Annotated in this window: 40 protein-coding genes and 1 tRNA gene; 28 read left to right on the top strand and 13 right to left on the bottom strand. The window is 60.3% G+C overall.

Annotated elements, in window-relative coordinates:
* The 10 genes from ACR0E6_RS20370 to ACR0E6_RS20325 all read left to right on the top strand — a co-directional run.
* Positions 1 to 1130 (top strand): COG4223 family protein (locus tag ACR0E6_RS20370; RefSeq protein WP_480586716.1); only part of this gene is annotated, 1130 nt, incomplete at its 5' end.
* Positions 1131 to 1140: 10 nt separating this feature from the next.
* A complete protein-coding gene (locus tag ACR0E6_RS20365) occupies positions 1141 to 2628 on the top strand; it encodes a heme biosynthesis HemY N-terminal domain-containing protein (RefSeq protein WP_170631648.1) in 1488 nt (495 codons plus the stop codon).
* Positions 2629 to 2710: 82 nt separating this feature from the next.
* Complete coding sequence (locus tag ACR0E6_RS20360; RefSeq protein WP_480586713.1) at positions 2711 to 3808, top strand: MHYT domain-containing protein; 1098 nt, start codon at positions 2711 to 2713, stop codon at positions 3806 to 3808.
* A gap of 140 nt (positions 3809 to 3948) precedes the next feature.
* Positions 3949 to 4782, top strand: coding sequence for an FAD binding domain-containing protein (locus tag ACR0E6_RS20355; protein ID WP_480586711.1), 834 nt, complete (start codon positions 3949 to 3951; stop codon positions 4780 to 4782).
* A gap of 12 nt (positions 4783 to 4794) precedes the next feature.
* The gene (locus tag ACR0E6_RS20350; RefSeq protein ID WP_480586708.1) at positions 4795 to 5325 is read left to right on the top strand and encodes a (2Fe-2S)-binding protein; all 531 of its coding nucleotides are present in this window, start codon (positions 4795 to 4797) and stop codon (positions 5323 to 5325) included.
* A complete protein-coding gene (locus ACR0E6_RS20345; protein ID WP_480586705.1) occupies positions 5322 to 7739 on the top strand; it encodes an aerobic carbon-monoxide dehydrogenase large subunit in 2418 nt (805 codons plus the stop codon). The genes ACR0E6_RS20350 and ACR0E6_RS20345 overlap by 4 nt, the downstream gene beginning before the upstream one ends.
* 100 nt (positions 7740 to 7839) lie before the next feature.
* On the top strand, positions 7840 to 8706 hold the full coding sequence (locus ACR0E6_RS20340) for an AAA family ATPase (RefSeq protein WP_480586702.1): 867 nt from the start codon (positions 7840 to 7842) through the stop codon (positions 8704 to 8706).
* On the top strand, positions 8706 to 9890 hold the full coding sequence (locus ACR0E6_RS20335; protein ID WP_480586699.1) for a vWA domain-containing protein: 1185 nt from the start codon (positions 8706 to 8708) through the stop codon (positions 9888 to 9890). The genes ACR0E6_RS20340 and ACR0E6_RS20335 overlap by 1 nt, the downstream gene beginning before the upstream one ends.
* Before the next feature lie 12 nt (positions 9891 to 9902).
* A complete protein-coding gene (locus tag ACR0E6_RS20330) occupies positions 9903 to 10715 on the top strand; it encodes an XdhC family protein (RefSeq protein ID WP_480586697.1) in 813 nt (270 codons plus the stop codon).
* Positions 10716 to 10823: 108 nt separating this feature from the next.
* A complete protein-coding gene (locus ACR0E6_RS20325) occupies positions 10824 to 11276 on the top strand; it encodes an SRPBCC family protein (protein WP_170453301.1) in 453 nt (150 codons plus the stop codon).
* Positions 11277 to 11629: 353 nt separating this feature from the next.
* On the opposite strand, the gene ACR0E6_RS20320 is transcribed toward ACR0E6_RS20325, so the two are convergent.
* The 4 genes from ACR0E6_RS20320 to ACR0E6_RS20305 form a co-directional block, all read right to left on the bottom strand.
* Positions 11630 to 12577, bottom strand: a complete 948-nt coding sequence (locus tag ACR0E6_RS20320) for a hypothetical protein (RefSeq protein WP_480586694.1) — start codon at positions 12575 to 12577, stop codon at positions 11630 to 11632.
* Positions 12578 to 13036: 459 nt separating this feature from the next.
* Positions 13037 to 13804: a GIY-YIG nuclease family protein gene (locus ACR0E6_RS20315; protein ID WP_480586692.1), complete on the bottom strand. Its 768-nt coding sequence runs from the start codon at positions 13802 to 13804 to the stop codon at positions 13037 to 13039.
* A 10-nt stretch (positions 13805 to 13814) separates the two neighbouring features.
* A complete protein-coding gene (locus ACR0E6_RS20310) occupies positions 13815 to 14618 on the bottom strand; it encodes a DUF6538 domain-containing protein (protein WP_480586689.1) in 804 nt (267 codons plus the stop codon).
* 61 nt (positions 14619 to 14679) lie between these two features.
* A tRNA-Leu gene (locus ACR0E6_RS20305) sits at positions 14680 to 14766 on the bottom strand.
* 201 nt (positions 14767 to 14967) lie between these two features.
* Between ACR0E6_RS20305 and ACR0E6_RS20300 the strand changes: the two genes are divergently transcribed.
* Positions 14968 to 15951: a complex I NDUFA9 subunit family protein gene (locus ACR0E6_RS20300; RefSeq protein ID WP_480586686.1), complete on the top strand. Its 984-nt coding sequence runs from the start codon at positions 14968 to 14970 to the stop codon at positions 15949 to 15951.
* Here the strand turns inward: ACR0E6_RS20300 and ACR0E6_RS20295 are convergent, their stop codons facing one another.
* Positions 15952 to 16755 carry an undecaprenyl-diphosphate phosphatase gene (locus tag ACR0E6_RS20295; RefSeq protein WP_480586683.1) on the bottom strand — a complete coding sequence of 268 codons (804 nt, stop codon included), beginning with the start codon at positions 16753 to 16755 and terminating at the stop codon, positions 15952 to 15954.
* 229 nt (positions 16756 to 16984) lie between these two features.
* Here ACR0E6_RS20295 and ACR0E6_RS20290 point away from each other — a divergent pair, with 229 nt between their 5' ends.
* From ACR0E6_RS20290 to ACR0E6_RS20260, 7 genes are all read left to right on the top strand, one after another.
* Positions 16985 to 18418 (top strand): NAD(P)-dependent oxidoreductase, encoded by a 1434-nt coding sequence (locus ACR0E6_RS20290; RefSeq protein WP_170735404.1) that lies wholly within the window; start codon positions 16985 to 16987, stop codon positions 18416 to 18418.
* A 48-nt stretch (positions 18419 to 18466) separates the two neighbouring features.
* Positions 18467 to 22999 (top strand): glutamate synthase large subunit, encoded by a 4533-nt coding sequence (gene gltB / locus ACR0E6_RS20285; protein ID WP_480586680.1) that lies wholly within the window; start codon positions 18467 to 18469, stop codon positions 22997 to 22999.
* Between the two features lie 185 nt (positions 23000 to 23184).
* Entirely contained in the window at positions 23185 to 24102 is a 918-nt protein-coding gene (locus ACR0E6_RS20280) for a Hint domain-containing protein (protein WP_480586678.1), read from the top strand.
* A 39-nt stretch (positions 24103 to 24141) separates the two neighbouring features.
* Positions 24142 to 24876 carry a monofunctional biosynthetic peptidoglycan transglycosylase gene (gene mtgA, locus ACR0E6_RS20275; RefSeq protein ID WP_480586675.1) on the top strand — a complete coding sequence of 245 codons (735 nt, stop codon included), beginning with the start codon at positions 24142 to 24144 and terminating at the stop codon, positions 24874 to 24876.
* Between the two features lie 58 nt (positions 24877 to 24934).
* A complete protein-coding gene (gene fzlA / locus ACR0E6_RS20270; protein ID WP_170520790.1) occupies positions 24935 to 25600 on the top strand; it encodes an FtsZ-binding protein FzlA in 666 nt (221 codons plus the stop codon).
* A gap of 74 nt (positions 25601 to 25674) precedes the next feature.
* Positions 25675 to 26712, top strand: a complete 1038-nt coding sequence (gene queG, locus ACR0E6_RS20265) for a tRNA epoxyqueuosine(34) reductase QueG (RefSeq protein ID WP_480586672.1) — start codon at positions 25675 to 25677, stop codon at positions 26710 to 26712.
* A 71-nt stretch (positions 26713 to 26783) separates the two neighbouring features.
* Positions 26784 to 28787 (top strand): hydantoinase/oxoprolinase family protein, encoded by a 2004-nt coding sequence (locus tag ACR0E6_RS20260; protein WP_480586719.1) that lies wholly within the window; start codon positions 26784 to 26786, stop codon positions 28785 to 28787.
* Between the two features lie 28 nt (positions 28788 to 28815).
* Here ACR0E6_RS20260 and msrA read toward each other — a convergent pair whose 3' ends face one another.
* Positions 28816 to 29325: a peptide-methionine (S)-S-oxide reductase MsrA gene (msrA, locus tag ACR0E6_RS20255; RefSeq protein WP_480586669.1), complete on the bottom strand. Its 510-nt coding sequence runs from the start codon at positions 29323 to 29325 to the stop codon at positions 28816 to 28818.
* Positions 29325 to 29771 (bottom strand): peptide-methionine (R)-S-oxide reductase MsrB, encoded by a 447-nt coding sequence (gene msrB, locus ACR0E6_RS20250; RefSeq protein WP_480586665.1) that lies wholly within the window; start codon positions 29769 to 29771, stop codon positions 29325 to 29327. The genes msrA and msrB overlap by 1 nt, the downstream gene beginning before the upstream one ends.
* Before the next feature lie 144 nt (positions 29772 to 29915).
* Between msrB and ACR0E6_RS20245 the strand changes: the two genes are divergently transcribed.
* The 3 genes from ACR0E6_RS20245 (at position 29916) to ACR0E6_RS20235 (ending at position 32158) form a co-directional block, all read left to right on the top strand.
* A complete protein-coding gene (locus ACR0E6_RS20245) occupies positions 29916 to 30437 on the top strand; it encodes a glutathione peroxidase (RefSeq protein WP_170453279.1) in 522 nt (173 codons plus the stop codon).
* Positions 30438 to 30609: 172 nt separating this feature from the next.
* A complete protein-coding gene (locus ACR0E6_RS20240; protein ID WP_170453684.1) occupies positions 30610 to 31806 on the top strand; it encodes a BCCT family transporter in 1197 nt (398 codons plus the stop codon).
* A gap of 34 nt (positions 31807 to 31840) precedes the next feature.
* A complete protein-coding gene (locus ACR0E6_RS20235; RefSeq protein WP_480586661.1) occupies positions 31841 to 32158 on the top strand; it encodes a hypothetical protein in 318 nt (105 codons plus the stop codon).
* A gap of 50 nt (positions 32159 to 32208) precedes the next feature.
* Here the strand turns inward: ACR0E6_RS20235 and ACR0E6_RS20230 are convergent, their stop codons facing one another.
* From ACR0E6_RS20230 to ade, 3 genes are all read right to left on the bottom strand, one after another.
* Entirely contained in the window at positions 32209 to 32496 is a 288-nt protein-coding gene (locus ACR0E6_RS20230; protein WP_170453278.1) for an HU family DNA-binding protein, read from the bottom strand.
* 130 nt (positions 32497 to 32626) lie between these two features.
* Positions 32627 to 34087, bottom strand: a complete 1461-nt coding sequence (locus ACR0E6_RS20225; RefSeq protein ID WP_480586658.1) for an AMP nucleosidase — start codon at positions 34085 to 34087, stop codon at positions 32627 to 32629.
* Positions 34084 to 35886: an adenine deaminase gene (gene ade, locus ACR0E6_RS20220; protein ID WP_480586655.1), complete on the bottom strand. Its 1803-nt coding sequence runs from the start codon at positions 35884 to 35886 to the stop codon at positions 34084 to 34086. Before ade ends, ACR0E6_RS20225 begins: the two co-directional genes overlap by 4 nt.
* A gap of 350 nt (positions 35887 to 36236) precedes the next feature.
* On the opposite strand from ade, the gene ACR0E6_RS20215 reads away from it, so the two are divergent.
* Both ACR0E6_RS20215 and ACR0E6_RS20210 read left to right on the top strand, forming a co-directional pair.
* Positions 36237 to 36992 (top strand): class II aldolase and adducin N-terminal domain-containing protein, encoded by a 756-nt coding sequence (locus ACR0E6_RS20215; protein ID WP_170453275.1) that lies wholly within the window; start codon positions 36237 to 36239, stop codon positions 36990 to 36992.
* Positions 36993 to 37073: 81 nt separating this feature from the next.
* Complete coding sequence (locus ACR0E6_RS20210) at positions 37074 to 38066, top strand: sterol desaturase family protein (protein ID WP_480586653.1); 993 nt, start codon at positions 37074 to 37076, stop codon at positions 38064 to 38066.
* Positions 38067 to 38072: 6 nt separating this feature from the next.
* On the opposite strand, the gene ACR0E6_RS20205 is transcribed toward ACR0E6_RS20210, so the two are convergent.
* Positions 38073 to 39026 (bottom strand): GlxA family transcriptional regulator, encoded by a 954-nt coding sequence (locus ACR0E6_RS20205; protein ID WP_480586650.1) that lies wholly within the window; start codon positions 39024 to 39026, stop codon positions 38073 to 38075.
* 77 nt (positions 39027 to 39103) lie between these two features.
* Between ACR0E6_RS20205 and ACR0E6_RS20200 the strand changes: the two genes are divergently transcribed.
* The 3 genes from ACR0E6_RS20200 to ACR0E6_RS20190 are packed head-to-tail and all read left to right on the top strand — an operon-like array spanning position 39104 to position 43052.
* Positions 39104 to 40264, top strand: coding sequence for an acyl-CoA dehydrogenase family protein (locus tag ACR0E6_RS20200; RefSeq protein ID WP_170521368.1), 1161 nt, complete (start codon positions 39104 to 39106; stop codon positions 40262 to 40264).
* A complete protein-coding gene (locus tag ACR0E6_RS20195; RefSeq protein WP_480586646.1) occupies positions 40261 to 42276 on the top strand; it encodes an acetate--CoA ligase family protein in 2016 nt (671 codons plus the stop codon). The genes ACR0E6_RS20200 and ACR0E6_RS20195 overlap by 4 nt, the downstream gene beginning before the upstream one ends.
* Positions 42273 to 43052 (top strand): carnitinyl-CoA dehydratase, encoded by a 780-nt coding sequence (locus ACR0E6_RS20190; RefSeq protein WP_170453271.1) that lies wholly within the window; start codon positions 42273 to 42275, stop codon positions 43050 to 43052. The genes ACR0E6_RS20195 and ACR0E6_RS20190 overlap by 4 nt, the downstream gene beginning before the upstream one ends.
* A 68-nt stretch (positions 43053 to 43120) precedes the next feature.
* Here the strand turns inward: ACR0E6_RS20190 and ACR0E6_RS20185 are convergent, their stop codons facing one another.
* On the bottom strand, positions 43121 to 43753 hold the full coding sequence (locus ACR0E6_RS20185; RefSeq protein ID WP_480586643.1) for a class I SAM-dependent DNA methyltransferase: 633 nt from the start codon (positions 43751 to 43753) through the stop codon (positions 43121 to 43123).
* A gap of 88 nt (positions 43754 to 43841) precedes the next feature.
* Between ACR0E6_RS20185 and ACR0E6_RS20180 the strand changes: the two genes are divergently transcribed.
* Positions 43842 to 44687: an SDR family oxidoreductase gene (locus tag ACR0E6_RS20180; protein WP_480586641.1), complete on the top strand. Its 846-nt coding sequence runs from the start codon at positions 43842 to 43844 to the stop codon at positions 44685 to 44687.
* On the opposite strand, the gene ACR0E6_RS20175 is transcribed toward ACR0E6_RS20180, so the two are convergent.
* Positions 44681 to 46297: a GMC family oxidoreductase gene (locus ACR0E6_RS20175; RefSeq protein WP_480586638.1), complete on the bottom strand. Its 1617-nt coding sequence runs from the start codon at positions 46295 to 46297 to the stop codon at positions 44681 to 44683. The two genes, ACR0E6_RS20180 and ACR0E6_RS20175, sit on opposite strands and share 7 nt — an antisense overlap.
* 415 nt (positions 46298 to 46712) lie before the next feature.
* Here ACR0E6_RS20175 and katG point away from each other — a divergent pair, with 415 nt between their 5' ends.
* Positions 46713 to 48914: a catalase/peroxidase HPI gene (katG, locus tag ACR0E6_RS20170; protein ID WP_480586635.1), complete on the top strand. Its 2202-nt coding sequence runs from the start codon at positions 46713 to 46715 to the stop codon at positions 48912 to 48914.
* Positions 48915 to 49270 lie beyond the last annotated feature (356 nt).

The following is a 49270-nucleotide window of genomic DNA, read 5'->3' as shown; positions in this document are numbered from 1 at the left end:
AAGCCGAAGCCGAAGCCGAAGCCGAAGCCGAAGCCGAAGCCGAAGCCGAAGCCGAAGCCGAAGCCGAAGCCGAAGCCGAAGCCGAAGCCGAGATTTCGGCGGATACGGCTGAACCGGCGCAGGCACAAGAAAAGCCTGCCGAAACGGCCCCCGAAAAACGCGGCGGTTTTGTTCCGGCGCTGCTGGGCGGCGTAATTGCCGCCGGACTTGGTTTTGTGGCCGGGCAGGGCGGGCTGTTCTCGTCGGGCGGGTCGGACACTGCGCAATCGATTGCCGCGCTGGAATCGAAACTGGCTGATCAATCGGATCAGATTGCAGCCCTGACAAAATCGTTGTCGGATGCGCCGGATGTCTCGGGCCTGTCAGATCAGGTGCAGGCCCTGTCGCAAAAGCTGGACCCGGTTGATGCCGACCTGACCGCGATGAAGTCCAGCGTCGCGGCGCTGAGCGGTCAGATCGCGCCTTTGGCCGATCGATTGACCGAGCTTGAGAAAAACCCGATTGCCGAAAACACCTCGCCCGAGGCGAATGCCGCTTTTGAGGCTGAGTTGAAGAAGCTACAGGACTCGCTGGCCGCACAGCGGGCCGAGGTTGAGAAGATGGTGGCCGATGCCCAGGCGCTTGAGGCCAAAGCCTCGGCCGAAGCACTTGCGGCGACCAATGCCGCGATCCTGTCGCGCCTGCATGGTCAGTTGGATACGGGTGCGCCGTATTCTGATCTGGTGACTGAACTGCAAGCAGGCGGTGTGACCGTTCCGGATGCTTTGTCCGGCCCCGCCGACAAGGGGGTCGAGACGCTGCCAGCGCTTCGCGCCTCATTCGCGCCCGCGGCGCGCACGGCACTGGCCGATGCGCGGGATGCGGACAAAGGCACTGGCCTTGTCGCCTTTTTGCAGCGTCAGACAGGGGCTCGGTCAGTGACCCCGCAAGACGGAGATGACCCCGATGCCGTTCTGTCGCGTGCGCAGGCCGCTCTGGCCTCTGGCGATCTGAGCGGCGCATTGTCGGAACTGAAATCTTTGCCCGAAACGGCGCAGACCGCGATGGCCGAGTGGGAGCAGGCGGCTCAGACCCGTGTCTCTGCCGTAGATGCCGCGAATACGCTCGCGTCCAGCCTGAACTCGAACTGAGGGACCTGCCATGCTGTGGTCATTGTTTAAAATCCTTGTTTTCGTTGCGATTATTGGCCTGCTGGCCTTGGGGGCGCAGGCTTTGATGCAGACCAGCGGCGGGGTGCAGATCACCGTTGCGGGTACGGAATACACTTTGGGGCCGCTGCAATCGGTGATCGCGCTGGGCGTGCTGGTCTTTGCGGTTTGGCTGTTCTTCAAACTGCTCAGCCTGTTGATCGCGACGCTGAAATTCCTCAATGGCGACGAAACCGCCCTGTCGCGTTATTTCGACCGCAGCCGGGAAAAGCGTGGTTATGAGGCTTTGGCGGATGGTCTGATGGCGCTGGCCTCGGGCGAAGGGCGCACGGCGATGACCAAGGCAAACAAGGCCGAGAAACTGCTGAACAAGCCCGAGCTGACCAACCTTCTGGTGGCGCAGGCAGCCGAGATGACCGGCGACACCAAGAAGGCATCCGAGACCTACAAGAAGCTGGTGACCAACAACGCCACGCGTTTTGTCGGTGTGCGCGGGATCATGAAGCAGAAACTGGCCGAGGGCGACGACGAAACCGCGCGCAAGCTCGCGGAAAAGGCGCTGGCGATCAAACCGCGTCACGAGGAAACACAGGACGTTCTGCTGGGCCTTCAGACCAAGGCGCAGGATTGGGCCGGCGCACGGTCGACGTTGACCTCGAAGCTGAAGGCCGGGTATCTGCCGCGCGATGTGTTCAAACGGCGCGATGCGGTTCTGGCCCTGTCCGAGGCCAAGGATATTCTGGACGAGGACGCGACAGTTGATCAGCAAGAGCGCGCGATTGAGGCCAACCGCCTGTCGCCTGATCTGGTCCCCGCGGCGGCAATGGCCGCACGCGCCTATATCGAAAAGGGCAAACCCAAAGCCGCGACCAAGATCCTGAAAAAAGCGTGGGAGGTGCAGCCGCACCCCGATCTGGCCCATGCCTTCGCCGAGATTGCGCCGGATGAAACACCAGACCAGCGGATCAAACGCTTTACCGCCCTGACACGGATTCATCCCGAAAACATGGAGACCCGCCTGATCCTGGCCGAACTGAATATCGTGGCCGAAGACTTCCCCGAAGCGCGTCGCGCGCTGGGCGATGTGGTCGAAAAGCAGGCGGATGCGCGTGGGTACACCCTGATGGCCGCGATTGAGCGGGGCGAGGGTGCTACGGATGCGGTGGTGCAGGGCTGGCTGGCCAAGGCGCTGAACGCGCCGCGCGGGCCGCAATGGGTCTGCACCAACTGCCATGACATTCAGCCGGAGTGGGCGCCGGTCTGCCAGAATTGCGGCAGCTTCGACACGCTCAGCTGGCAGACCCCGCAAACGCCCGAGATCGCCAGCGCCACAGGCGTTCACATGCTGCCACTGATCGTCGGCGCGTTGGAAGACAAAACTGACGAGCCAGATGAGATGGAAGCGACCGAGCCCGAGGGTGCAGACGTCATCGAACTGGACGCCGAGCCGGTTGAGGAGAAGGTCGAAAAACAGGCCTGAACCCCGCGATTGCTGGGCAATTGTCCCGGACAGTTCGGTTTGCTAACGTCGCCCTTACGTCGGGGAGGGCGTACTGACCGAAATGCTGGACTACTCGCATAACCCGTGGCTTGTGGCGGCGTCACTGGCCGTGGCGCTGATGGCCGGGTTCACCGGGCTTTACCTGACGCACGGGGCCTCAAAGCTGGATGACCAAAGGCGCAAGTTCGTGGTGGCGCTGGCGGCGGTCATTTTGGGCGGCGGCATCTGGTCTATGCATTTTGTCGCCATGCTGGGCCTGCAACTGCCGATCCTCTTTTATTATGACGCGCTCATTACGCTGATTTCGGCCCTTGTGGCGATCCTGATGGTGGGACTGGCGTTGCTGTTGCTGCATTTCCGGCCTCGAACGATGCAGACCATGGTTTCAGCCGGGGTCATTGTCGGCCTTGGCATCGTGGTGATGCATTATGTCGGCATGGCAGGGATGGAACTGTGCCGCCCGGTCTACACGGTCTGGGACGTGGCGATTTCCACCGTGGCCTCGGTGGTTCTGTCGGTGCTGGCAATCTGGGTGGCCTATGACAACCGGACCCAGCGCAACATCCTGCTGGGGACGGTGTGTTTCGGTCTGGCCGTCTTCACGATGCATTTCGTGGCGGCGGGGTTGACCGATTTCATCGCCAGCGACAATGCAGGCAGGGCCGGGCCTGCACTGAACAATCAGGTGCTGGCGATGGGGGTCACGGTTTCGGTGTTTCTGATCTGCGGGGCCTTTCTGCTGACCGGGATCACCTTCATTGGACCGCAGCCAGAAATCGCACCGTCAGCGTCAGAACCCGCGCAAGATCCTCAGCCCACCGCCCTACGTGCCGGTGTTCCGTTCGAGCGTGAAGGGCAGACTTTCTTTACCGAACCCGCCAGCGTGGCCGCGATCCGGGCCGAGGGGCATTACACCGTGCTCTACATGGGGGCCGAGAAACTGTTTTGCCCTTGGTCGATCACCGAGGCTGAATCGCGTCTGAAACCCGATGGCTTTCTGCGCGCGCACCGCAGCTATCTGGTGAACCCCAAACATGTCTCAAGCTTTGAGAGGCACAAGGACAATGGCACCTGCTATTTCGACGGGGTCGATGCGCTGAGCAAGGTGCCGGTCAGCCGATCCCGCCTGACGGCAATCCGCGACGCGCTGGGCCTTTGATCGCAACTCGTGCAGCCTATTCGCAACTCGTGAAACAAGCCGCGCGCCCCGTTTCACGTGACTGGCGGCACTAGCGCCCGCTCCTCTTTTCTTTCCTCAGGTCCCCCACGGCATACCGCTTGGACCCAGGGAGGAAAAACATGATACCAGCCGGTTTTGAGTATCACCGGCCAGGCGACATCGCCTCGGCCATCGGTATATTGCAGGAACACGGAGACGAGGCGCGCGTGATCGCGGGCGGGCACAGCCTGATCCCGATGATGAAACTGCGCATGGCCGAAATGGGCCATCTGGTCGATCTTCAGGCCATTGACGAGCTCAAGGGTATTGAGGTCGGTGCCGAGACCGTGACCCTGGGCGCGATGGTCACGCAGCACGAGTTGATCACCCATGACGGGCTGGCCGCAGCCATTCCGCTGATCCGCGAAGCGGCGCTGCAGATCGCCGACCCACAGGTGCGGTATATGGGCACTGTCGGTGGCAACGTCGCCAATGGCGATCCGGGCAATGACATGCCGGGGCTGATGCAGTGTTTGAACGCGACATTCGATCTGTCCGGCCCCGATGGTGACCGCAGCGTCGCCGCGCGTGAATTCTACGAGGCCGCGTATTTCACCGCGCGCGAGGATGAAGAGATCCTGACCCGCATCTCGATCCCGGTGCCGGGGGCAGGCGTCGGTCAGGCTTATGAAAAGCAAAAGCGCAAGATCGGCGATTACGCGACGGCTGCTGCTGCGGTGATGGTAGGCAACGGAACGGCTTCGGTTGCGATGACCAATCTGGCTGACACGCCGGTCTGGTCCGAGGCCGCGAGCGCCGCTCTGGCAGGCGGCGATGTTGAGGGTTGCGTGGCCGCGATGCTCGACGCCATTGACCCGGTGGCAGACAATCGCGGCCCGGTCGAATTCAAGAAACACGTGGCCGCCGTGATGCTGCGCCGCGCCATCGACCGTGCGCAACGCCGCGCGGGGTGAGGAGGGGAACACATGTCGAAAATGCACGTCAAACTCACCGTGAACGGCAAAGAGGTCGAAGGTCTGGCCGAGCCGCGCACGTTGCTGATCCACTTCCTGCGGGAAGATCTGAAAATCACCGGCCCTCATATCGGCTGCGAAACCAGCCATTGCGGGGCCTGCACCGTCGATATCGATGGGAAATCCGTCAAATCCTGCACCACCTTCGTGGCGCAAGTGAACGGGGCCGATATCACCACCGTCGAAGGGCTGACCAATGACGATGGCAGCCTTGGTGTGTTGCAAGAGATGTTCCGCGAGCATCACGGGCTGCAATGTGGCTTCTGTACGCCGGGCATGATCACCCGCGCGCATCGCCTGTTGCAGGAAAACCCGAACCCGACCGAGGAAGAAATTCGCTTTGGTATGGCTGGGAACCTCTGCCGCTGTACCGGGTATCAGAACATCGTCAAGGCGATCTCGGCCTCGGCTGATTTGCTCAATGCGCAAAAGCCCTCAAGTAGCGAAGCGGTAGGGCAAACCAAAGTGGAGGCTGCGGAATGAACGACCAGACCCTGACCCCCGAAGAACGCGCCGCCAACCTCAAAGGCATGGGCTGCGCCCGTAAGCGCGTCGAGGACGTGCGGTTTACCCAAGGCAAGGGCAACTATGTCGATGACATCAAGCTGGACGGGATGCTGTTTGGTGACTTTGTACGCTCGCCCTACGCCCATGCCCGCGTTGTCAGTGTGAACAAAGAAGCGGCCTTGGCCGTGCCCGGCGTCGTTGCCGTGCTGACTGCCGAGGATTTGGCTCCGCTGGGTCTGCACTGGATGCCGACTTTGGCGGGTGACAAGCAGATGGTGCTGGCCGATGGAAAGGTACTGTTCCAAGGGCAAGAGGTCGCTTTTGTGGTCGCCGAAGACCGCTATATCGCAGCGGACGCCGTCGAACTGGTCGAGGTCGAATACGAAGAACTGCCGGTTCTGACCGACCCGTTCGAAGCGTTGAAATCCGACGTTGTCTTGCGCGAAGATCTGGAAGGTCAGACCGAGGGCGCGCATGGCCCACGCAAGCATCACAACCATATCTTCACCTGGGAACAGGGCGACAAGGACGCGACCGAGGCTGTTCTGGCCGAGGCCGACGTAGTGGCCGAAGAAATGGTTTATTATCATCGTACTCACCCCTGCCCGCTGGAGACCTGCGGCTGCGTCGCGTCGATGGACAAGGTGACCGGTAAGCTGACGCTTTATGGGACGTTCCAGGCCCCGCATGCGATCCGCACGGTTGTGTCGCTGATCTCGGGTCTGGCCGAGCACAATATTCGGGTGATCAGCCCCGATATTGGCGGCGGGTTTGGCAACAAGGTTGGGGCCTATGCGGGGTATGTCTGCTCGGTTGTCGCCTCGATTGTGACCGGCAAGCCGGTGAAATGGGTGGAAGACCGGATGGAGAACCTGATGTCCACCGCGTTCGCCCGCGATTATTGGATGCAGGGCAAGATCGCTGCGACAAAGGAAGGCAAGATCACCGGGCTCTGGTGTCATACCACGGCGGACCATGGCGGCTTTGACGCCTGTGCGGACCCGACCAAGTTCCCGGCGGGGTTCATGAACATCTGCACCGGGTCTTATGACATTCCTACCGCCTATCTGGCCGTTGATGGTGTCTATACCAACAAGGCTCCGGGCGGTGTGGCTTATCGCTGTTCCTTCCGCGTGACCGAGGCCGCCTATTTCATCGAACGCATGATCGAGGTTCTGGCCATAAAGCTGAACATGGATGCCGCCGAGCTGAGACGGATCAACTTTATTCGAAAGGATCAGTTCCCGTATCAGTCGGCGCTGGGCTGGGAGTATGACTCGGGCGATTATCACACCGCCTGGGACAAGGCGCTGCAGGCCGTGGACTATGACGGACTGCGGGCCGAACAGGCGCAGCGGATTGAGGAGTTCAAGGCCGGCAATACTCGCAAGTTGCTGGGGATCGGCCTGACGCATTTCACTGAAATCGTGGGTGCGGGGCCGGTGAAGAACTGCGATATCCTTGGGCTGGGCATGTTCGACAGCTGCGAAATCCGCATTCACCCGACGGGCTCGGCTATCGCGCGGCTGGGGACGATATCGCAGGGTCAGGGCCATGCCACGACCTTTGCTCAGATCATCGCCAGTGAGATCGGCTTACCCGCCGATGACATCACGCTAGAGGAAGGTGATACAGATACCGCGCCTTACGGTCTTGGCACCTATGGGTCTCGGTCGACGCCTGTGGCGGGTGCAGCGACAGCCATGGCTGCACGTAAAATCCGCGCCAAGGCACAGATGATTGCGGCTTACCTGCTGGAGGTCCATGACGACGATGTCGAATGGGACGTGGATCGCTTTACCGTCAAAGGCGCGCCCGAGCGGTTCAAGACGATGAAAGAGATCGCTTTTGCCGCCTACAATCAGGCGATCCCCGGTCTGGAGCCCGGTCTGGAAGCGGTCAGCTACTATGACCCGCCAAACATGACCTACCCGTTCGGCGCCTATATCTGCGTCATGGAAATCGACGTGGATACAGGCGAGTGGGAGGTCCGGCAGTTCTACGCTCTGGATGATTGCGGTACGCGGATCAACCCGATGATTATCGACGGGCAGGTTCATGGCGGCGTGACCGAAGCGTTGGCCATCGCGATGGGTCAGGAAATTGCTTATGATGAGATGGGCAACGTGAAGACCGGCACGCTGATGGATTTCTTCCTGCCGACCGCGTGGGAGACGCCGAATTATATTACCGATTATACGGTAACGCCGTCTCCGCATCATCCGATTGGGGCGAAAGGCGTCGGGGAAAGCCCGAATGTGGGTGGCGTGCCTGCGTTTTCGAACGCGGTGCATGATGCGTTCCGGCCCTTTGGTTTGGTGCAGAGCCATATGCCGCATGACCATTGGCGGATCTGGAAGATTGCCAATGGGCTGGGGATGCACGGGTAATTGGGTTCGGACCGGCTGTGGCCGGTCCGATCAGGCAAGGGGGCTCTGCCCCCTTGGACCCCCGAGATATTTTTGGCCAGATGAAGATTGGATCCTGGTTTTGACTTTGAGTGACGTGCAGAACGGATTGGCCGCGCAGGGCTATGTTGCAGATGATCGGTTGGCGATGGCATTGCATCTGGCGCAGGCGTTGGGGCGGCCCTTGTTGCTGGAAGGTCCGGCCGGGGTTGGCAAGACCGAGGTCGCCAAGGCGGTGGCGGCTTGGCGGGATACGCGGTTGATCCGGTTGCAGTGTTATGAGGGGCTGGATGCAAACCACGCGATCTATGAGTGGAATTATCAGCGTCAATTGTTGGCGATCCGAGCGAGCGAAGCGCAGGGTGGCACCAGCGAGGCGCAACTGTTTTCCGATGCGTATTTGCTGAAAAGACCTTTGTTAGAGGCTATTTCGGAAGAAGAACCTTCGGTTTTGTTGATCGATGAGATTGATCGGGCGGATGAAGAATTCGAAGCCTATCTGTTGGAAATCCTGTCGGACTATCAGATCACGATCCCCGAGCTTGGGACGATCAAGGCGCGGGTTCGGCCCATTGTTATCCTGACCGCAAACGGGACGCGGGATCTGTCGGATGCTTTGCGGCGGCGGTGTCTTTACAGTTTCCTGGACTATCCAACGAAAGAAACGGAACTGGCGATCCTGCAGGCGCGGATGCCCGAGGTTGAAGGGGCGCTGGCGCGGCAGATCATCGGGGTCGTGCAGGCGCTGCGGCAGGAAGATCTGGAAAAGAAGCCGGGAGTGGCAGAGATGTTGGATTGGGCCGCCGCCCTGTCGGGCCTGGGAGTCAACGATCTGGCCAAGTCCCGGGACGAGGTGCAGGCGACCTTGGTGTGTCTGTTGAAAACCGCTGCGGATTACGATGCGGCCCCTGCGGAATTGATGGATCGGCTGATCGGGAAGGTGGCGTGATGCAGGTGACGCGCTTTCCCTCTCGGGCCGATGGGTTGGCAGATCGCATGTCCGGGTTCATTGCCCATCTGCGCCTGAATGGCCTGCGGGTTGGTCCGAAAGAGACTGGCGACGCGTTGGTGGCTTTGTCCAAGGTCGAAGCTACGGATACCGATCAGGCCCGTCAGGCATTATGCGCGGTTCTGGCCGGGGACGCCGAGGATTGGCGGCGGTTCGACAGTTTGTTTGATGCCTATTGGTTCAACGTGGGCAAGCAGCGGTCCGGCGTCGCGCAGAATACGCATGTTCGCGTTCAGTCGGCAAAGCCGATGATCTGGCAAATCCATGAACATGGCGCGGACGGCGCTGAGACCGGTTCAGGGGACACCACTCCGGACCCGAGCGACAGGGAGGCCGAGGGGACGGACCGGAAGCTGATTGCAACCCGCACGGCCAACCTGTCGCGCCGGGATTTGCGTGAGTTGATGGATGAACACTCGTTGAAACAAGCGGAAGAGGCGGCGTTGAAATTGGCGCGCGCCATACGCGACCGGCGTTCGCGCAGGCGCAAACGGGCTTTGCGGGGACCAACGCTGGATATGCGGCGCATTCAACGGGCCAGTCTGGCTCGGGGTGGTGAGCCCATCGATCTGTTTCGCCGCGCGCGGCCCCCTCGTCCGATGCGGATCGTTGCCTTGTGCGATGTCAGCGGATCGATGACCGTGTATTCGCGGGTCTTTCTGGCCTTCCTCAAAGGTCTGATCGGCAGCGGCACTGATGCGGATGCCTATCTGTTTCACACCCGCCTGCTGCGGGTCACCGACGCTTTGCAGGACCATGATACGCTGCGCGCGGCTGGTCGGTTGTCGCTGATGGCCGAGGGGTTCGGTGGCGGTACGGATATTTCGGGCAGTCTGGAGCGGTTTCTGGATGGCTACGGTGCGCGCGCGCTGAATGGCCGGACGGTCGTTCTGATCCTGTCGGACGGGTACTGCACTCAGACCCCGGATCGGTTGGCAGACGCTTTGGCACGGATGCGGCGCAAAGCGCGGCGGATTGTCTGGCTCAATCCGCTGAAAGGGTGGAAGGACTACCAGCCCATCGCGGCGGCCATGCAAGCTGCGGAACCTTATCTGGACGCCCATTTGCCGGCCAACACGCTGGACGCGCTCGCGGCCCTTGAACCTGAATTCCGCAAGCTCTGAAAAGGGTCTAACATGGGAAATTTTGACATTTTCGACACCATTGAGCAGCTTCGGCAATCCGGTCAACCATTCTGTGTCGCGACTGTTCTGCGGACGGCAGATGCGACCTCGGCCAAGGCGGGTGGAAAGGCGGCTGTGACGCGGGGTGGAGAGATTCTGGGCCATCTGGGTGGAGCGTGCGTACAGCGTGCGGTTCGAACCTCGGCACAGCAGGCGTTGTCCAGCGGGACGCCGCAGATGATCCGCGTGAAACCTTCGGAAAAGGTGGTGACGATGACGGACCCGGATGGCGTGCAAACCTTCAAAAGCGGATGCCCGTCTGGCGGCACGGTTGATCTGCTGGTCGAACCCTATCAACAGGCGCCCCGGCTGGTGATCTTTGGTGCCTCGCCCATCGCATCGGCATTGGCGGCGCACGGCACTTTGGCCGGGCTGCGCGTCTATCTTGACGACGGCGCAGAGGCATCGGCTGAGTGCGCCCGGTTCTCGTTGGATCAGGTGTCCGAACTTGGGATCGAGGCGCGGGATTTCGTGGTGGTCGCGTCCCAGGGCAAAAACGATGGCGCGGTGCTAAAGGCTGCGTTGGAGACACCGGCCGCGCGCGTCTCGATGGTGGCCAGCCGCCGCAAGGCCGATACGCTGGTGGCGAAACTGATCGCACAGGGCATGGACCCGTTGTGTGTTGCGCGGCTGAAATCGCCTGCGGGGTTGGATATTCACGCCATCGATCCGCACGAAATCGCTTTGTCGATCTTGGCCGAGATTGTGCTTTGGCGGAACAGTGATACGACTAAGGAGGTCTCTCATGACGAAAAGCTTGCGTAGATGGTGCGCCGCACTCTGGCCCGCCCGCCCCGATCCCAACCCGGAAGACGCGGCCGAAATGGCGCTGATCGTCTTCCCAAGATGTTGTTGAACAAAGGAAATGCCTGAATGGAACTGAGCGACGAAATCCGTATCACCGCCCCCCGTGACGTGGTGTACCGCGCCCTGAATGATGCAGAGATTCTGAAAGAATGTATTCCGGGCTGCGAGGAACTGGTTCAGAACTCGCCCGAGGATCTGGAAGCCAAGGTTGTGCTGAAAATCGGCCCGGTCAAGGCCAAGTTCGCCGGTCAGGTGACGCTGGACACCTCTAACGCACCGGATGGCTTTTCCTTGAATGGCGAAGGCAAGGGCGGGGCCGCCGGGTTCGCCAAGGGCGGGGCCGAGGTGACACTGACCGAAGATGGCGATGAGACGGTGCTGGCCTACACCGCCAAGGTCGATATCGGCGGCAAGATCGCACAATTGGGCAGCCGTTTGATCGCGGGAACGGCCAAGAAACTGTCTGGCAAGTTCTTCACCCGCTTCGGTGAAATCGTGTCCGAGCAATCGGTGTCGTGAGATTGTAAATGACAGCAAACATCGCCCGCGCACGGGTGGTTTTGGAACAGCATCTTTGGGGGATTTGGTGCCCAGGAGACGTCCCGCTTTTGCGTTCAGCTCCCGTTACAGGCACCGCATCAGCTCAAAGCCTCAGCAAAAACAGGGGTATCAGCATAGGTGAATCCCCGTCAACAGGCACAGTGTGTTCTACGGTTTGTTCTACGGTGTTGGGTGACCCCAAGGAGACCCCGGCCTAACTCAACCGAACCCACAGGCTGATCTGCAGGTTCAATGCGGTTGCGGGAAGCCGGGGGGTATGGGGGTAAACGTGAACGCCCTGCCTATAGGTAGAGCGCTCAGATTTTTCTGGCTCAAACATCCGCTATGTAGCTGGCGTTCTCTACAGGGCCGAAGGAATGGTGCTTCTTCGCCAGAGCGTTTCGGTGTTGATAGTTTCCAACGGTAATCTCCTCGACACCCAGAGCTTCCAGCCCAGCCTTAAAGCTATCGTGGTTGCGAATGCGGCGGCGGAAGTTGGACGCACTGGTAATCCCGAGTCTGGCTTGTAGCTCCGTGAACCGCAGAGCCTTGTCTGGGTGGTCTTTGAAGTGCATCTCGACGTAGAGCAGCGCTTCATGGACCTTTCCTTTGGGCTTCACCTTGCTTGTCTTCCATGTTTCGACCCTGCAGCCGGGGAAGACCACGGGGAGGAGATCACGGATCCCAGACCGCTTCGGGGCGATAATGTAGGCATCGCAAAAGCCACACTCGGACCCACTGCCTTGCCTGGCTGCGCATCGACACAGCGCCTGCAGGATGTGGTGCATGTGTTCCCCTGACCGCATCTGATCCGTGAGGTCTTCCGGGACCCCCTGATCGTTCCTGATGTCACTGCAATATCGCACCATCATCTCGTGGTAGGCGTCTGTGTAGTTGTTGATCCCCGCCAGGATGACGTTCTGGATGTGCCGGAACTCATTGGTCCCCTGATGCTTGCCCCAGTTGAGAAAGCTGACGCGGTCTGGGTTTGTGCTAAGCAGCCCCCTGATCTGGTCAGGTATGGTCCCACCGTTGATCCCCTTGTGGTAGACGACCAACCATTCCTCGTCTGGCTTGCAGTCGATCAGCTTAGCGACTTCCAGGGCCAGAGCGTTGCCGTTCTTCGTCCATGCGGTCTTGCCAGACCCCTTGTCCATGACGTGGACGGTGAGGTTCCGATAGCTTCTGACCGCTGAAGGCAGTCGCATGAGCTTGCCTGTTGCCTTCTGCCATTGCTCATAGGTCGCTCGAACTCGCCCGGAGGCGTCAAGGATCACCATGGGGGCCAGATCGTCCGGTAGCGCGTCTCGGCTGTCGAGCGCAGTTACGACCGTAGAAGTGTTGTTGTGCTTTCGCAGGAGGACACATCGTCCTGAGAGAGTATACAGGTCGTCAAGATATGAAGCATGTCGTTGATCCAGACCTCGCCGAGCCGACAAGAGGCTGACACCTGTAACTGCTTCGACATCAGGCCATGCGCAGGTTCCCTGACCACCTGATGCTTCAAGCTCACGCTCCAATTCCTCGACCAGCTCAGCCAGCTTCGGGTGGGAAAGCCGCAGAGGGTCCCGTAGGGAAGCAAGTTGATCCGTGTTGAGGGAGATCACCTCGCCGGGAACCAGTGCCTCGTCCCATATCCGAACTGTGCGAACCTCGCCTTGATACCGAAAGACATCGACATCACTAAAACGACGTCCACGACAACGGCTCATGACCATGTGGTGGGTGGTAACCTTGCTTCAACTCAAACAGGCGCGTTTAGGATCATACGAAACGCCCTTGATTGACCCATCCCTGATCCGTTCGACTGCTTCATCAATGGCGAACAGGGGCACCAGGAACCATTCCCTTGGTGTCACTGGATGCCCAAACCGGTCTTTGATTTCGATGTCCAGCCTGGCCCGCTCAAAGACGCGATGCAGTAGGTTTTCGAGCTTGACTCTATTGATGTTGTAAAGCTCGTAAGTCGTAACGATCTCGACATCAGCCATCAGGAAGGTCGGATCCAGTTTCGCGTTGCCGATCCGGCGTTCGACGCTGCCCCCCGTCACGCCTATCTTGTGTAAGAGATCGCGGTTCTCGGTAACAATAGGAAGATCCGACTTGCTGCGAAGCACGTAGATTATCCCGCTGGCTTCATCGCCATCAGTGCTGGCGTCGGAAAACAGCGGTCCTGCGACAGGATCGCTGATCGTGCGGCTGGTCGTATCTTTGCTCATAGCGCGGTGCAGGGACCGCATCAGCAGGTTGCTTTCTGTGCCGTTGTCAAAGACGACGCGCAAACGGGCATCCCAATCGCCGTAGTCCTGTTTGAAGGGTTCTCCCTTCTCAGCGACATAGGCTTTCTGACCGGACAGGATATAGAATCGTCCCACATCGATCTCGGCGCTCGTCTCTGGTGGGCGTGTAGTCCTCAGCCCAGCATCCAAGTCAGATTGGACCTTCTCGAAGAGCGGCTTGAAGCCGTCAAAGTCGTCGCAGGTCTCTCGGTTGGCGATCTCTTCCACAGCCCGTTTCTCAGCGGCGGGGCGCACGTGTTTGCTTGCCTTCCAGCTTGAGATCCTCCACAGACAGACCAGCGGCCTCAGCGAGACGCATACCCGTGTCGGAAACCATCGCGACCAGCCAGCGCAGATCATCGTCGAGTTTGCGACACTCGCTCTGCAGGGTGCGAATGGCTTTGAGCGTCAGCTGCTCTCGATCTTCAACGCCCGCGTTGCGGTCATAGTAGACCTTGCCGAACGGATTGGTGATGTCGAGGCCAACTTCGGCAGCGGCAAAGTTGAAGACCGAACGCACCGTTCCGATGACCCTCGTCATGCTACTACCTGCCAGACCGCGTTCAATCAGGTTGTCGCGGAAGGCGTTCGCGTCAGCCTTGCTGTAGGCAGTGATGTCCTTATCTCCGCAAACGTCGATCACGTAGCCGCAAGAGCGTTCAGCTGCTCGATGAAAGGTAACGGGACGACCTTGGCCCTTGAGCCTCAGGTAGATACCCACGGCCTCCGAGAGCTTCACTGTATCGGCTGCTGCAGCAGAGGGGGCCGCTATGTTGGGGGCGGCGTTGGTGTTCTGCGCCAAACGCAGTATGTGCTTTCCCGGCAGGTCGCAGTCGTTGATCCTGAGGAAATACCAGTGTTCATCGAGCCGTTGCGCCGCTCTGAGTGCGCGAGAGGTAGCGACAGATGCTGATCTCGTGCGAAGCGAGAATGAGATTTTTGGTGATGTGTAGTGATGCTGCAGGTCCTTGGGGACGCGTCTCACGAAGTAGTAGATGCCGTCTTTGACAAATGAGTGAGGTGCAGTTTTGTTCTCCGCCATGTTCTACGGTAGCTCCATCCTAAGATAAAGCTGAGGTAAAACAATAGTTTAGCGGATGCTATGGTGCCCAGGAGAGGACTCGAACCTCCACGTCCATACGGACACTAGCACCTGAAGCTAGCGCGTCTACCAATTCCGCCACCTGGGCAGGTGTCGTGAGGGGGCGTTTAAGCCCAGCGGCGGGGGGCGTCAACCGGATTCGGGGAGATTTTTGAAAGTTTTTTGAACAAGGCCGATTACGTCCCCAATCAGGCATTGTTCCGATGTTGCCACGTGGCGAATTAGCGCCTTGTTTCGAAGCGATCTGGGCGCTACGTCTTTTCCTCATAAAGTCAGCAGGAGGTCACCCATGTCCAAACTGGTCACGATTTACGGCGGATCGGGTTTTGTCGGGCGCTACATCGCGCGACGGATGGCGGGTGAAGGGTGGCGCGTGCGTGTGGCGGTGCGCCGACCGAACGAAGCCATGTTTGTCAAACCCTACGGCGTGGTTGGTCAGGTCGAACCGGTCTTGTGCAATATCCGCGATGATGCGTCGGTTGCGCAGGCTATGCAGGGTGCGGATGCGGTCGTGAACTGCGTGGGTGTCCTGAACGAGCTTGGTAACAATGATTTTGCTGCCGTGCAGGCCGAAGGGGCCGAGCGGATCGCGCGGTTGGCGGCGCAGCAGAGTATCGCGCGTATGGTTCATATCTCGGCCATTGGTGCGGATGCAGAAGCGGCCAGCACATACTCGCAGACCAAGGCGCGGGGGGAGGCGGGCGTGCTGCAGCATATGCCCGACGCCGTGATCCTGCGCCCGTCGCTTGTCTTTGGCACGGAAGATCAGTTCTTCAACCGCTTTGCGGGTATGGCGCGTCTGGGTCCGTTTTTGCCGCTGGTCGGTGCCGATACGAAATTCCAGCCGGTCTATGTGGACGATGTCGCGCAGGCGGCGGTCAAAGGGGTTCTGGGTCAGGCGCAGGCCGGGGTCTACGAATTGGGCGGGCCCGAGGTCAAAACCTTCCGCGCCCTGATGCAGCAGATGCTGGAGGTCATTCACCGCCGCCGGATCATTCTGGGTGTACCGTTCTTTGTGGCCAAGATCATGGCCGGGATTCTGGACGTTGCGAAATTCGTCAGCTTCCAGCTGTTCCCCAACAACATCCTGACCCGCGATCAGCTGAAAAACCTGCGCCGGGACAATGTTGTGTCAGAGGGTGCAAAAACGCTGGAATATCTTGGGATCGAAGCCACGACGCTTGCGTCGGTTCTGCCCGAGTACCTGTGGAAATTCCGCCCCTCGGGCCAGTATGACGACATCCAGAACTCCGCCGATAATCTGCGGACCTGATCAGCTGTAGGCAATCACCAGCAGGACGATGCCCAGGATCACGCGGTAAATCACGTATGGGGTGAAGCTGACGCTGCGCAGCAGGCGCATCATCAGGCTAAGCGCCAGAAGCGCTGAGACAAAGGCGAAGGCAGCGGCAATCGCCCCGTCTTTGGCCAGATTGGTATCGGCCTGATGGATCACATCCGCTGACAACAAGACGCCCGAGGCGATGATTGTCGGGATCGACATCAACATGGCAATGCGGGCCCCGTCCTCGCGCGTGTATCCCAGATGCCGGGCGCCGGTGATGGTAATGCCGGATCGCGATGTACCGGGGATCAGGGCGATGGCCTGCCACAGGCCCATGATCGCCGCGTCCCGCAGGCCCCAATCCTTTGCCACCTTGGTTTGCGGGCCCTTTTGATCCATCCAATACAGCAACAAACCAAACAGCAGCATTGTCCAGCCGATCACGGTGATCGAACGCAGCGCATCGCTCAGCCCGGTCAGAAACAGGATAAGACCGGCAAGGACGGTTGGGATCGTCGCGATGATCAGCCCCAGGGCCAGCCTGGCCTGCGGGGTATCGGTTTGGCCTCTTAGGGCGCGGGGCACGCCGGAGAGGGCAGATTTCACGTCCGTCCAAAAATACAGCACAACCGCGCCCAGCGTGCCCACATGAACCGCGACGTCTATGGTTTGGCCCTGATCCTCCATCCCTGTCAGGCTGGGCAGCAGGATCAGATGGCCCGATGAAGACACCGGCAGGAATTCAGTTATCCCCTGAATTATCGCTACGAGAATCAAGTGAAAAAGACTCATTTAACCTGCTGCACTGCTACCAAATCGTTTTACTTTTTATGGGTATTCCGGTGGCTCTCAAAAGGAAAGTGCGTTGATAGGTCCGAATCGGAACTAAAATCACGCAGTAGTTTCCTGAGATTAGCAAGATACCGCAAACTTTTCCAATTTAGGTCAGTACTTTTTACTTTTCATCCCAAACTGCATCTCTTAAACAGGCCCGACCAAGCCAATTCATGGAGTCTGACCCGTGGCCAAGCAACCGATGCTGAAATTTGTGCAGATCGACCGCGTCATGCCGGAAAAGCGTGCCGCTGATGACCGCAAGGAAGACTTTGACGAAATCTATGCCGAGTTCGCGGCGGACAAGGCGGCAGAGCAGGCCAGCCGGTGCAGCCAGTGTGGTGTGCCCTATTGCCAGTCGCACTGCCCGCTGCACAACAATATCCCCGATTGGCTGAACCTGACCGCGACGGGTCGTCTGGAAGAGGCGTATCAGACCAGTCAGGCCACCAACACCTTCCCCGAGATTTGTGGCCGCATTTGCCCGCAGGATCGCCTGTGCGAAGGCAATTGCGTGATCGAACAGTCCGGCCACGGCACCGTCACCATCGGGACGATCGAAAAATACATCACCGACACGGCATGGGACAAAGGCTGGGTCAAGCCCGTGGTTCCGGGGGCCGAGCGCAGCGAAAGCGTTGGCATCATAGGTGGAGGCCCCGGCGGTCTGGCGGCAGCCGACATGCTGCGCCGCGCCGGTATTCAGGTGACTGTCTATGACCGCTATGACCGCGCCGGCGGGTTGCTGATGTATGGCATTCCGGGCTTCAAGCTGGAAAAGGACATCGTGCAGCGCCGCAATGACCTGCTGGCCGATGGCGGGGTTGAGTTCGTGCTGAACTGCGACGTGGACGCTGCCAAATTCGGCGAGATTCGCGCCAAACATGACGCCGTGATCATCGCCACCGGTGTCTACAAATCGCGCGATCTGTCCATGCCGGGCAGCGGGTTGAACGGGATCGAGAAAGCCATCGACTTCCTGACCGCCTCGAATCGCAAAAGCTTTGGCGACGCGGTCGAGGATTTCGACAATGGCCGCCTGAACGCCGATGCCAAAAAGGTCGTCGTAATCGGCGGCGGCGATACCGCGATGGACTGCGTGCGCACCTCGATCCGGCAAGGGGCCACTTCGGTCAAATGCCTGTACCGCCGCGACCGCGCGAACATGCCCGGCTCGCAGCGCGAAACCCAGAATGCCGAGGAAGAAGGCGTGATCTTCGAATGGCTCAGCGCGCCCAAGGGCTTTACCGGCGACGATACCGTCTCGGGCGTGATGGTGCAGAAAATGCGTCTGGGTCAGCCCGACGCCACGGGCCGTCAGGCCCCCGAGGTGATCGAAGGCGCGGATTATGTGGAAGAGGCCGATCTGGTCATCAAGGCGCTGGGCTTCGAGCCCGAAGACCTGCCCACCCTGTTCGGCCAGCCCGATCTGCCCGTGACCCGTTGGGGTACCGTCAAGGCCGCCTTCCAGACCGGTGAGACCGAGATGGACGGCGTTTATGCCATCGGTGACATCGTGCGCGGGGCCTCTCTGGTGGTCTGGGCCATCCGTGACGGGCGCGATTGTGCCGACGCGATCATCGACCGGTTCAACGCCAAAGCTGCTGTCGCAGCCGAATAAGCCAGATACCAAAGCGAATTAAGCCCCCTCGGAAGAAGGAGACAGCCAATGACCAAATATGATGCCGATTGGGTGCGGGCCGAAGAAGCCAAACGCCAGTGGATGGCGGAAAACGGTCTTTATTCCGAGGATGAGGAGCATTCGTCCTGCGGTGTGGGTCTTGTTGTCTCGGTCGATGGCAAGAAAAGCCGCAAGGTTGTGGATGCGGGGATCGATGCGCTCAAGGCGATCTGGCACCGGGGCGCGGTGGATGCCGATGGCAAGACCGGCGATGGCGCGGGGATCCACGTGCAAATCCCGGTTCCGTTCTTCTATGACCAAATTCGCCGCACCGGGCACGAGCCCAATCTGGATGAGTTGATCGCTGTCGGTCAGGTGTTCTTGCCGCGTACCGATTTCGGGGCGCAGGAAAGCTGCCGGACCATCGTGGAAACCGAAGTTCTGCGCATGGGCTATTACATCTATGGCTGGCGACACGTGCCGGTCGACGTGACCTGTCTGGGCGACAAGGCCAACGCCACCCGCCCCGAGATCGAGCAGATCCTGATCTCGAATTCAAAAGGCGTGGACGAAGAGACGTTCGAGCGTGAGCTTTATGTCATCCGTCGCCGGATCGAAAAGGCTGCATTGGCCGCAGGGATTTCCGGGCTGTATCTGGCGTCGCTGTCCTGCCGTTCGATCATCTACAAGGGCATGATGCTGGCCGAGCAGGTGGCCGTGTTCTACCCGGACCTGATGGATGAGCGCTTTGAATCCGCATTCGCGATTTATCACCAACGCTATTCGACCAACACCTTCCCGCAATGGTGGCTGGCGCAACCTTTCCGCATGCTGGCCCATAACGGCGAGATCAACACGCTGAAGGGCAACGTCAACTGGATGAAAAGCCATGAAATCCGGATGACCTCGGACAGCTTTGGCGACTATGCCGAAGACATCAAGCCGATCATCGCGGGGGGATCGTCGGATTCGGCTGCATTAGACTCGGTTTTTGAGGTTCTGGTGCGCGCGGGCCGCTCGGCCCCGATGGCGAAAACCATGTTGGTGCCGGAAAGCTGGTCCAAGCAGGCGGTGGAACTGCCGCAGGCGTGGCGCGATATGTATTCCTATTGCAACTCGGTGATGGAGCCGTGGGACGGCCCCGCCGCTTTGGCGATGACCGACGGCCGCTGGGTCTGTGCCGGTCTGGACCGCAACGGGTTGCGCCCGATGCGTTACGTTGTGACGGGTGACGGGCTGGTCATCGCGGGGTCTGAAACCGGTATGGTGCCAATCGATGAGGCCACCGTGACCGAAAAAGGCGCGCTGGGTCCGGGTCAGATGCTGGCCGTGGACATGAAGAAGGGCAAGCTGTTCCGCGACAAGCAGATCAAGGACAAACTGTCCCGCGCGCTGCCGTTTGGCGACTGGGTGAGCAAGATCAATGATGTGGACGATACGCTGGCAGGTGTGTCCGAGGCTCCGATCTTCTCGGGCGATGAACTGCGCAAACGTCAGATCGCAGCCGGATACTCGGTCGAGGAGCTGGAGCAGATCCTTGCGCCCATGGCCGAAGACGGCAAAGAGGCGCTGGCGTCGATGGGTGACGACACGCCCTCGGCAGTTCTGTCCAAGAAATATCGCCCGCTCAGCCATTTCTTCCGCCAGAACTTCAGCCAGGTGACCAACCCGCCCATCGACAGCTTGCGCGAATACCGGGTGATGTCGCTGAAAACGCGGTTCGGGAACCTCAAGAACGTGCTGGATGAAGACAGCAGCCAGACCGAGATCATCGTGCTGGAAAGCCCCTTTGTCGGCAACGCGCAGTGGGACAAGCTGGTTGAAAACTTCAACTCTCCGCTGGCCGAGATCGACTGTAGCTTTGAACCCGGCCGGGGCGCGCTGAGCGTCGCTTTGGCCCGTATCAGAGCCGAAGCGGAAGAGGCCGTGCGCTCGGGCGCGGGTCATCTGGTTCTGTCCGATCTGAACTCGGGTCAGGGTCGTGTGGCGATGCCGATGATCCTGGCGACCAGCGCGGTGCATTCGCATCTGACGCGGCAGGGGCTGCGGACGTTCTGTTCGCTGAACGTGCGGTCCGCCGAATGTGTCGATCCGCATTACTTTGCGGTTCTGATCGGCTGCGGCGCGACCGTGGTGAACGCCTATCTGGCCGAGGATTCGCTGGCCGACCGCATTGATCGCGGGTTGCTGGACGGGACGCTGACCGAAAACGTGGCGCGGTATCGCGAAGCCATCGATCAGGGCCTGTTGAAGATCATGGCCAAGATGGGGATTTCGGTGATCTCGTCCTATCGTGGCGGTCTGAATTTCGAGGCCGTGGGCCTCAGCCGCGCCATGGTGGCCGAGTATTTCCCGGGCATGACCAGCCGGATCTCGGGTATCGGCGTCACCGGTATTCAGGCCAAGGTTGAGGAAATCCACGCCAAGGGCTGGGACAGCGGTCTGGACGTACTGCCCATCGGTGGCTTCTACAAAGCGCGCAAATCGGGTGAGACCCACGCGTGGGAAGCGACCTCGATGCATATGATGCAAATGGCCTGTAACCGCGCCTCATATGAGCTGTGGAAACAGTATTCGGCCAAGATGCAGTCGAACCCGCCGATCCACCTGCGCGACCTGATGGATTTCAAGCCGCTGGGCAAGCCGGTGCCGATTGAAGAGGTGGAATCGATCACCTCGATCCGCAAACGTTTTGTCACGCCGGGCATGTCTCTGGGCGCGCTGTCGCCCGAGGCGCATAAGACGCTGAACGTGGCGATGAACCGGATCGGAGCCAAGTCGGACTCGGGCGAGGGTGGCGAAGACCCGGCGCATTTCGTGCCGGAACCCAATGGCGACAACCCGTCCGCCAAGATCAAACAGGTGGCTTCTGGTCGCTTCGGTGTGACTGCCGAATACCTGAACCAGTGCGAAGAGCTTGAGATCAAGGTCGCCCAGGGTGCGAAACCCGGTGAGGGTGGGCAATTGCCCGGCATGAAGGTCACCGACCTGATCGCGCGTCTGCGCCATTCGACCAAAGGCGTGACGCTGATCTCACCGCCGCCGCACCACGACATCTACTCGATCGAGGATCTGGCGCAGCTGATCTATGACCTGAAACAGATCAACCCGCGCTGCAAGGTTACAGTGAAACTGGTGGCGTCTTCGGGCGTTGGCACGATTGCCGCCGGTGTGGCCAAGGCGAAAGCAGATGTGATTCTGATTTCGGGCCATAATGGCGGCACCGGCGCGTCCCCCGCGACCAGCATCAAATATGCCGGCTTGCCGTGGGAGATGGGCCTGACCGAGGCGCATCAGGTTCTGGCGATGAACAACCTGCGGGATCGGGTGACTCTGCGCACCGATGGCGGGTTGCGCACAGGTCGCGACATCGTCATGGCCGCGATGATGGGGGCCGAGGAATACGGCATCGGCACCGCCGCCCTGATCGCGATGGGCTGTATCATGGTGCGTCAGTGCCAGTCGAACACCTGCCCCGTTGGCGTCTGTACGCAGGACGAATCCTTGCGTGCCAAGTTCACCGGCAATGCGGACAAGGTGGTGAACCTGATCACCTTCTACGCGCAGGAAGTGCGCGAGGTGCTGGCCAGCCTTGGTGCCCGGTCCGTGGATGAGATCATCGGGCGTGCCGATCTGCTGGCTCAGGTTAGCCGGGGCTCGGCCCATCTGGACGATCTGGACCTCAACCCGCTGCTGATCACCGTCGATGGCGCACATGACATCGTCTATGACCGTGACAAGGATCGGAACGCGGTGCCGGATACTCTGGACGCTGAAATCGTGCGCGACGCGGCGCGGTTCCTGAAAGACGGTGAAAAGATGCAACTGTCCTACGCAATCCAGAACACGCACCGAACGGTCGGCACCCGTGTCTCCAGCCATATCGTGCAGAATTTCGGCATGCGGAACACGTTCCAGGACGACCATCTGCATGTAAAACTGCAGGGCTCGGCCGGGCAATCGCTGGGGGCCTTTGCCGCCCCGGGCCTGAAGCTGGAAGTGTCGGGCGACGCAAACGACTATGTCGGCAAGGGCCTGTCGGGCGGTACCATTGTCGTGCGTCCGCCGCAGGTCAGCCCGTTGAAGGCAGATGACAACACCATCATCGGCAACACCGTTCTGTATGGGGCCACCGATGGCCACCTGTTCGCGGCTGGCCGCGCGGGTGAGCGGTTTGCCGTGCGCAACTCGGGCGCCAAAGTGGTGATCGAGGGCTGTGGTTCGAACGGGTGTGAATACATGACCGGTGGCGTGGCCGTTATCCTTGGCGATATCGGGGCCAATTTCGGGGCCGGCATGACCGGCGGCATGGCCTATCTGTATGACCCCGAAGGCAAGGCCGAATTGCTGATGAACAAAGAGACTCTGGTGACCTGTCCGGTGACCGTGGATCATTGGGTGGATCAGCTGAAATCGCTGATCGAGCGTCACGCGGCCGAGACCTACAGCCGCAAGGCCGCCGACATTCTGCAACACTGGGATGTCGAAAAGGCCAACTTCCTGCAGGTCTGCCCGAAAGAGATGTTGAACAAGCTCAGCCATCCGCTGACAAGCGAAGTTGCCGCTGTTCCGGCGGAATAGCCGCCAATACAGCCAAAAACAGGGCCCCGCGTGACTTTTGAATCACGCGGGGCCTTTCTTATTGGCGTGGATCGTCTGCGTGTCTTGCTGGATCGCGACCATCCCGCCTAGCCTTTTGTTCACGCTTTAGTGATGAATGGCCATCATGCTGTGGCCGCACTGCGGTGTCGAACAGGAGGTGCCGAATGCCGACCACTTACCTTGACCAGTTCTATGCGTTCGATCCGGCCAATCCGCCTCCGGCCGGGACGGCCATATCGGTCGAAAAGTACGATCTGGTCGATGATGATGACGATTTCGACATCGAAGCGGGCACTGGCGATACCGTGAACGGTCAGTTGGTGACCTCGTCCTGGCCGGGGGACACGGTGACCATCAACCTGACGGGCGGTGGCACCGCGACCTACACTGGCACGACCTTTTATCTGGCGGATGGCACACGTGTGTTCACACCCACGGACGGGTCGGTTCTGCAGCCGGGCACGCTGGCGTCCACAACCTTTGTGACCACGCAAGGCCCGCTGGACGTGACCACCGATCTGGGCCCGCCATGCTTTACGCCGGGCACCATGATAGCCACGCCGCAAGGCCCGCGTGCAGTGGAAACGCTGATGGCGGGCGACCTTGTCACCACCGTGGATCACGGCCCGCAACCGCTGATCTGGGTTGGGCGCACCACTGTTGAGGCCGAGGGCAAACTTGCACCCGTTCAGTTCCAGGCGGGTGTGCTGGGGCTGGACCAACCGCTACTGGTCTCACCACAACACCGCATGCTGATCGAAGACTGGCGCGCGCCGCTGTTGTTCGGCCACCCCGAGGCGTTGATTGCCGCCCATTGTCTGGTGAACGGGGACACGGTGAGGCGGATCGAAGGCGGACAGGTCGACTATATCCACCTGTTGTTCGAACGACACGAGATCATCTTTGCCAATGGCGCAAAAAGCGAAAGCTATTACCCCGGTCACGCCCTGACAACGCCAGAACGGGAAGCACAGGCCGAAATCCTGCATCTGTTTCCGGAATTGAAGGCGCGTGGGGCCAGGATGCCCCACACCGCCCGCCCGGTCGTGCCTGCGCGCGAAGCACGGGCAATCGCGATTTAGGCCGTTTCAAAGCGGCCTCGTGCGTCGTATAGCTGAGATATGGCAAAGAAAGCAGCCCGCAAATCGAGCGGTAAGAAAAGCAAGGCACGCAAAAAGACAACGCCATTGGGTCAGAAACTGCGCCGTTGGGTAACGCGCGCGGCGTTGGGCGTTGTGTGTTTTGTGCTAGGGCTGATTTTGCTCTATTCGGTCGTGAACCCGCCGATCACCCACACGATCTGGTCAGAATGGCGGCGGTTGGGCAAGGTCGAGCGCGACTGGGTCCCAATCGAAGAGATCAATCCGATCATGGCCCGGTCGGTTGTCGCGGCCGAGGACGCGAATTTCTGCCTGCATTGGGGGTTTGACGTCGAAGCGATCAGGGACGCGTTGGAGGATGGCGGCAGTCGAGGGGCCTCGACCATCACGCAGCAGGTGGTGAAGAATGTGTTCCTGTGGCAGGGCCGCAGTTGGGTGCGCAAGGCGATGGAAACCTCGATCACGCCGGTGGTCGAAATATTCTGGAGCAAGCAGCGTATTCTTGAGGTCTATCTGAACGTCGCCGAGACTGGGACCGGTATCTTCGGGGTCGAGGCTGCGGCGCAGCGCAATTTCGGTGTCAGCGCGGCGAATATGACCCCGACGCAGGCGGGGCGGATTGCGGCCATCCTGCCCTCGCCGCGCAATCGCTCGGTCACGGACCCGTCGGTTTTTACCCGCAGACGGGCCGCGGCGATTCTCGAGGGGGCGGCCACCATCCGCGCAGATGGTCGCGCGGATTGTTTCGAGGATTGAAACCTGACGCCTCTCGGGGCTAAAGCAGAAGAGTATTCACTGGTTCGATTGGAAGTCCATGGCGCGTCTGTTTCACGTTCCCCTGTCCCCCTACTGCCGCAAGGTTCGGCTGTCTTTGGCAGAAAAGAAGATCGAGGTCGAACTGGTCGAAGAAAGATATTGGGAGCAAGACCCGGATTTCCTGCGTCGCAACCCGGCAGGCAAAGTGCCTGTGTTGCGGCTGGATGGGCAGATCATGTCAGAAAGCGCTGCGATCTGTGAATATATCGAAGAAACCCGACCCGAACCGCCGCTGATGCCAAAAACGCCCGAAGCCCGGTTTGAAGTGCGTCGGTTGGTGGGGTGGTTCGATGACAAGTTTCATCACGAGGTGACCTCGAAGCTTCTGTATGAGCGGGTCAACAAGAAGATGACCGGGCAGGGCTATCCGGACAGCAAGAACGTCAAGGAAGGTGCGCGGGCGATCAAGTATCATCTGGATTACATGGCGTGGCTGTTGGATCACCGGCGCTGGCTGGCCGGGGATCAGATGACCCTGGCCGATTTCGCGGCGGCGGCGCATCTGTCGGCGCTGGATTATATCTCGGATGTGGATTGGAATCGCAGCGCGGCGGTGAAGGACTGGTACGCCAAGATCAAGTCGCGCCCGGCGTTTCGCTCGATCCTGGCGGATCAGGTGCCGGGATTCCGGCCCCCGCCCCATTACGCCGATCTGGATTTCTGATAGGCTGGTAAGGGGGCTGTCTGCCCCCTCTTGGCCTTGAAGGCCAATTCACCCCCGAGGATATTTTTGGCCAGATGAAGAGCGGATCGGGTTTAAAAGACAAGTTGGTAGAGCAGGCTTTGGCCGAGGGGTTTGTGTCCTGTCGGGTCTGTCGGCCTTGGGATGTACCGCAAGTGCCGGACCGATTGGCGGCGTTTCTGGACGCCGGTTATCACGGGCAGATGGGTTGGATGGCCGAGCGGACCCATTGGCGTGGCGATCCGGCGGCGCTGTGGCCCGAGGCGCGTTCGGTGATCATGTTGGCCGAGAGCTATACACCCGAGCATGATCCGACTGAGGTGTTGGCACATTCCGAGCGCGGGGCGATTTCGGTTTATGCGCAGAACAAGGATTACCACGATCTTGTCAAGAAGCGCCTGAAGCGGTTGGCGCGGTGGCTGATTGCTGAAGCGGGGGGTGAGGTGAAGGTGTTTGTCGATACTGCTCCGGTGCCCGAAAAGGCCTTGGGGCATGCGGCAGGGTTGGGATGGCAGGGCAAGCACACCAATCTGGTCAGCCGGGATTGGGGCAATTGGGCCTTCATAGGGTCTGTTTTCACGACTTTGGACATTGCATCGGACATGGCCGAGACGGATCATTGCGGATCGTGTCGTGCCTGTCTGGACAGTTGTCCGACCGATGCATTTCCGGCCCCGTATCAGTTGGATGCACGGCGATGTATTTCCTACCTGACCATCGAGCATAAGGGCCCGGTGGACGAAGAATTGCGGGGCAAGCTGGGAAACCGGATTTATGGCTGCGATGATTGTCTGGCGGCCTGTCCCTGGAACAAGTTTGCAGTTGCTGCCAGTGACCTCCGGTATGCGGCTCGCGATGATCTGAAGGCCCCCGCGCTGGCGGAACTGGCGGTTTTGGACGATGCCGCCTTCCGGGCGAAGTTTTCGGGCTCGCCGATCAAGCGGATCGGGCGGGATCGGTTTGTGCGCAATGTGCTTTATGCGATTGGCAATTCCGGGCAGGCGGCGTTGCGCGCCGTGGCGCAGGGTTTGACCAACGATCCTGATGCAGCGGTGGCAGATGCGGCGCGCTGGGCGGTGAATCGACTGCCCTGAATGCCGCAAACAGGCTGGACGTCGCGGTCCAAACCTCTAAACCCATGCGAAGCGAACAGATGGAGGACCCGATGGCGTTGGCTTTGGGGGTGGATACGGGCGGAACCTATACCGATGCGGTGTTGATCCGGGATGAGCGTGAGGTGATCGCCTCTGCCAAATCCCTGACAACGCGAACCGATCTGGCGATCGGAGTGGGCAAAGCAATTTCGGCCGTGTTGGACGAGGCGCAGGTCACGCCCGATCAGATCTCGATGGCGTCGTTGTCGACCACATTGGCAACAAACGCTCTGGTCGAGGGGCAGGGCGGCCGCGTGGCGCTGATCTATATCGGATTCAAAGAGAGTGATCTTGAAAAGCACGGGCTGAAGGATGCGCTGAAGGGCGATCCGGCGCTGGTCGTTACCGGTGGGCACAGCCATGCGGGCGGTGAAGTGAGATCGTTGGATACAGAGACGCTGGAGGCGTTCTTGGACTCTCACAAAGGGATTTCCGGTTTTGCCGTTGCCGCCCAATTCGCGACCCGCAACCCGGCGCATGAGTTGGAGGCGGCGCGGATCATCGCGGAAAAGACCGGTGCGCCTGTCACGTGCTCTCATCACCTGTCGGCCAAGCTGAACGGGCCTAAACGCGCTGTGACGGCCGTGCTGAATGCCCGGCTGATCGGGATGATCGACCGTCTGATCGGGCGCGCGCAGGATCAGTTGCTGGCCTTGGGCATTACCGCGCCGATGATGGTGGTGCGCGGCGATGGCGCGTTGATGAGCGCCGAACAGGCCCGCGAACGACCCATCGAAACCATCCTCAGCGGCCCCGCCGCGTCGATTGTAGGGGCGAAATGGCTGACGGGGGCCGAGAACGCCTTGGTCTCGGACATTGGCGGGACGACCACTGACGTGGCGCTGATCCGGGACGGCAAACCCGCGATTGATCCGGCGGGCGCACAGGTTGGCGGGTTTCGCACCATGGTCGAGGCGGTCGCCATGCGGACCCATGGGCTGGGCGGCGACAGTCAGGTGCATGTGGTGACCGAAGGTCTGGGCGGCGGCGTCTTTCTGGGGCCGCGGCGGGTTCTGCCTGTGTCACTGATCGCATCGGAAGCGCCCGAGGTGATCCACGCCGTTCTGGACGAACAACTGCGCGCAACAACGGTCGGTGAGCATGACACGCGGTTCGCCCGCCGTGTGCCGGGTGTCCATGCCGATGGGGTTGGCGCGCGGGAAGAGGCGCTGCTGGACAGGTTGGGCGATCAGGTTCTGCCGCTTGGTGGCTTGTTGCGGACGCGGATGGAAAATGGTGCGCTGACCCGGTTGGTGGATCGCGGAATTGTTCAGGTTTCAGGGGTAACACCATCCGATGCCAGCCATGTGCTGGGACGGGTCGATGCGTGGGATGCAAGTGCTGCGCGCAAGGCCCTGGAACTGGTGGCGCGCAAGCGGGTCGGGTCGGGCGACATGCTGGCCACATCGCCCGAGCAGCTGGCGCAAATGATCATCGACCAACTGACCGAACAGACCAGTTTGACCTTGTTAGAGGCTGCTTTTGCCGAAGAGGCCGATGATTTCGGCCTCGCGCCCAAGGACCTGGCCCGGCATGTTCTGACCCAACGCGGGCTGGCGCAGCACCGGGGTTTGCTGGCGCTGGATGCGGCGCTGAACGTGGATGTGGTGGGGCTGGGCGCCTCGGCCCCCAGCTACTACCCTGCCGTGGGGGATCGGCTGCGTTGCCAGATGGTGCTGCCGGACCATGCGGGCGTCGCCAACGCCATCGGTGCGGTTGTCGGACGGCTGACCTTGCGGCGATCGGGAACAGTGACCTCTCCGACCGAAGGCCGGTACCGCGTTCATCTTGAGGACGGCCCGCAGGATTTCGGGGCCTCGGATGAAGCGCTGGCCCTGTTGGAACGGGTCCTGCGCGCCGAGGCTGAAGGTGCCGTGCGCGATGCCGGGGCCGAGGACATCCGGGTCGTCGTCGACCGCGATATCCGGACTGCGCGGGTGGAAGAACGAGATGTGTTTGTCGAGGCGATGCTGACCGTTGAAGCCAGCGGTCGCCCTCGGGTGGCGACGGGATAGACCCCCTCAGAATTCTGAGGGGGGATCGTTATTCAGCCGCGTCGCGCTTGGGCAGGACCCAGTCCTTGCGCGGGAAATGGCATGTGTAGCCATGCGGAATGCGGACCAGATAGTCCTGATGTTCCGGCTCGGCTTCCCAGAACTCGCCGACAGGTTCGACCTCGGTCACGACCTTGCCGGGCCACAGGCCGCTGGCGTCCACATCGGCAATCGTATCCAGAGCCACCTGTTTCTGGGCATCATCCAGGTAATAAATGGCCGAGCGATAGCTCATCCCGCGGTCATTGCCCTGCCGGTTTGGTGTGGTCGGGTCGTGGATCTGAAAGAAAAACTCCAGAAGCTCACGATAGGTGATTTGCGTCGGGTCGAACCAGATCTCGATCCCTTCGGCATGGGTGCCGTGGTTGCGATAGGTGGCGTTGGGCACATCGCCGCCGGTATAACCGACGCGGGTGCGGGACACGCCGGGCAGTTTGCGGATCAGGTCCTGCATGCCCCAAAAGCAACCTCCGGCCAGAACGGCGCGTTGTTCGGTCATCAGATATCCTCCACATGAATCAGGTATTCGCCATAGCCTTCGTCTTCCATCTCATCGCGATGGACGAACCGCAGCGAGGCGGAATTGATGCAGTATCGTAGCCCACCACGTTCACGAGGGCCATCGGGGAACACATGCCCCAAATGGCTGTCGCCATGTTTCGAGCGGACCTCGGTCCGGATCATGCCGTGGGTGGTGTCGCGAAACTCTTCCACATGCTCGTGGATGATCGGCTTGGTGAAGCTGGGCCAGCCACAACCGGATTCGTATTTATGGGTCGAGGCGAACAGTGGCTCGCCCGATACGATGTCCACATAGATGCCGGGTTCTTTGTTTCCCAGATACTTGCCGGTTCCCGGGCGCTCGGTGCCGTTGCGCTGGGTTACATGGAATTCTTCGGGGGAAAGAGCAGCAATGGCCTCGGGGTCTTTGGTATAACGGGTCATGGCGTCTCCGGGTCTTGTTTCTTTGAGCCAATATTTGGGGTGCGGGGCCGCAAATGCAAAGGCATATTTCAACCGCCTCTCGGCTTCGTGCAAGTGATCTGCCGGTCGGGTTCAGGCGTATTATTTACAAAAGGAGGACAGCCCATGCTCAGATTACTGCTTTTGACCGCATTGATTCTGGTGGGGCGGTCCGTTCAGGCGGCCCCGCTAACGGGCGAGTTTGCGTCGATTGATGGGGGCACTTTGTCCATCGAGGATTGGCGCGGGCAACCCGTTTTGGTGGTCAACACCGCCTCGCAATGCGGATTCACCGGCCAATATGCCGTCTTGCAGGACGTGCACGAGACGTATTCGCCGCGCGGTCTGGTGGTGCTGGCCGTTCCGTCCGATTCCTTCAATCAGGAGTTGGGTTCCGCAGATGAGGTCAAACAGTTCTGCGAGATGAATTATGGTCTGACCCTGCCAATGACCGATATCACACCGGTCACGGGCGGGGATGCGCATCCGTTTTACAAGGCTGTGGCCCAGCAGACGGGCTTTGTGCCCAATTGGAACTTCAACAAGATCCTGATCGATCCTGAGGGCGAAGTTGCCGCCACCTACGGGTCGAATGTCAGGCCGGATTCGCGCAAATTGCTGACCAAGGTCGAAGGCATGTTGCGCTGAACGCCTCGGCCCTGAACCTTCCAGACTTTAACTGCGTTTTCTGATCCCAAAGTGGGATCAGATCGGCTAATAACTGGCCGAAACGATCATTTCGTCCATTTTTGTTGATTGACCAGCCAATTAAACATACAAGGGTGCGATCTGACCAAATAAGGGAGGTGTGTCAGTGCTACTGGAGTACATTCTATCTTTCGGCGTCCTGCTGGCCCTGGGCCTGGTCGCTTTCTTCGTGGTGAAATGGTGGAACCTGCGCTGTGTCGGCGTCACCCCCGTCCACCTGTTCACCTTTATCGCGATCCTGTTCACGTCCGGGCTGGACGTTGGCCTGATCATGTTCCCCCTGACCGAGTTCGGCGGCTATGCTGAAGAGCCGGCCTACGCCTTCGCCAACCCGTTGGCGATCGAGTTCGGGTTCTGGGGCTTCCTGATCTGGGCGTTCTACTTCCTGACGGCTTTCTATTTCTGCGTGATCGAACCACGTGTGAAGTTCTTCGAGATCCCGCTGGTCAAACTGATCAACAACGTGGTGATCATCGGTACCTGTGCCTTCACCGCCAGCCTGTTCCTGATCTATCTGCCCGGCTACATCCCCGAAATCGGCGATGGTCAATCCGTGGTGACGACCTTCTATGTCATTGTATTCGTGGTTATTCTGGCGGCGGCCTATTCGTCGACCGACCTGAAATATGTGCGGATTCTGTCGGTGGGCTCGACCTTCCTGTTCCTGTCGCTGATCATCGGCATGTGGATTGCAGGCGGCATGGGCCTGACCGGGTTCTTTGAAACCGGCAGCAATATCGGCGCGTATTTTGCCAACATCCACAAGTTCGTCCTGCCGCTGACCGACTATCACGCCTTCTACCTGTTCTGGTGGTTTGCATGGTCGATCATGATCGGCCAGTTCACCTCGCGCTTTGTCGGTGGGTTGAAGACCTGGCAGCTGCTGGCCGCGCTGCTGATCTTCCCGTCGATACCGCTGGGGATCTGGTTCACCGTTCTGTACTACTACCACCTGAACGGCATCGACACCGCGGGCATCACCAATATCGCCATGGTGATCGTGGGCGTGACCTTCGTGATCAACTCGCTGGACTCGCTGATCCGCCTGTACACGGACAACCTGAACATGACGGTCGAACGGTTCGGCAAGCTGCCTTACGTGGCGGGCAACGTTGCCATGCTGTTCATCCTGACCCTGCTGTTCCAAAGCCAGTGGCTGCAGATCCAGTGGATCGGCGCGGTTGTGGTCGGCCTCTATCTGGCTTGCGTGGTCTATATCCTGATCACCAAGCGCAAAGAGGTGCTGAGCATCGATTCAATGCCCGAGGGCCGCGATCTGGACTTCCACAAGGTTGAGACGGTTCACTGATCCAAATCACACGAAGCCAATAGCGGGCGCCTCGATGGGCGCCCGTTTTCTTTCCCCGGGCTTGGAAGCCCGCGGCTGCGCGCTATCCTTCTCTCCGGGAAATCGGGAAAGCTTTGTAATGTTGGAAGAAAACAGAAAAGATCTGGATGCAGAGAAGCAGAAGAAAACTCTGTTGCGTCTGATTGAGGTGCTCAGCGCATCTGATCCCGATCTCTACTACCGACCCACCAGTGACATTGCGGCCTATCTGGAGAAATACATCCGCAAAAACGCACGCCTAACAGCAGAAGAGCGTGCCCTGATGGAACGTCTCAGCCGTCGCGACCTGGAGGTTTTGCTAAGCCTCCATTGAAAAAGGGCCCCCAACCGGCGGCCCTTCGTCATTGTCCGTAAAGACTGAAATCAGCCGTTCACGCTGTCTTTCAGTGCCTTTGCGATGGTCATTTTGACCACCTTGTCGGCTTCTTTCTTGAACTGCTCGCCGGTGGCGGGGTTGCGCACCATGCGCTCGGGGCGTTCGCGGCAGTAGATTTTGCCAACGCCGGGCAGGGTGACGGCACCGCCAGCCGAAACTTCGCGGGTGATCAGGCCGGTGATGGCCTCCAGCGCGGAGTTTGCGGATTTCTTGTCGGTTCCCATTTCCTCAGCGAGAGCAGCAACCAGCTGAGTCTTTGTCATAGGCTTTGCCATTTCTTGGTCTCCTTAACGTGCCCGATAAATAGGGCCTCACCGCGTAACTGTAACGGGATATTGTGGGCGAACACAACGAATAGTAGCGCTGAAACCCCTAAAAATATGGGGATTTCGTTGCTTTTTTGCGTCACAGGAAGGCTGTTTCGTCGAAAGACCGCAATTTCCGGCTGTGCAAACGCTCTAGCGGCATACCGCGCAGGTGTTCCATCGCCCGTATTCCGATCGCCAGATGGCGGCTGACCTGCGTTGTATAGAAGGACGAGGCCATGCCGGGAAGCTTCAATTCCCCATGCAGCGGCTTATCCGACACGCATAGCAAAGTGCCGTAGGGCACCCGGAACCGATATCCATTTGCGGCGATTGTGGCGCTTTCCATATCCAGCGCAATCGCGCGGGATTGGCTGAGCCGCTGCACCGGGCCGGACTGATCGCGCAGTTCCCAATTGCGGTTGTCGACCGAGGCGACCGTACCGGTGCGCATGATCCGCTTCAGCTCATACCCTTCAAGCTTGGTAACCTCGGCCACGCCATGTTCCAAAGCCACCTGAATCTCGGCCAATGGCGGGATCGGTACCCAGACGGGCAGGTCATCGTCCAGCACCTTGTCTTCGCGCAGATAGGCATGGGCCAGAACAAAATCCCCCAGCGCCTGCGTGTTACGCAGACCGGCGCAGTGCCCGACCATCAGCCAGGCATGGGGGCGCAGAACAGCGATATGATCGGTCGCGGTTTTGGCATTCGACGGGCCAACCCCAATATTGACCAGCGTGATCCCCGAGCCATCAGCCCGTTTCAGGTGATAGGTCGGCATCTGCGGCAGTTTTAAAGGCTGCTCCAGCGTCGCGTCCGCGGCCGTGATCTCGACATTCCCGGTCGAGACAAAGCTGGTATAGCCGCTGTTCGGATCAGCCAGTTGTTCGCGCGCGTAATTCTCGAATTCCGAAACGTAGAACTGGTAGTTGGTGAACAGAACGTGGTTCTGGAAATGGCTGGGGTCGGTGGCCGTGTAATGTGACAGGCGCGCCAGCGAATAATCCACGCGCTGGGCAGTGAACAGAGCCAGCGGGCCGACCTCATCATGGTCATGCACGCCGTTGACGATGTCGTCATTGGTGGTGGTCAAATCCGGTACGTCGAACACGTCGCGCAAGGTAAACCCGGCCGCGCCCTGATGCGGAACCACCAGATCGGGGTTGTTGGCCACTGCGAAATGCACCGGGATCGGGGTGTCCGATGCGCCGATGGTCACCGGCTGGTCGTGGTTCTTGATCAGCAAAGCGATCTGTTGCGTCAGGTAGGACCGGAACAGATCAGGCCGCGTCACGGTTGTTGCGTGGATGCCGGGCTCGGACACGTGACCAAAGCTCAGCCGGCTGTCGACCTGTGCGTAAGAGGACGTCTTGATACGAATTTCCGGGTAATATGCTCTGAATCGTTCAGACGGCGCGCCGCTTTGCAGGGCCGAGGCAAAGCTGTCGCACAGAAACTCGGTGGCTTGCTTATACAGCAGCTCCAGCCGCGCGACGGCGGCGTCCGGGTCGGTGAATTGTTCCGGTTTTGGTGCGTCAGGTGTTTTTATTGTTGTCATGCCAGTGGTTCCAGAAGGTCTATCTTTTCAAATGTCCGCACATCCACCAGCCCCAGGTCGGATATCCTGAGTTCCGGGATCACGACCAGCGCCAGAAGCGAGTGCTGCATGTACGCGTTGTTCAGTTGGCATCCGCAGGCTTTCATCGCCTCGACCATCTGTTCTGCCTTCGCCGCGACCTGCGTGGCGGGGCTGTCGGACATCAAACCGGCAATGGGCAGTTCGACCAGCGCAATCTCTTGCCCGTCGCGGAACAGGGTGACCCCGCCGCCAACTTCGGCCAGACGGTTGGCGGCAAGGGCCATCTGAGCGCGGTCGGTGCCCACGACGATCATATGGTGGCTGTCATGCGCCACGGTCGAGGCCATGGCCATTTTGCCCTGGTACCCGAAGCCAGAGACAAAGGCGTTTGTCACGCCGCCCGTGGCGCGGTGACGTTCCACCAATGCGATCTGGCAGACATCGCCTTCACCCTCGACCAGTCCGCCGATGATCGGCAGCTCTGCCTTCAGCGCTTTGGTCGGGGCCTGATTCTCGACAACACCGATGACGTTGGCCTGAACCCTGTTCGCGCCCGCAGGCGGTTTGATTTCGAAATCGCCTGAGGTCAGGTTGTGCCCCAGATGCACCGTGTTGCGCGCCTTGTCGGGCCAGTTCAGATGTGGGCAGTCCACGGTAATGACGCCGTTCTCGGCCACAACGTTCCCCCGGGCGATCACCGTCTCAATCGGCAGCGTGCTAAGGTCGGAACTGAGGATAATGTCGGCCCGCCGCCCGGGCGTGGCCGAGCCGATCTCACGCTCCAGCCCAAAATGGCTGGCGGTGTTGATCGTTGCCATTTGCAACGCGACCAGAGGATCGCAGCCGCAGGCAATCGCGTGGCGCACAACCCGGTTCATGTGGCCTTCATTGACCAATGTGCCCGAGTGGCAGTCATCCGTGCACAGAATGAAATTGCGCGGGTCCAGCCCCTTTTCAGTGATGGCAGTGATCTGGCTTTCCACGTCATACCAGGCCGAGCCCAGGCGCATCATCGACCGCATCCCCTGTCGCACGCGCGCAATCGCGTCAGCCTCGCAGGTGCCTTCGTGGTCATCCGCTGGCCCACCTGCGACGTAGGCTGCAAAATCAGGCCCTAAATCAGGCGATGCATAATGCCCGCCCACCGTTTTCCCGGCGCGCTGGGTGGCCGCTATTTCGGCCAGCATCTTTGGATCACCGTGGATGACACCGGGGAAATTCATCATCTCGCCCAGCCCGATGATCCCCGGCCAGTTCATTGCTTCCGACACATCCTCGGGCGTGATCTCATAGCCGGTCGTTTCCAATCCGGGGGCCGAGGGCGCGCAAGAGGGCATCTGGGTGAAGATATTCACCGGTTGCAGCAGCGCCTCGTCATGCATCATGCGCACACCGTCCAGACCCAGCACATTGGCAATCTCATGCGGATCAGTGAACATCGAGGTGGTGCCATGCGGGATCACGGCCCGCGCAAATTCGGCCGGGGTCAGCATGCCGGATTCGATATGCATATGACCGTCACACAGACCGGGCAGGATATAGCGCCCCTGCGCCTCGATGATCTGGGTGTCGGGGCCAATGCAGTGCCCGGCGTCAGGTCCGACAAAGGCAATCCGCCCCTCGGCAATGGCGACGGAATGTTCCGGCAACAGCTCGCGGCTGTGCACATTCACCCAGATGCCACCGCGAATGACCGTATCTGCCGCCTCGCGACCGGCTGCTACGGCAATCAAACGAGGGGCGACATCGGGCCAGCTTGGGAAAGGTGAGTATTCCATGGCTCAACTTTCCCGAATGCGCGGTCAGGTGCAACCCCGGTAATCCCGTATCATGAAATCATCATATGGCACGGCCGCAGCGCGCCAGCGCTGCCCGGCCCAACCAGAGAAGCTGCCCCGCAAGGGGCCGCGACGATGGGCGGGAGGTCCCCCGCCCCGATCTTGCGCCGACCTCAATTGGCGCAAACGTCCATAGATGTGCGAACCGAACCTGAACGCAATAGGGGTGAATCGAACCAACATAACTCTGGCATAAGTTCTACTAATGGAACGGGGGAAAATTATTTGTTGGTCAAACACCCCGGCGCAAGGCAGGCTTTGCCAAGATCAGCCGCCAAAGGAGCGTTTCCATGAGTGTCGCCAATCTTCGCCCCAATATCGACCACTGGTCCGAGCGTGTCGATATGGCCGCAACTTTCCGCTGGACCGAGCGTCTGAACATGCACGAGGCCGTGGCCAACCATTTCAGCCTGGCGGTGAATGACGACGGCACGCAGTTCCTGATGAACCCCAATCAGATGCATTTCAGCCGAATCCGCGCCTCGGACCTGTTGTTGCTGGATGCCAATGACCCCAAGGTGATGAGCCTGCCCGGCGCGCCGGACCCGACCGCCTGGGGCCTGCACGGCTCGATCCACCGCCATTGCGCCCATGCCCGCTGCGTGATGCATGTGCATTCGATCTTCGCCACGGTTCTGGCCTCGCTGGCCGACAGCAATCTTCCGCCGATCGATCAGAACACCGCCACGTTCTACAACCGCTATGTCATTGACGAGGAATTCGGCGGGCTGGCGTTTGACAGCGAAGGGGAACGCTGCGCCTCGATGCTGTCGGACCCGAAGAAAAAGGTCATGATCATGGGCAACCACGGTGTTCTGATCATCGGCAGCGACCCTGCGGACACGTTCAACCGGCTGTTTTATTTCGAACGCGCTGCCGAAACCTATATTCGCGCGCTGCAAACCGGCCAGCCCCTGCGCGTACTGTCCGATGAGATCGCCGAAAAGACCGCGCAGGAACTGGATGACTATCCCGGTCAGGCCGAGGCGCATCTGCGCGAGATCAAAGCGGTTCTGGACGCCGAAGGCTCGGACTACGCAACCTGATCAAGGCGTCAGCCCGCCCAACCCGATCCCCGCTGGCGGCAGGACCGGGTGTGAAAACCAGCGCGACAAAGGAAAGCTGACATGTCGGACAACGCACCGATGCAGGACATGAGCAAAGAGTGGAACTATCACCCGGATTTGCCGCTTCGGAACCCATCCATTTTCCAGTGGCCGCCGCGCCCGGCCTTCCTGCTGGGCTGGGTGGCCAGAAACTGGCTGACGCTCAGCGAGCGGGTATTGATGCTGGCCCTCGCGGTCGCGCTGTGGGCGTTCTTTTATCCGTCGCTTGAGACCGCGCAAACATTTGCCTTTGGTTGGATATTTCAGATCTGGCTGGTGAACTTCGCAATGATCTTCGCGGTGGCTGGCGGGCTGCACTGGTATTTCTATATCCGCAAGTCGCAAGGCAAGAAGCTGAAGTTTGAACGTCGAGAGCAGGGCAGAAACAACGCGCTGTGGAGCTTCAGCGATCAGGTCAAGGACAACATGTTCTGGTCTCTGGGGTCAGGCGTATTGCAATTGACCGGGTTTCAGGTGGTGACGATGTGGCTGATGGCCAACGGATATGTGCCGGTCATCACCTTCGCCGAAAACCCGGTCTGGTTTGTGCTGTGGCTGATCCTGATCCCCATGTGGTCGGCCTTTCATTTCTATTGGGTGCACCGGCTGCTGCATCAGCCGTTTCTGTATAAGAAGGTCCACAGCCTGCACCACCGGAACGTCAATATCGGCCCATGGTCCGGCCTGTCGATGCACCCGGTCGAGCATTTCTTTTACCTGACGACGCTCTGCATCCACTGGATCGTGCCCTCGCACCCCATTCATCTGTATTTCCACATTGTGTTTCAGGGCGTCGGAGCCGCGATGAGCCATACGGGCTATGAAGAGCTGCTGATCAAAGACAAAAAACGTCTGGCGCTGGGCACGTTTTATCACCAGCTGCACCACCGCTACTACGAATGTAACTATGGCAATCAGGAAATGCCGTGGGACCGTTGGTTCGGGACGTTCCATGACGGATCCCCCGAAGCAACCGCCGACACGCGGGCCCGGAAAAAGCGGATGTTTGGATGACCGAACTTACCCCCGTGTCTGCGACAGACGCAGCGCGCGGGGGGTGATGGTGAACTCGGCCTTGAATGCCCGTGTCAGCGCGCTGGGGTCGTCATATCCGGCGCGCAGGGCGATCTCACCTATGGTCAAATCCGTCTCGGCCACCAGCTTGCGGGCAAGGTTCAGCCGCAGACGCCGATAGACCTGCGCGGGCCTGGCCCCCAACTCTGCCTGCATCCGCACCGAAAGCGCCTTTTGCGACCGACCCACCCGACTGGCAATTTCGGAGATCGGCAACGGGCGTTCCAGATGTTCCTGCATCAGCGCCAAAGCCTTGTTGACATAGCCGCTGGTCGCACCTGCGCCGCCCTCATGCGATCGGGCGGAATCGCGGGTCATGAACAATTGCGCCACTTCCAGCGCCAGTGCCTGCCCCTGATCCCGGCCGATCAGGTGCAGAACCAGATCAAAGGCGGCCATCGCGCCGGAACAGGTGATGCGGTTGCGATCGATCACGTATCTTTCGCGCACGGTGTCGATGTCGGGAAACCGTTCGGTGAAGCCTGTCAGCTCCTCCCAATGAATCGTCGCGCGGTGCCCGTCCAGCAGGCCCGCCAAAGCCAACAGCCAGCTTCCGGTGTCCAGCCCGGCCAGCGTGTCATAACGTTCGGCCGCAGACCGCAGCCCAGCCTGCGTCTGCCAGTTGCCATGGGTGCGAAACCCATAAGATGGCATCACCATCAGGGTGTCGCCGTTGGCGGTTTGCAACGGGCCATGAGGTGCCACCTGCAGGCCCGAGGATGAGGTTACTGGCCCCGAGGTCAGCGACAGAAACCGCCACTGATACAGATTGCGCCCCGACAGCGTATTGGCGGCCCGCAACGGCTCGACCGTGTTGGCCAGACAATGGTTCGAGAATCCCTCGAACAGAAGCACACCGATTTGCTGCGGTGCAGAGGGGGATTTAGTCCATTTCTGCATGATAAACGTCTATTCCCGCACGAGGTGTTTCTCAACCCCGGTCACGATACGCGCACGACCAGATGTGGAGAATTCAGATGCAATATGGCCTGTCCGACGAACAGGAGATGATCGCCTCGACCGTGCGCAGCTTTGTCGAGAACGAGATTTACCCGCATGAAGAGCTGGTCGAACGCACCGGCGAAGTCCCGCATGAGATTGCAGAAGAAATCAAGCGCAAGACCATCGAGTTGGGCTTTTACGCCTGCAACTTTCCCGAAAGCGTCGGATGCGCCGGTCTGAACCATCTGGAATTTGCGCTTGTTGAACGTGAACTGGGGCGCGGTTCGATGGCGTTGAACCATTTCTTCGGACGTCCGCAGAACATCCTGATGGCCTGCGAAGGCGAGCAGGTCGAGCGTTACCTGATGCCCGCCGTTCGCGGTGAGCGGATGGATGCGCTGGCGATGACCGAACCCGGTGCAGGCTCGGACGTGCGGGGCATGAAATGCGCCGCCGTGCGCGATGGCGGGGACTGGGTGGTCAACGGTACCAAACACTTCATCTCGGGGGCCGAACACGCCGATTTCATCATCGTCTTCATCGCGACGGGTGAGGATCAGACGCCCAAAGGGCCGAAAAAGCGGATCACCGCGTTTCTGGTGGATCGCGGCACGCCGGGGTTCACGATCCGCGACGGGTACAAGTCGGTCAGCCATCGCGGCTACAAGAACATGGTGCTGGATTTCGACGATTGCCGCCTGCCCGACGCGCAGGTTCTGGGCGAGGTCGATGGTGGGTTCGAGGTGATGAACACCTGGCTCTACGCCACGCGCATTACCGTTGCGGCCATGTCCGTGGGACGCGCGCGCCGGGCCTTTGACTACGCGCTGGATTACGCGGCGACGCGCGAACAGTTCGGCCAGAAGATCGGCAAGTTTCAGGGCGTGTCCTTCCAGATCGCCGACATGATCACCGAAATCGACGCGGCGGATCTGCTGACGCTGGCGGCGGCGGACCGGCTGGATAAAGGGCTGCCCGCGAATCGCGAGATTGCGTCAGCCAAGCTTTACGCCTCCGAGATGCTGGCGCGGGTAACGGACGCCGCCATACAGGTTCATGGCGGTATGGGTCTGATGGATGACTATCCGCTGGAACGGTTCTGGCGCGATGCAAGGGTCGAGCGTATCTGGGACGGCACCAGCGAGATTCAGCGCCATATCATCAGCCGGGACCTGCTGAGGGCGCTGGGCGCATGAGGCCACTCGGGCGTGTCTTGAACCCTGCATCCATGGCCGTGATCGGCGGCGGGGCCTGGTGCGCGGAAGTGATCAATCAGGCCCGAAAGTTCGGGTTCTCCGGGGATATCTGGCCGGTTCACCCCAAGGCGCAGCAAGTGGCGGGTATGCCCGCCTTTGCCACCATCGAAGACCTGCCCAAACCGCCGGATGTGGCCTTTGTCGGTATCAACCGGCACGCGACGATCTCGGCCGTTGCGGCTTTGTCCTTGGCGGGGGCAGGTGGCGCTGTGTGCTTTGCGTCCGGCTTTACCGAGGCGCGGGCCGAGGATGATCAGGGCGCTGATTTGCAGGCGCAGCTGGTTGCGGCAGCGGGGGACATGCCGATCCTCGGACCCAACTGCTATGGGTTCGTCAACGGGTTGGAGCGCGCGGCAGTCTGGCCGGATCAGCACGGAATGCGCCCTGTGGATCGTGGGGTGGCGATCCTGACCCAAAGCTCGAACATTTCGATCAACATGACGATGCAGCGCCGGGCCCTGCCTTTGGCGTTCATGCTGACCTGCGGGAATCAGGCGCAGACGCATCAGGCGGATGTGGCCTCGGCCCTTTTGGACGATGATCGGATCACCGCGATTGGCGTTCATATCGAGGGTTTTGGCGATTTGCGAAAATGGGAAGCCTTGGCGCGGAAAGCGCGCGAAAGGGATGTTCCTGTTGTCGCGTTGAAAATGGGCCGCTCGGACCACGCGCAGGCGGCCACGATTTCGCATACGGCGTCGCTGGCGGGTGGGGATGCCGGGGCGCAGGCTTTCCTGGATCGTCTGGGGATTGCCCGGCTGGACGATATCCCGAGTTTTCTGGAATGCCTCAAACTGCTGCATGTCACCGGGCGTTTGGACGGCAACGGGCTGGCCTCGATCAGTTGTTCAGGCGGCGAGGCGAGTTTGGCGGCAGATATGGCCGAAGGGCGCGATCTGCATTTCCCACCGTTGACGGATCAGCAACGCTCGGATCTGCGCGCCGCACTTGGCCCGATGGTGGCGCTGGCCAATCCACTGGATTACCACACTTATATCTGGCGGGACACGGATGCGATGACGCGTGCGTGGTCCGGGATGACCGGGCCGGATAAGGCGCTGACCATGGCGATTGTCGATTATCCGCATACGGATCCGACGGATTGGGAGTGCGCAACGCAGGCAGCGCTGAACTGTGTGGCAGGGACCGGCAGGCCCTTTGCCGTGACTGCGACCCTGCCCGAGTTGATGCCCGAACATGTTGCGCAGCGTCTGTTGGCAGGTGGGGTTGTTCCGTTCTCGGGCCTGCATGAGGCGCTGTCCTCTGTCGAAGCGGCGGCGCGACTGTTGCCGGAACTGTCAGAGCCGGTGCTGTTGCCTGCGGATGCAGCTGCTGATCACGTGCTGACCGAGGCTGAGGCCAAGTCGGCTTTGGCCGCGTTTGGCTTGCCCATCCCGCGCAACCGGGTGGTTGCGGCTGAGGACGCGGGGCGCGTGGCCGGTGAACTGGTTGGCCCCTTTGCAGTGAAGGGCGTCGGGCTGGCGCATAAGTCGGAACATGACGCGGTGCGTCTTGGGGTTTCGCCCTGCGATCTGGCCAAGACCGCGAAGTCGATTGGCACCCAGACGGTGTTGATCGAGGAAATGGCGACAGGCGGGGTAGCCGAGCTATTGATCGGGGTCACACGAGACCCGGCGCATGGCTATGTGCTGACCATGGGAGCCGGAGGGGTGCTGACCGAGATTCTGCGCGATACGGTTTCGGTTTTGATCCCGTCCCCGCGCGCGACGGTTGAGCAGGCGCTGGGCAAACTGGCCTGCGCGCCGCTGCTGGCCGGGTACCGGGGCAAACCGCCTGCCAATATGGACGCGATTCTGGACGCGGTCGAGGCCGTTCAGAACTATGTCATTGCCAATGCCGCGACAGTTGAAGAAGTTGAGATTAACCCGCTGATCTGCACCGCCGAGGGCGCGGTTGCAGTCGATGCGCTGATCCGAAAGGCAAGTTCATGAGTCCGATCAAAACCCGTCGCGACGGTGCCATTCTCGAAGTCATTCTGGACCGGCCCAAGGCCAACGCGATCGATCTGGCCACCAGCCGCATCATGGGCGAGGTGTTTCGCGACTTTCGGGACGATCCGGAACTGCGTGTTGCGATCCTGACCGGGGGCGGCGAGAAGTTCTTTTGCCCTGGCTGGGATCTGAAGGCCGCAGCCGACGGTGATGCGGTGGATGGCGATTACGGCGTTGGCGGTTTCGGCGGGTTGCAGGAACTGCGCGATATGAACAAGCCGGTGATTGCGGCAGTCAATGGCATTGCCTGCGGCGGCGGTCTGGAACTGGCGCTGAGCGCCGACATGATCATCGCCTCGGAAAACGCCAGCTTTGCCCTGCCCGAGATCCGCTCGGGCACGGTGGCTGATGCGGCCAGTGTCAAGCTGCCCAAACGCATTCCCTATCACATCGCGATGGAACTGCTGCTGACAGGGCGTTGGTTCGACCCGGAAGAGGCCCATCGTTGGGGGCTGGTCAATGAGGTCGTGCCCGCAGATCAGTTGATGGACCGCGCGTGGGAACTTGCCCGGTTGCTGGCCAGCGGCCCACCCCTTGTTTATGCGGCGATCAAGGAGATTGTGCGCGAAGCCGAGGATGCCAAGTTTCAGGACGTGATGAATCGGATCACCAGGCGGCAATTGGCCAGCGTGGATGTGCTGTATGGGTCCGAGGACAATCTGGAAGGCGCGCGCGCCTTTGCCGAAAAGCGCGATCCGGTTTGGAAAGGGCGATAGGGGGCTCTGCCCCCGGTCGCGGCACGCCGCGCCTCCCCCGGGATATTTTTGGCCAGATGAAGGGCGGATCAGCTCCGCTCGAACAGGGCGATGAACGCGGTGTCGTCTTTATTGGGGCCAGCGGCGAGGTCGCCGTAGATGCGCACCTCGGGCAGGGACAGGTTGCGGATGCGGTCGTGTGCGAGCTGGTGCAGCGCGTCGGCGAACCCAAGTTTTTCGAAATGTCTGGCGTTGATCGAGAGCGCAAACTGGGCGCCCGGGCGGGCGACGCGCAATAGGGCGGGCAGTACCTCGGGCCCAAGGTGGCCATGGGTAAAGGTGCCTGAGGATACGATGCCGGAATAGCTGTGGCGCGGCACCGGGATACCGTGGTTCAGGTCGGCTTCGATGGCGTCGCGATAAATGTCCTTACGCATGGCCTGGTCCAGCATTTCGGCGCTGATATCCGTGGCATCGATGGGGCCGACACCCAACCCGGCCAGAATCGCACCGCAGAGGCCGGTGCCTGCGCCCACATCCAGCACCGGGCCTTGCCCGAAGGCACTGACAAAGGCGCGGGCGGTGTGGATGTGCAGTTGATAATCCTCGCGCGCGGCGAAGCTGTCGTCATAATCGCCCGCCCATTCGGCATAAAGGCGCTTGTTGTCCTCGGGCGAGGTCAGCGCATAGGCGGTGTGCAGGTCGGGTGTTTTCTGGCTCATACCTAAAAGAAAGGCGCATGAGGGGATTCGAATCAAGTGCGTCTATGCGGCGCTTGCATCCCGAACCGGCTCGGATCATCTATGGGGTATGACACAGACGCTTTTTTCCTTTGGACATGGGTATTCGGCGCAGGCGTTGTCGCGCAGGCTGGCGGCGGACGGGTGGCGCGTGATCGGCACGACACGGGATGGGGCCGGTGCCGATGCAATTCGGGCGTCGGGCGCAGAACCGTTGGTCTGGCCCGGTGAGGTGCCGGATCTGGATGGGGTCACGCATATGTTGATCTCGACCGCGCCAAGCGAGGAGGGCGATCCGGTTCTGAAGGCGCTGGGCGACGAGATCGCGGCGCGGGCCGGACAGTTCGAATGGGTCGGTTATCTGTCGACCACCGCAATCTATGGGGATCATCAGGGCGATTGGGTGGATGAAGCCACGCCGCCTGCCCCAACTGCAAAACGGGGCCGTTGGCGATTGCAGGCCGAGCAGCAGTGGTCGGCCATTCCCGGCCTGCCCGTTCACATCTTTCGCCTGGCCGGAATCTACGGCCCCGGACGGGGGCCGTTTTCCAAGCTCAAACGCGGTGGATTGCGGCGGATCATCAAACCTGGGCAGGTGTTTTCGCGGATCCATGTGGATGACATCGCGCAGGTTCTGGCGGCGTCGATCGCCGCGCCCAATCCCGGCGCGGTCTACAATGTCTGCGATGACGAGCCGGTGCCCCCTCAGGACGTGATCGGCTATGCCGCCGAGCTTCAGGGTCTGCCCCTGCCGCCTGCCGTTTCGTACGAAGAGGCGGACCTGACCCCGATGGCGCGCAGTTTCTACAATGAGAACAAGCGCGTGCGAAACAACCGCATCAAGGATGAACTTGGGGTGCGGTTGCTGTACCCCAATTACCGGGTCGGGCTAGAGGCGCTGATGAACGCTTACTGAGCGGCCTTGATCATGTCGGCCGCTTTTTCGGCGATCATAATGGTTGGCGCGTTGGTGTTGCCGGATACCAGCGTCGGCATGATCGAAGCATCGACAACGCGCAGCCCTTGAACCCCACGCACACGCAATTCTGGGTCGACCACGGCCATATCGTCCACGCCCATTTTGCAAGTGCCCACCGGGTGGTAGATCGTATCGGCGCGGTCGCGAATATGGCGTTCCCAATCCGCGTCCGTTTTGGCTGTTTCGGTCCCGAACATCTCGGAGTGCCGGAATTTGGCCAGTGCGGGGGCGTCCATGATCTGGCGCATCATGCGAGCACCTTTGATCAACGTCTCAAGATCGCGATCGTCAGACAGAAAGTTCGGGTCGATGGCGGGGGCGGCAAAGGGGTCGGCGCTGTGCAGGCCGACAGTGCCGCGGCTTTCGGGGCGCAGTTTGCAGACATGGCAGCTGTAGCCATAGCCGTAATGCAGCTTTCTGGCGTGATCGTCGACCATGGCGATGGCGAAATGCAATTGGATGTCGGGGCGGTCCAGATCGGCTGAGGTTTTCAGGAAACCCGCGCCTTCGGCAAAGGGGGTGGCAGCCATGGACACTCCGGTTTTGCGCCAGCGCCATATGTGACCCAGAAGGCGGGCGGCGCCGATCAGGCCGATGCCGAAATTGTCGGTGTCCTTGCTGCGATAGGTCAGAATGAAATCCAGATGGTCCTGCAGGTTCTTGCCGACGCCGGGCAGGTCGTGCCGGACGGGAATCCCGTGCTGGCGCAGCTCGTCCGCCGCGCCAATGCCAGACAGTTGCAACAGCTGTGGCGACTGCAGTGCGCCGGCGCACAGAATGACCTCGCGTTTGGCCGAAACCGAGTGGTCAGCGCCCTTTGCTTTTCTCTTGTAGATCACTCCGGTTGCGCGTTTGTCCTGTAAGGTCAGTTCTTTGGCATGAGCATGAGTGATCACGGTCAGATTCGCGCGGTCCATGACCGGATGGACATAGGCGGCTGCGGCGGAACACCTCTCGCCATTCCTGGCGGGGTCGTGAAACTGCGTCACCTGATACAGTCCGACGCCTTCATTGTCGCCGCGGTTGAAGTCCTGAATGCGTCGATGTTGCAGTTGTTCGGCTGCTTCCAAAAAGGCATGTGTGACGGGGCGCGGCTCTTTCTGATGTGACACCTGCAGCGGGCCGCTGTCCCCGTGCATCTCATCCGCGCCCTGTTCGTTGTTCTCGGCCCGTTTGAAATAGGGCAGGACGCTGTCCCAATCCCAGCCGGTGCAGCCTTGCGCGGCCCAGCCGTCATAATCCTGCTTTTGGCCCCGGATATAAAGCATCGCGTTAATTGCGCTGGATCCACCCAGGGCCTTGCCGCGTGGCTGGTACCCTTTGCGGCCATTCAGACCGGGTTGCGGAACTGTTTCAAACGCCCAGTTGCTGATCTTCGGACGCCCCGGCAAAGACGCGACAATTGCAGCGGGCATACGGATGCCGATATGGTCCCCTTTTCCCCCGGCCTCAAGCAGGCAGACCGTTATGTCGGGATCCTCGCTGAGGCGATTGGCCAAGACCGAGCCTGCGGATCCACCGCCTACAATGACGTAGTCAAATTCCATTTATGTGCCTTTATCAATTGATTGCGCCAAATGGGCCAGAAGGTCCGGGCAAACGACGCAAGGGAATGGGTCCGACTGTGCCCGACTTACGGGAAAATTCAATCAGCATTTCAACTATTGACACTAGGTAACTGTGGCTGGCTCACAACCAGGTCAAGTTTGAACCCTGGCGAGCTGAGGTTCACCATAGGAAAAAGCTATCACAACAATCCAAAAACAAAACTTATTCTCATGGCGCGGTTTTGCTATACCGGGCGCGACGCGAGATGGCAGAGATTGAGGTGCACGGTGTCGCAAGGTTCTGTTTTCCAAGACAGGAAATTGAAAACGACATCGGCGACATCTTACTGTGATCTTGTCGCGTAAATTTTGAACGCGCTAAGCCGCAAGACCTGAGCCAGGATTGGAGATCGATATGGACGGAAGTGATAACCCCAAAACAGGTGGATGCCCTGTGATGCATGGCGCGGGGACCCGGTCGAACCGGGACTGGTGGCCAAACCAGTTGAACCTGTCGATCCTTCATCAGCACGCGCCCGCGTCGAACCCGTTGGGTGCGGATTTCAACTATGCCGAAGAGTTCCAGAAGCTGGATATGAAGGCGTTGAAAGAAGACCTCTATGCGCTGATGACAGATTCGCAGGATTGGTGGCCCGCGGATTACGGTCACTACGGTGGTCTGTTCATCCGTATGGCGTGGCACAGCGCCGGGACGTACCGCACGGCGGATGGCCGTGGCGGGGCCTCGACCGGGAACCAGCGCTTTGCGCCGCTCAACAGCTGGCCGGACAATGGCAACCTGGACAAGGCGCGCCGCCTACTGTGGCCGATCAAGCAGAAATACGGCAACCAGATCTCTTGGGCCGACCTGATGATTCTGGCGGGCAACTGCGCCATCGAGTCGATGGGCGGCAAAACCTTTGGTTTCGCCGGTGGCCGCGAAGACATCTGGGCGCCCGAGGAAGACATCTATTGGGGGTCCGAGACCGAATGGCTTGCCCCGACCGACAACCCCAACAGCCGTTATTCGGGCGAGCGTGATCTGGAAAACCCACTGGCCGCTGTGCAGATGGGCCTGATCTACGTGAACCCCGAAGGCCCGGATGGCGAGCCGAACATTCTGGCCTCGGGCCGCGATATCCGCGACACCTTTGGCCGGATGGCGATGAATGACGAGGAAACCGTCGCTCTGGTCGCGGGTGGTCACACCTTTGGTAAGGCGCATGGCGCAGGCGATCCCGATCTGGTTGGCCCAGATCCCGAAGCCGCGCCGATCGAAGAGATGGGCTTTGGCTGGATCAACAAGTTCGGTTCGGGCAAGGGTGACGACACGACCACGTCGGGCATCGAAGGCGCATGGACCGCGAACCCCATCCAGTGGGACAATGGCTATTTCGACCTGCTGTTCGGATATGACTGGAACCTGACCAAAAGCCCCTCGGGCGCGTGGATCTGGGAACCGGTTGGCGTGAAAGAGGAAGACATGGCCCCGGCGGCGCATGATCCGTCGAAGAAGGTCAAAACCATGATGACCACCGCTGACATGGCGATGCGCATGGACCCGATCTATGGTCCGATCTCGAAACGCTTCCATGAAAACCCGGACCAGTTCGCCGATGCCTTCGCCCGTGCGTGGTTCAAGCTGACCCACCGCGACATGGGTCCGCGGTCTGCCTATATCGGCCCGGAAGCCCCGGCCGAAGAGCTGCTGTGGCAGGACAACGTTCCCGCTGTGGATCACGACCTGATTGACGACGCGGATGTGGCCGACCTGAAAGCCAAGATCGCGGCAACTGGTCTGTCGGTGTCCGAACTGGTCTCGACCGCGTGGGCTTCGGCCTCGATCTTCCGTGGGTCGGACAAGCGTGGCGGTGCCAATGGGGCCCGTATCCGCCTTGCGCCGCAAAAAGACTGGGACGTCAACGAGCCGATGAAACTGTCCAAGGCGCTGGATGCACTGGAGGGTGTTCAGGCGGCGTTCAACGGTGCGCAATCCGGTGGCAAGAAGGTCTCGCTGGCGGATATCATCGTTCTGGCCGGTGCTGTTGGTGTCGAACAGGCGGCCAAGGCTGGCGGTCAGGATGTCGAGGTTCCGTTCACCCCGGGCCGCACCGACGCAACGCAGGAACAGACGGATGTGGACAGCTTCTCGGTGATGGAGCCCATCGCAGACGGGTTCCGCAACTACCAGAGGGGCGACTACACCGTCTCGCCCGAGGAACTGCTGGTCGACCGCGCGCAGTTGCTGAACCTGTCCGCGCCCGAGATGACAGCCCTTGTCGGTGGCCTGCGTGTGCTGGGTGCCAATTTCGGCGACAGCAAGCATGGTGTGTTCACGGATCGCGTGGGAACGCTCAGCAATGACTTCTTCACCAACATTCTGGATATGGGCACCGAATGGAAGCCGTCGGGCAAAGGCGTCTATGAAGGCCGCGACCGTGCCAGCGGTGAGGTCAAGTGGACCGGCACCCGCGTTGATCTGGTCTTCGGCTCGAACTCGCAACTGCGGGCGCTGGCCGAGGTCTATGGTCAGGCCGGTGCCGAGGGCAAATTCGTCTGCGACTTTGTCTCGGCCTGGAACAAGGTGATGAATGCGGACCGCTTCGACCTGAAGTAATTCCGCGTTGATCGCAGGAATAGCGCCGCCCGAGGAGACTCGGGCGGCGTTTTTGTTGGCCCGACTCTCGGGCGCATACCAAGCATTGGGTACGATTCCTCTGAATGGCCATTCCTTGCCGTGTTTCCAGGAATGGAGAAGACCGTTGTTGGCGGGATTTTTTAAGTTAACATTTTGTTTTCATTAAGATTGGTAAGTTTCTGCCGAGAAATGTGAAGTTTTTTCAAAATGGGGGTTGCAGGTCCCGGGCCCAATCCGTAAATACCCCTTCACCGGCGCTGCTGAGGCGCTGGGACGCGGCGGAAGCGGCGGAGACGCATCGGAGAGACGGTGGGCATTCGGAGGTTTTTGATTGG

This window comes from Ruegeria sp. AP12 (assembly GCF_056540025.1).
Note: the sequence above shows the minus strand (reverse complement) of the source record. Positions and strands in the feature narration are given on the sequence as shown.

Excerpts from the sequence above, each read along its gene's own strand:
- ACR0E6_RS20355 (WP_480586711.1), top strand. The coding sequence starts at position 3,949 with ATGATACCAGCCGGTTTTGAGTATCACCGGCCAGGCGACATCGCCTCG.
- ACR0E6_RS20215 (WP_170453275.1), top strand. The coding sequence starts at position 36,237 with ATGAGTGTCGCCAATCTTCGCCCCAATATCGACCACTGGTCCGAGCGT.
- katG (WP_480586635.1), top strand. The coding sequence starts at position 46,713 with ATGGACGGAAGTGATAACCCCAAAACAGGTGGATGCCCTGTGATGCAT.
- ACR0E6_RS20280 (WP_480586678.1), top strand. The coding sequence starts at position 23,185 with ATGCCGACCACTTACCTTGACCAGTTCTATGCGTTCGATCCGGCCAAT.
- ACR0E6_RS20245 (WP_170453279.1), top strand. The coding sequence starts at position 29,916 with ATGCTCAGATTACTGCTTTTGACCGCATTGATTCTGGTGGGGCGGTCC.
- ACR0E6_RS20205 (WP_480586650.1), bottom strand. The coding sequence starts at position 39,026 with ATGCAGAAATGGACTAAATCCCCCTCTGCACCGCAGCAAATCGGTGTG.
- ACR0E6_RS20330 (WP_480586697.1), top strand. The coding sequence starts at position 9,903 with ATGGGAAATTTTGACATTTTCGACACCATTGAGCAGCTTCGGCAATCC.
- ACR0E6_RS20180 (WP_480586641.1), top strand. The coding sequence starts at position 43,842 with ATGACACAGACGCTTTTTTCCTTTGGACATGGGTATTCGGCGCAGGCG.
- ACR0E6_RS20360 (WP_480586713.1), top strand. The coding sequence starts at position 2,711 with ATGCTGGACTACTCGCATAACCCGTGGCTTGTGGCGGCGTCACTGGCC.
- ade (WP_480586655.1), bottom strand. The coding sequence starts at position 35,886 with ATGGAATACTCACCTTTCCCAAGCTGGCCCGATGTCGCCCCTCGTTTG.
- ACR0E6_RS20260 (WP_480586719.1), top strand. The coding sequence starts at position 26,784 with ATGGCGTTGGCTTTGGGGGTGGATACGGGCGGAACCTATACCGATGCG.
- ACR0E6_RS20175 (WP_480586638.1), bottom strand. The coding sequence starts at position 46,297 with ATGGAATTTGACTACGTCATTGTAGGCGGTGGATCCGCAGGCTCGGTC.
- ACR0E6_RS20235 (WP_480586661.1), top strand. The coding sequence starts at position 31,841 with ATGGGCGCCCGTTTTCTTTCCCCGGGCTTGGAAGCCCGCGGCTGCGCG.
- ACR0E6_RS20300 (WP_480586686.1), top strand. The coding sequence starts at position 14,968 with ATGTCCAAACTGGTCACGATTTACGGCGGATCGGGTTTTGTCGGGCGC.
- ACR0E6_RS20320 (WP_480586694.1), bottom strand. The coding sequence starts at position 12,577 with ATGGTGATCCTTGACGCCTCCGGGCGAGTTCGAGCGACCTATGAGCAA.
- msrB (WP_480586665.1), bottom strand. The coding sequence starts at position 29,771 with ATGACCCGTTATACCAAAGACCCCGAGGCCATTGCTGCTCTTTCCCCC.
- ACR0E6_RS20195 (WP_480586646.1), top strand. The coding sequence starts at position 40,261 with ATGAGGCCACTCGGGCGTGTCTTGAACCCTGCATCCATGGCCGTGATC.
- mtgA (WP_480586675.1), top strand. The coding sequence starts at position 24,142 with ATGGCAAAGAAAGCAGCCCGCAAATCGAGCGGTAAGAAAAGCAAGGCA.
- ACR0E6_RS20225 (WP_480586658.1), bottom strand. The coding sequence starts at position 34,087 with ATGACAACAATAAAAACACCTGACGCACCAAAACCGGAACAATTCACC.
- ACR0E6_RS20350 (WP_480586708.1), top strand. The coding sequence starts at position 4,795 with ATGTCGAAAATGCACGTCAAACTCACCGTGAACGGCAAAGAGGTCGAA.
- ACR0E6_RS20345 (WP_480586705.1), top strand. The coding sequence starts at position 5,322 with ATGAACGACCAGACCCTGACCCCCGAAGAACGCGCCGCCAACCTCAAA.
- ACR0E6_RS20310 (WP_480586689.1), bottom strand. The coding sequence starts at position 14,618 with ATGGCGGAGAACAAAACTGCACCTCACTCATTTGTCAAAGACGGCATC.
- ACR0E6_RS20295 (WP_480586683.1), bottom strand. The coding sequence starts at position 16,755 with ATGAGTCTTTTTCACTTGATTCTCGTAGCGATAATTCAGGGGATAACT.
- ACR0E6_RS20200 (WP_170521368.1), top strand. The coding sequence starts at position 39,104 with ATGCAATATGGCCTGTCCGACGAACAGGAGATGATCGCCTCGACCGTG.
- gltB (WP_480586680.1), top strand. The coding sequence starts at position 18,467 with ATGACCAAATATGATGCCGATTGGGTGCGGGCCGAAGAAGCCAAACGC.
- ACR0E6_RS20185 (WP_480586643.1), bottom strand. The coding sequence starts at position 43,753 with ATGAGCCAGAAAACACCCGACCTGCACACCGCCTATGCGCTGACCTCG.
- ACR0E6_RS20230 (WP_170453278.1), bottom strand. The coding sequence starts at position 32,496 with ATGGCAAAGCCTATGACAAAGACTCAGCTGGTTGCTGCTCTCGCTGAG.
- ACR0E6_RS20335 (WP_480586699.1), top strand. The coding sequence starts at position 8,706 with ATGCAGGTGACGCGCTTTCCCTCTCGGGCCGATGGGTTGGCAGATCGC.
- ACR0E6_RS20325 (WP_170453301.1), top strand. The coding sequence starts at position 10,824 with ATGGAACTGAGCGACGAAATCCGTATCACCGCCCCCCGTGACGTGGTG.
- ACR0E6_RS20365 (WP_170631648.1), top strand. The coding sequence starts at position 1,141 with ATGCTGTGGTCATTGTTTAAAATCCTTGTTTTCGTTGCGATTATTGGC.
- ACR0E6_RS20210 (WP_480586653.1), top strand. The coding sequence starts at position 37,074 with ATGTCGGACAACGCACCGATGCAGGACATGAGCAAAGAGTGGAACTAT.
- ACR0E6_RS20190 (WP_170453271.1), top strand. The coding sequence starts at position 42,273 with ATGAGTCCGATCAAAACCCGTCGCGACGGTGCCATTCTCGAAGTCATT.
- msrA (WP_480586669.1), bottom strand. The coding sequence starts at position 29,325 with ATGACCGAACAACGCGCCGTTCTGGCCGGAGGTTGCTTTTGGGGCATG.
- fzlA (WP_170520790.1), top strand. The coding sequence starts at position 24,935 with ATGGCGCGTCTGTTTCACGTTCCCCTGTCCCCCTACTGCCGCAAGGTT.
- queG (WP_480586672.1), top strand. The coding sequence starts at position 25,675 with ATGAAGAGCGGATCGGGTTTAAAAGACAAGTTGGTAGAGCAGGCTTTG.